The organism is Kutzneria sp. NPDC052558 (genome assembly GCF_044547355.1).
In the GTDB taxonomy this organism is placed as follows: Bacteria; Actinomycetota; Actinomycetes; order Mycobacteriales; family Pseudonocardiaceae; genus Kutzneria.
The window spans coordinates 1-42,146 of record NZ_JBIUAG010000026.1 but is presented as its reverse complement, the minus strand read 5'-3'; the positions used below and the strand labels follow the sequence as shown (position 1 = coordinate 42,146).

Below are 42,146 nucleotides of genomic sequence, written 5' to 3'. Positions count from 1 at the left end.
TGGGGGTAACCCCCCCAAGTGGGGGTGGTTGGGCGGCCCGGGGCGCGCTTTTCCGTGGCAAGCGTGGCTGGCCGGCGCGGCATGCCGGGCTCGGACCAGACTCGACAGGTCGGACGCGGCGGATTCGCGAGATGACCGGCGGCCGCGAACGCGTGGGGAGGAATGTCGCCATGGACCGCCGGCGAGCGGTTTCATCCCGCCAGCTCGACCAGCTTCGGCACAAGGTCGGCCGGCGCCGGCTGGGCGGCCATCTCGGCCTTGACCTCGGCCGCCGCGGTGGCCAGCGAAGCGTCGGTGAGCAGCCGGGTCAGATCGGCCGCGCCGACCGGGGCCACCGCGGTGTCGACCTCGAAGCCGACGCCGCGTTTGGCCACCTCACGGGCGTTGTTGAACTGGTCGGAGGCCTGCGGCACCACCAGCTGCGGCACGCCCAGGGCCAGCGAGGTCATGGTGGAACCGGAGCCGCCGTGGTGGATCACGGCACTGCTGTTGGCCAGCAAGGCATTCAGCGGCAGGTATGACACCGGGCGCACGTTGGGCGGCAGCGGGCCCAGCTCCGAGGTGTCGTCGAGCGTGACGACGAAATCGGCGTCGAAGTCGCCGGCCACCTCGGCCAGCCACCGCAACGGCCCGACACCGACAAAGTCGGAGATCACCGTGCCCAACGTGACGATCACCCGAGGTCGATTCGGCATACGTAGCAACCAGTCCGGCAGCTGTCCGCCGCCGTTGAACGGCACGTACCGCATCGGCCAGCCCAAAGTGGGGGTGCCCATGCTCGGCGGTGCGACGTTGAGCAGCGCGTGCCGTGCGGGCGGGCCGTCCACGCCGTGCCGGCGGTAGGTGTCGGCCAGGGCCGAAGCCACCTGCGTGAACAGGTCCTCGCCGCTGACTAGTCCGTACGCCTGTTCGACTGCCGGCACGCCGAGCTTGGCTGCGGCCAGCGGGCCGGCGCCGTCGATCGGGGAGTGCACCACCAGGTCGGGCCGCCACTCGTCGGCGACCGCCACCACGGTGTCGGCGAGGAGGTCGGACTGTGCGGCGAACACCTCCGCCCCGACGCTCAACAGCCGTTCCACATCACGGGTTGTCTCGCGGATCAGCTTCCGCACCGCTTGGATGTCCATGCCCTCGTGGGCGGCGTCGATCACCCGCGCGACCGCCTCGTGCGGCTGCGTCTGCACCACAGGCAGGCCGGAGGCGGCCAGCAGCGGGATGTGCCCGGCCCGGGTGCCGGCCATGGCCAGCAGCACGTCGTGGCCGGCGGCGCGCAGGGCCCAGGAGATCGACACCATCGGCAGCATGTGCCCGAGGCCGGGGGAGGACGTCACCAGAACCCGCATCAGAACCCCTTGCCCCGGGCGAAGTCGGCGATCCGTTCGGCCGCGACGATCGTGGCGAAGTGCGGGTTCGCGCGGGGGATCTCCGGGAAGATCGACGCGTCGGCGACCCACAACCCGTCCACGCCCAGCACCCGGCCGGTGGGATCGACGACGGACCGTGGGTCGTCGGGCGAACCCAAACGACAGGTGCCGCAGATGTGCGCGGCGTCGCCCACGGTCTCGCGCAGCCACCGGTCGATCTCGCTGTCGTCGGTCAACGAGTCCAGCCCTCGGCCCATCGGATCCAGCGCGACATGACTGATCACGTCGGCAAACGGTGTTGTGGCAACGAGTTCGCGCACGCGGTGAACGCCCTCACGCAGCCGCACGAGGTCGGAGTCCGCGCTGAGCATGGCGTGCTCGATCCGCGGCGGGGCATCGGGATCGTCGGAGGCGATCGTGAGCCGTCCCCGCGAGACGACCTGGTTTTCCACCAGCGCCAACAAACTGAGATCTGGTGCCTCGCCGAGACCGACGCCCCAGGTCCCCGTCGAGGTCGGGGCCGGGGCGCCGCTCTCGTCGCCCATCGCCGGCGGACGGTTCATGTGGACCATCATCAAGTCGTTCTCGCCGGCCAGGCCGGAGGAAAAGCGCACGCAGCAGTTGTACTGACGGCTGTCGACGCCGCAAGGTCGCACCCCCGGCCGCAACTGAAGCCAGAACAGCGCCAGCGGGTGGTCCTGGAAGCCTTCTCCCACCGGGAGATCCACTTGCTTCCCAGGACCGATTCCGGACCGCAACAGGATCGCCGGCGAGTGAATCGCCCCCGCGCACAGGACAACCGCGTCGCCGCGCACGTCGATCCACTGCGCGCCGACGCGCACCCGGACGCCCCGCACGACGTGGCCGTCCAGCAGCACGCGATCAACGGTGGCGTTGCCGATGATCTGGAGATTCTCCCGATCCCGCGCGGGTTCCAGGTAAGCGTCGTTGGTCGTGACCCGCGCTCCGTCGCGCACGTTCATCGCGACCGGCGACACACCGGTGCCCGTCGGCGCGTTGTAGTCCTCGCACCAAGGGTATCCAAGTTCGAGCGCGGCGGCAGCGAAGCGATCGTCGACGAGGCCCCACTGCTCGCGGGGCAGGCGCTCCACCGGCATGGGACCGCCGCTGCCGTGATGGGCCTGGTCGCCGAAGTCGGCGTCGGCCTCCACCCGCCGCAGGTAGGGGAGCATGTCTTCGTACGCCCACCCGTCACCGCCCACTTTGGCCCACCGGTCGTAGTCGTCGGGCCGGGCGTGGATGGCCATCATGCCGTTGATCAGCGAGGAGCCGCCGAGGCCGCGGCCGCGCAGGTAGGGCCGAGTGGCCTGCTGCGGGGTCCGCACCGCTTCGAGGCCGTCCCAGTAGAAACGGTGGCACGAGGCCGCGTCGAGCGGTCGCCAGCCGTTGAGGTTGCGCAGCTCGCTCGGGGCCTGCGCCGATCGCCAGTCCGGCCCCGCTTCGAGCAGGACCACTCGCGTGCCGGCGTCCTCGCTGAGCCGGCCGGCCAGCACGCAGCCGGCGGAGCCGCCGCCGACCACGATCCAGTCGGCTTCCATGGACTTCACCGTCGAAACCCCATTCGTGTCGGCCGTTGTGGTGTGAGGGAGTATCGCGAGCGGCCGGAGGGCGGCACATCGCCCGCGGCGCCGGGTGATCGCCCGATCACCCCACGCGAGTGCGCAGGTTCTGCCGGTGGTCCCTTTTGGGCCCGTACGGACGGCGTCGAAGGTGGGAGCCGACCACCACGACCGACCGCCCACGAAGCCGGGGACACCGTGATGAGCGCTACCGAACCGTATTTCGACGACCTCGCCGAGCTCTACGAGCGGTTCACCCAGGTCCGCGACGCCGCGACGAGCCCGGTGCGGTCGTGGCTCACCGCCCAGCTGCCGGCCGGGACACGGGCCATCGACGTCGGCTGCGGCGGCGGCAACAACTGCGGCCTGCTGGCCGAGCGCTACGACGAGGTCGTGGGCGTGGACATCTCCCAGAAGATGCTGGACATCGCCGCGACCAAGCCGTCCCGGTCGCCGGTGCGCTACGAATGCCGCAGCGCCACCGACCTTTCGCCGGCGCGGGACGGCCGGTTCGACCTGGTGATGTCGGTCAACGCGGTGTTCCACATGGGACCGGCCGACGTGGTGCTGCCGATCCTGCGCGACCTGGTGGCCCCGGGCGGCCGGCTGGTGATCATCGACGTGACCCGGCCGGACGACGTGGCCGAGCCGCCCGAGCGCAGCGCCCAGGCCTTCGAGACCGGGAAGATCATCTACCAGGTCTGCGGCGACGTGGAGGCGGCGGTGGACTCGATCCGGATGATGCTGCACCCGCGATGGCTGGAGATGAGCGAGCAGGCGGCGCCGCTGACCGAGGCCGAATTCGAGCTCCAGTACGGGAAAGCGCTGCCGGGGGTGCGAATCACCACCAACATCATCCCGACCATGAGCGCCGCCGTCTGGGACGCCCCGTGAGCGTCTTCGACCTGCCACGCGTGCACTTCGCCGGCGTCGCCGTCACCCGACTGCCGACCGGCCCACGCGCGGGGCTGCTCGACCTGGAGACCAACCGCGCGGTCACCGATGACGGCTACTTCGACACCGGCCGGCCGGCCCAGGAGTACTACGACTTCCTGGAGGCCAAGGGGGTCAAGGGAACCAACTTCGAAGGGAACGGCCACTTCTGGATCGACGCGAAGGTCGTCGGCTGTGAGCTGGCGCCGGGCGAGATCGACGTCCAGGACCTGTTGGTCGGGCGGCAGCTCGATTTCTGGGGCCACTACTGCGATTACACCGCCGCCACCGCGAACCGGTCGCGCGTGTTCGACGTGGACCCGGCCTCGAACTGGACGACCACGGTGATGGTGGGCCAACTCGCGCTCGGCCGGCTCGGCCGTTCGCACGAGGTCGGCTACCTGGTCACCGGCGACGTGTCGGGCCTGTGCCCACCGCGCTGGCAGAACACCGCCTACGTCCAGGACGACAGCCTTGACGAGAGGTTCCGGCGTTCGGTGGTGCACCAGTTCGTCGTCGACAAGACAGAGGGCCTGCACTGGCTGGACGGTGCTCAGGACTCGCGGGCCCTGGCGGACCTCCGTGAGCTCGTCGAATCCGAGGCGGCCGACGGGTTGGTGGTGCAGTTCGCCCTCACCACCATGGCCACGCCGACCGCGCACAACGAGCCGGACTTCTGGGACCTGCGCGGCACCATCGCCCCTTGGCGCGTGTCGGAACTGCGCACCTACCCGGCCGGCCGGCTGCTGACCCCACGCCTGGTCGAGGGCTCGCCGTTGCACAACCTGTCGGTGCACGTGGGCGGGGACACCGTCACCGCCAACATGGTGACCGCGATCCCGGTGACCAGCCGCGCCGACACCCGCGGCCCCGGCCCCACCCACCGGGTCGGGCCGTTCGCCGATCTGGGTGATCTCGAAGTGCGGACCAGCTCCGGCACGGTGCTGGCGGTCGTTCCTCGCGAGGCCTATCTCGGCCAGGCCTACCGGCTCAGCTCCGGCGTGCTGGCCGTTCCCCGATCGGGCAAGGGAAATCTCGACGAGGCGTTGGTGATCACCACCTCCGACCAGGTGGTGCTGGCCCGCGAGGAGGAGACGGTCGTCGAGTCCGACGAGGCGGCGCTGTTCCTCGAACACGAGAACCCGACGACGGGGGAGGAGCACGCGGTTGTGGTTCCCCTCCGCTCGTACGTGCGAGGGGTGCCGGCTCGCGTCGACCGCATCCACGTCCACCAGTACGTCAACCCGCGCGGACGGCCGCTCGCCACCGACCATGAGGACGTGCGGATCGCCGCTTTCCTGGTGGCCGGCCAGAAGGACTATCGGCCCGAGTGCGTGGCGTCGACCGACGACCACGGGCGGGGCTCGATCGTGATCAAGGGAATCCGGGGCGGTGCGGCCAAGATCCTGCTCCGGACGGAGGGACAGGACCGGCCGCGCGGGGAGAACGCCGCCCAGCGCTACGACAACGACAACGAGCAGGGCTACTGGTCCTCGGTCGGCAGCGTGGCGGTGCGGGTGCTGCCGAATCACTGGCGCCTCGACGACCTGCCGGACAGCGAGATCACCTTCGCCACCCTCTACCGGGAAGCCCTGGCGTACTACGAGCTCCAGTACGGGTTCATGCGCGCCGAGGTCTTCAGCCTGGCCGACGAGTTCAAGGTCGAACCGTACGCCCGGCTGACCTGGCACGTTGCCGATCCCCGGCACAAGCACAAGACCTTCGTCATGCCACCCACCCGCGACATGACCGCCCCACAGACCCGGCTGCTGCTGCGTTACCTGCTGGGGTCTCGGCGGCAGACCCCGCCGACCCTGGTGCCGCAGCACCGAAAGCTCGGCGTGATCACCACCCGGGACCAGCTGCTGGCGGCCCTGCGCCAGGCGGCGGCGATCGAGCTGGCGACCATGGTCCAGTACCTCTACGCCGCGTACTCGATGCCGGTGCACGGTGCGGCGCAACAGTATGTGGCCCGCGGCGAGTGGACGCCGGAGCAGCTGCTGATCGCCTGCGGCGAGGGCCCGCAGTCAGCCAACGGCGGCATCCGCGGCAGCCTGATCGGCGTGGCCCGCGAGGAGATGATGCACTTCCTGGCCATCAACAACATCCTGATGGCCATGGGCCGGCCGTTCCACCTGCCCCGGCTGGACTTCGGCGATTTCAGCAGCCAGGTCAGCATGCCGCTGGACTTCTGTCTGGAGGCGCTGAACCTGGCCAGCGTGCAGCGCTTCGTCGCGCTGGAGCAGCCGCACGATCTCGTCCCGGAGATCGAGGGCAACGACTCGGCGGCGCGACCGTACCGGTACGGGTCGCTGAGCGAGCTCTACGCGGCCATCCGCGAGGGAATCCAGGCGGTGCCCGGGGTTTTCCTGGTCAAGAGGGGCCGGGGTGGCGGCGCACACCATTTGTTCATGCGGGAGTCGGTCAACGCCGTGCACCCGGACTACCAGCTGGAGGTGGACGACGTCGCCAGCGCCGTGTTCGCCATCGACTTCGTCACCGAACACGGCGAGGGCGGCCACATCCCGTCCACGCTGCCGGCCGAGGAGTCGCACTTCGACACCTTCCTGCGCATCTCCGACCTGCTGGCGCGGGAGCGGGCCGACGGGCCGAACGACCGGCGGATCCCGTGGCAGCCGGCCTATCCGGTGCTGCGCAATCCGACACTGCGGCCGGGAAACGCGGCGATGGACCTGGTCACGCACGAGCCGGCGCGGCTGGCCATGACCGTGTTCAACCGCTCGTACTTCATGGCGATGCAGCTGATCGTCCAGCACTTCGGACACAGCTCGGACGCCAGCCTGCGCCGCTCGCGGCTGATGAACTGGGCGTTGGACATCATGGCCGGCGCGCTGCGGCCGCTGGCCGAGCTGATCGTCACGCTGCCCTCCGGACGCCCAGGCCGCACCGCCGGCCCGTCGTTCGAACTGGACGAAGAGCCCCGCTACATCCCGCGCCCCGACGTCGCGGCCGAGTGGATGGCCCGTGAGTTCGACGAGATCGCTGCGCTGGCCCGAAAATGCGACGGCCTGACCCCGACCGTCGGCGACCTGCTGGCGTTCCTCGGCGAGCAGCTGCGGACGGGGGAGCGGCCATGACGGAACACACCACGGTCTGTGTCGTCGGCGGCGGCCCGGCCGGCGCGATGCTGGGGTTGCTGCTGGCCCGGGCCGGTGTCGGTGTCGTGGTGCTGGAGAAGCACGCCGACTTCCACCGTGACTTCCGGGGCGACACAGTGCATCCGGCGACGTTGCAGATCCTGGACGAGATCGGCCTGATCGACCGGTTCCTCGAGCTGCCGCACCAGAAGGTCACCACCATCGGCGTGGTGCAGGACGGCAGGCGTGTCGACATCGCCGACTTCAGCCGGCTGCGCGTGCGCTATCCGTACATGGCTTTCGTGCCGCAGTGGGACTTCCTTGACCTGGTGGCCACGGAAGCCGCCCGCTATCCGGGTTTCCGGCTGATGACGCGCACCGAGGCCCTGGATGTGCTGCGGGACGACGGCCGGGTGGCCGGTGTGCGGGCCCGGGGACCGGAGGGGGAGTTCGACCTGCGGTCCACGCTGGTGGTCGCCGCCGACGGCCGGCATTCGACGATTCGCCGCGCGGTCGGCGTGACCCCGCGACTGATCGGCCGCTCGCTGGACGTGGCGTTCTTCCGGATCTCCCGCCGGGACACCGATCCGGACGAGGGCATCTGCGTGCGCATCGGCAACGGCAAGATCTTCGGCGCGACCGACCGCCGGACCTACTGGCAGATGTCGTACGAGACCACCAAGGGCGGCCTGGACAGGGTGCGCCTCGCCGGGCTCGACGCGTTCCGGGCCGATCTCGCCGCATTGGTGCCGTTCCTGGCCGACCGGGTGCAAGAGGTGTCCTCTTTGGACGATCTGAGCCTGCTGGAGGCCCGTATCGACCGGCTGGACCAGTGGCACCAGCCTGGCCTGCTGTTCATCGGCGACGCCGCCCACGCCATGTCACCGGTCGCCGGCTTCGGCGTGAACCTCGCCGTGCAGGACGCGGTCGCCACCGCCAACCTGCTCGCCGTGCCCTTGCTGCGTGACGACATTGCCCTCGTCGACTCGCGGCTGGCGGCGGTGCGGAAACGCCGCCGGGTGGCGGTGGCACTGTCGCAGGGATTGCAGCGGGCGACCCAGCGCTTCGGCATCGACGACGCGCTCAACGGCTCGGGCCAGCCGCCCGCGCCCAGGATCTTCGAGAAGCTCGGCCCGGCCCAGTGGCTGATGAGCCGGGTCATCGGGCTCGGCTTCCGGCCCGAGCACGTGCGCACTCCGGTGGCCGGCGCGGCCCCGATCGAAGGGACTACCCGAGCATGAACCACCAGGCCCGGCTGATGTCGATGATCACCGGCTACTGGGTGACCCAGATCATCCACGCCCTGGCCGAGTTGGGGATCGCCGACCATCTCGCGGACGGCCCCCGTAGCTCGGCCGAACTCGCGGCGTCCACCGGCAGCGACGAGGACGGCATGGCCCGTGTCCTGCGGGCGAGCGCCGCCCAGGAACTGGTTGGCGTCACCGAGGACGGCCGGTTCGAGAGCACGCCGTTGCTGGCGATGCTGCGTGAGGGCGTGCCGCATTCGTTGCGGGACATCGCCATCGTGCACGGCTCGCCCGGACACTGGCTGTCCTGGGGCCTGCTCCCGGACGCCGTCCTGGCCGGCGCGCCGCAGACCCAGGCCGCGCTGGGCAAGGACATCTGGCGGCATTTCGCCGACAACCCCGTGGAAGGCGGCCGGTTCGCCAACTCGATGACCGAGCTCACCGCCGGCCTGTCGAACGAGATCGCCGAACTCCTGGACACCAGCGGCCTCGGTGTCGCGGTCGACGTCGGCGGGGCCAACGGAGCGTTGCTGCACACCTTGCTGCGGGCCAACCCCGAGCTGCGGGGCGTGGTTCTCGACCTGCCCGTGGTCGAGGCGTCGGCCGTCGCCGAGGCGGAGAAGGCCGGTCTGAGCGACCGGGTCGTCGTCATCGGCGGCTCGTTCTTCGACCCCATCCCGGCCGGCGACCTGATGCTGGTCAAGGCCGTCCTGCACAACTGGGACGACGAGTCCTGCGTGCGGATCCTGTCCAACTGCCGGGAGGCCCTCAATCCCGGCGGCCGGGTCGTGGTGGTGGAGATGCCGCTGGGGCCGGTCGGCTCGCCCGGCTTCGCCCCGCTGCTGGACCTGAACATGCTCGCGGTGGTGTCCGGTCGGGAACGTGAACTCGACCAGTACGACGCCCTGTTCGCCGCCGCCGGCCTGCGGCGGACCGGCGTCACCCCGACCCGCTCGCCGCTGTGCCTGATCGAAGCCGTCACCACGGCGTGACCGGCTTCCCTGCCAACGGAGGAACTTGATGGTGAACAGTGTTGTGGTCGTCGGCGGCGGGACGGCGGGCTGGATGACCGCGTCCTATCTCACGGCGGCCTTCGGCGACCGGATCTCGGTGACGCTGGTGGAGTCCGACCGGGTCGGCACGATCGGCGTCGGCGAGGCCACCTTCAGCACCGTCCGGCACTTCTTCGAGTACCTGGGACTGGCCGAGCAGGACTGGATGCCGGCCTGCAACGCCACGTACAAACTGGCGATCCGGTTCGAGAACTGGCGCGAGCCCGGGCACCACTTCTACCACCCGTTCGAACGCCAGCGGGTGGTGGACGGGTTCACGCTGCCGGACTGGTGGCTGAGCTCCCCGTCCTCGGACCGGTTCGACAAGGACTGCTTCCTCGTCGGCACGCTGTGCGACAACCTGAAGTCCCCGCGCCACATGGACGGCAGCCTGTTCGAGGGTGATCTCAACGGCACGCGCTCCACGTATCGGACGACGTTGTCGGAGCAGACGACGCAGTTCCCCTACGCCTACCACTTCGACGCGTCGCTGCTGGCCGACTACCTGCGCGACTACGGGGTGGCGCGGGGCGTGCGGCACGTCGTCGACGATGTCGTCGAGGTCAAGCAGGACGAGCGCGGCTGGATCAGCCACGTCGTGACCAAGCGGCACGGCGACCTCACCGGCGACCTGTTCATCGACTGCACCGGGTTCCGCAGCCTGTTGCTGGGCAAGACGATGGCCGAGCCGTTCGAGTCCTATCAGGACAGTCTGCCCAACGACAGCGCCGTCGCCCTGCGGGTGCCGCTGGACATGGCGAACCGGGGACTGCGGCCCTGCACCACCGCCACCGCGCAGGAAGCGGGCTGGATCTGGACGATCCCGCTGTTCGACCGCATCGGCACCGGCTACGTCTACGCCAGCGACTACAGCAGCCCGGAGCAGGCCGAGCGGCGCCTGCGGGAGTTCGTCGGCCCGGCCGCCGAGAGCCTGGAGGCCAACCACATCAGGATGCGGATCGGCCGCAGCCGCCGGCACTGGGTCGGCAACTGCGTGGCCATCGGCCTGGCCAGCGGCTTCGTCGAGCCGCTGGAGTCCACCGGCATCTTCTTCATCCAGAACGCCATCGAGCAGCTGGTGAAGCACTTCCCGGACGCCCGCTGGGAGGAGGGGCTGCGTGACTCCTACAACCAGCTGATCAGCCGGTGCATGGACGGGGTGCGGGAGTTCCTGGTCGTGCACTACTACGCGGCCCGGCGCCAGGACAACCAGTACTGGCGGGACACCAAGACCCGGCCGCTGCCCGACGGCCTGGCCGAGCGGCTGGAGCGCTGGCGCACCCGGCTGCCGGACGCGGAGACGGTCTACCCGCACTACCACGGCTTCGAGTCGTACTCCTACGTCTGCATGCTGCTGGGCCTGGGCGGACTGGACCTGAAGGCCTCGCCCGCGCTGGCGTTGCTGGACTCCTCATCGGCCCAGCACGAGTTCAAGCTGGTCGCCGAGCAGGCGGCCGAGCTCGAACGCACGCTGCCCACGCAGTACGAGTACTTCGCCCAGTTCCACTGAGGGGGACCGGACCCATGGTGTTGCAACTGCTCGCACTCCTGGCCGTGTTCTGGGCGGCCGCCGCGGCGGGCCGAGTGCTGGCCCGGCTGGCCCGCCTGCCGTCGGTGATCGGCGAGATCACGGTGAGCCTGCTGCTCGGACCGGCCGTGCTGGCCCTGGCCGGGCCGGCGATGTTCGCGGCGGCGCTGCCACCGGACCTGTTCGCCGTGCTCAAGCAGATCGGCGAGGCGGGTCTGGTGTTGTTCCTGGTCGGCGTCGTGCACCGGCTCGACCACGGGCCCGCCGGTCTGCGCGGCGGGGGAGTCCGGCGGATCACCGCCGGCTCGCTCGGGATCCCGCTGCTGACCGGATTGGCCTTCGCCGCCTGGGTGTTGTGGCTGGCCCCGCCGCAACTGCGGGGTCACGCCGACGGGCCGGCGCTGGTGCTGATGCTCGCGGTGGCGATGAGCGTGACGGCGGTTCCGGTGCTGGCCAGGATCATCGAGGAGCGCCGGGCCGACCTCGGCCGCTCCGGCGAGCTGTCGATGATGGCGTCGATGCTGATCGACTCGCTGTCCTGGGTGCTGCTGGCGATCGCTCTGGGCCTCCAGACCGGCGGGCCCATGGGGGTGGTGGTGACGTTCGTGGTCATCGCCGTCGGCGGCGCCATCGCCTTCGCGGCCAACAAGGGACTGTCCACGCCGTGGGCGATTCGGCTCAGCGCAGGCAATCCCCGCCTGATTGCGGTGGCGCTGGGCGTGATCGCGGTGGCGGCCGGCGCCGGCGCGCGGACGGCCGGCATGACGGCGGTGTTCGGGGCCTTCCTGGTCGGCGTGATGGTGCCCAGGACCGAGAGCTGGTCGACGGTGGTCGGGCTGATCGGCCGGGTCGGGCGGGCACTGGTGCCGGTGTACTTCGTGGTCGCCGGCACGACCGTGTTCACCGGCGGGCTGACCGCGCTGCCGTGGCTCGGGGTCGTGCTGGCAGTCGGGTTGGGGTTCACGGGCAAGGTCGTCGGCGGCTACCTCGGCGCCCGCTGGGCCAGCGAGGACCGGCTGACCTCGACCCGGGTCGGCGTGCTGGTCAACACCCGGGGGCTGACCGAGATCGTGGTGCTCCAGGTCGGCTACGCGGCCGGCCTGCTCACCCCCGGCCTGTTGGTGGCGTTGCTGGCCATGGCGCTGGTGACCACGGCGTCGACCGGCCCGCTGCTGGACCTGGTCGACCGGGTGGCGGCCAGGAAAGGCGTTCTGCGATGACCGTCGCCTCGGCCGGATTTCGTTCGCTGATGGCGGTTTTCCCGACCGGCGTCGCGGTGGTCACGACTCTGGACGTGGACGACACGCCGTGGGGCATGACCTGCTCGTCGGTGTGCAGTGTGTCGGTGGAGCCGCCGACGCTGCTGGTCTGTGTCCGGGACGGCAGCCCGACGCTGGGCGCGATGCTGCGTCGGGGGACGTTCGCGGTGAATCTGTTGCACCATGGCGCGCGTCCGGTGGCGGAGCTGTTCGCCTCCGGCGACCCGGGGCGGTTCGACCGCATCCACTGGGAGGCCGCGCCCGGCGGGCCGCACCTGGTGCGGGACGCGCACGCGGTGGCCGACTGCCGGATCAGCCGTCGGCAGCAAGTCGGCACGCACGTGGTGGTGTTCGGCGAAGTCCTCGACGTGACGCACCGGCCGGGGGAACACCCTTTGCTGTACGGGATGCGGCAGTACGCGGCCTGGCCGGAGGCCTGAGGCGCCGGTCGGCGGGGACGCGCCGCGTCCCCGCCGAACTGTTCAGTCGCCGGCGGTGATCCAGTCGGTGGCCTCGCGGATCACCGGGGCCTGCCAGTACTCGCGTTGCGGGCCGCTGATCTCCACCAGCCGGTTCGGGCAGGTGAGCGCGGCGGCCGCCGCACGGGAGGATTCCAGCGGCACGTCGGTCGGCCCGGCGCCGTGCACGATCAGGGTCGGCGCGGTGAGTCCGCCGAGCACACCACGCGGTTGCAGCCAGAACACCTCGTTGAGCATCGCCCGGCCCACGGCGAACGTCGGCGACAGCTGGAGCCGCCCGTCGGCCAACAGCGCGCGACCCGTTGGCTCGTCGAGGAAATCGCCGGTCCAGGTCGGCTGGGCGTCGACGAAGTGCTCCTTGTAGTCGATCAACGGGTTGACCAGCACCAGCCGGCTCACCTCGTCGCCCTTGCGCGCGGCGTAGCCGGCGGCGACCCCGCCGGTCAGGCCGGTGGCGGCCAAGGCCGTTGGTGTGCCGGGGAAGTGCTCGCGCAGGCTGGCCAGCCCCGCGCTGATCACGTTCAGCAGGGCCGAGAGGCTCAGTTCCTCCTGGCGGCCCTCGCTTTCTCCGTGCCCGGGCAGGTCGAACCGCAGGCTGGCCACGCCGTGGCCGGCGAGTTCCTTGGCCAGCCTGGGAAAAAAGCCGTCGTGGTCGCGGGACGCCCCTTCGCCGTGCAGCATCAGCACGGCCCGGCTCGGGGCCTGAGCGGGTGTGGCGAGGGTCGCGGCCAGCCGCAGGCCGTCATGAGCGCGTACGGTGGTGCGGCTCGGTGTGTCGACTGTGCGCATGGCCCCAGCGTCCTCCGTGGACGGTCCGGAAACCACGTGCGTGACGGATTCCATTGCCTCGTGCGGTGTCGGCCGGTTGTACGGGCATGAACGAGTGGGGTGCGGGCGGCGCGAACGCCGCGCGCCGGGGGATGTGGTCCGGGCCGGGGGTCGGCCACGATGGTCACAGCCGTCCTGCCGAAGGAGTCCGGTGCACACCAACGCTCTCGTCGCGCAACACCGACACCCCAAGCGCGTCACCGTCATCGGCGCGGGGGTGGCCGGTCTGGTCGCCGCCGCCGAGCTGGAGCGGCTCGGGCACAGCGTGCAGGTGCTGGAGGCGCGGCTACGGGTCGGCGGCCGGATCAGCACGCACCGCTTCGCCGGCGGCCCGGCGGTCGAACTCGGCGCGATGCGGATTCCCGCTTCGCACAGTCGAACCATGCAGTGGGTGAGCAAGCTGGGCCTGAGCGACCGGCTGCGGCCGTTCCGCACGCTGTTCTCGGACGAGGCCAACTTCCTGGAGACCCCGGCCGGGCACCGGCGGGTGCGCGACGCGTCGCCGGCGCTGGTCGAGCAGTTCCGTCGTGGGCTGCCGGCCGGTCTGTCCTATCGGGACGAATCCGTCCTGTGCGCGGCCTGGCTCACGACCAGCGTCAACGCGGTCGCGCCGAGCGCTTTCCGGCGCGGCTTCGAGGCGGGCCTCGATGTGGAGCTGCTGAGTCTGCTCGACGGCATCGACCTGCGGCCGTTCGTGATCGGCGGCGAGGTCGAACGCGTGGACCTCAACCGTTTCTTCGCCGAGAACCGGGGATTCGCGGCGAGCAGCCGTCTTCAGCACTTCTTCGACGACATCACCACCGAGACCTCATCGGCGCTGTTCCGGCTGGAAGGCGGCATGGACCAGATCGCCCGCCGGCTGGCTTCTCGATTGCGGGGGCCGGTGCGGCTCGGCCGCAAGATCGTCGGCCTGCACGTGCGGAACGGCGGCGTGACGGTCGAGATCCGGCGCGGCCTGGGCGCCACGGCCAGCCACTGCGACTACGTGCTGTGCACCGTGCCGTTCGCGGTGCTAAGGGGAATCCGGCTCAGCGGCTTCGACGAGGACAAGCTGGCGACCGTGCACGACATGCAGTACTGGCCGGCGACGAAGATCGGTGTGCACTGCCGGGAGGCGTTCTGGGAGCGGGACGGCATCACCGGCGGCGGCTCGTTCACCGGCGGCCTGGTGCGCCAGACCTACTACCCGCCGGTGGAAACCGATCCAGGGCTGGGGGCGGCGTTACTGGCCAGCTACGCCATCGGACCGGATGCCGACGCGCTCGCCCAGGTTCCGGGGGAGAAGCGGCAGCAGATCGTGCTGGAGGAGCTGAGCGCGATCCACCCGGAGCTGACCGAGCCCGGCATGGTGCTGGACGTCGTGACGCAGGCGTGGGGCGAGGATCCCGCCAGCCTCGGCGGCGCCTCGGTGCGCTGGAGCAAGGACATCGCCACCGCCGAGGAGGAACGGGCGCTCGCGGCCCGGCCGCAGGGCACGCTGTTCTTCGCCGGCGAGCACTGCTCCTCGCACCCGGCCTGGGTCGAGGGCGCGATCGAGTCCGGCCTGGCCGCGGCCCAGGAGATCCACTCGCGCCCGCCGGTCGCCGGCCCGGCCGGTTCCCACGGCTACCGCCGGATTCCCGGCGGCGCGGCCTGATCCCCACGATGAAGGAGAGCCGATGAGTTCCCTGCTCACCCCCGACGTGCTCGTCGTCGGCGGCGGCCCGACCGGGCTGGCCATGGCCCTGGAGCTGCGCTCCCGCGGCGTGGACTTCGTGCTGGTGGAGGCGGGCGACGGCACGGTCAGCCATCCCCGGGTGAGCAGCATCGGCCCGCGCTCGATGGAGTTCTTCCGCCGCTGGGGGATCGCCGACCGGATCCGGCATTCCGGCTGGCCCGGCGACCACAGCCTGGACTGCGTCTGGACGACCCGGATCGGCGGCCACGAGCTGTTCCGCCTCGACCGGCACACCATGGACACCCGCCCCGACTTCCGGCACACCCCGGAGCCGGACGCGATCTGCCCCCAGCACTGGCTCGGTCCGCTGCTGCGGTCCGAACTCGGCGTGCACCCTGATGGCCCGGTGCGCCTGCGCACGCGGCTGGACCACTTCCGGCAGAACGACGACGGGGTGACCGCGACGATCACCGACGTGGCGACCGGCACGGAGTCGCTGGTCCGCGCCCGGTGGCTGATCGCCTGCGACGGCACCGGATCGGAGATCCGCAAGCAGTGCGGGATCGAGGCGCCGCGCCGGCACGACACCCAGGTCTTCCGCAACATTCTCTTCCGTGCGCCGCAATTGCGGGCCAGCCTCGGCGAACGCGGCGCGAACTTCTTCTACCTGATGATCTCCTCCTCCTTGCGGTTCCCCGTGCGCGCGCTCGACGGGGCCGGCCTGTACCGGCTCACCGTCGGGCTCCAGGGCGATCCGGAGTCGCGGCAGGACGCGGAGGCCCTGGTGCGCAAGGCCATTGCCTTCGACACGCCGGTGGAGGTGTTGTCCGACAACGAATGGCACCTAGTGCACCGCGTCGCCGACACCTTCCGGGACCGTCGGGTGTTCCTGGTCGGCGACGCCGCCCACACACTGTCCCCGTCCGGCGGCTTCGGCATGAACACCGGGATCTGCGGCGCGGCCGACCTCGGCTGGAAGCTCGCGGCCGAGTTGGCCGGCTGGGCCGGCCCGGGCCTGCTCGACAGCTACACCACCGAGCGTGCGCCGGTCGCCCTGGAAGGACTCGAGGAGGCCAACCGCAACCTGGAACGCGCGATGCGCCGGCAGGTTCCGGAGGAGCTCAACGATGACACGCCGCAAGGCGAGTTCCTCCGCGGCAAGGTCGCCGAGGGGCTGCGGCGGGGCGGCGTGGCCCGCGAGTTCGACGCGCCGGAGATCCATCTGGGCTTCACCTACGCGGGCTCGCCGCTGATCGTGCCCGATCCCTCCGCGGCCGACACCGAGGACCGGCGGCCCAACACCAGGCCCGGCTCCCGCGCCCCGCACGCCTGGGTCAAGCCGGGAATGTCCACACTGGACCTGTTCGGCGACGGATTCGTGTTGCTGTGCTTCACGTACTCCCCACAGCTGGACGGGTTCCAGGCGGCGTTCGAGTCGCGGGGAATCCCGTTCACCGCCGTGACATCGGACGACGAGGGGATCGCCGTGGCCTACGAGCGGCCGTTCGTCCTGGTCCGGCCGGACGGCCATGTCGCATGGCGGGGCCACGAGCTGCCGGATTCGGCGCGGGCCGGGGAGATCGCCGACCAGGTGCGTGGGGGAGCGCGATGAGCTTCAGCCTGCACGGCTGGTCCGATGCCGACCTCCGCGACCCGTATCCCGTGTATGAACGGTATCTGGCCGAGTCGCCAGTGCATGTGGCCGACGGCGTCTACTACATCTTCGGCCACGACGCCGCGTCCAGTGTGCTGTCCGGGGCGGCGTTCGGCCGACGGTCGCGGACCGGCGGCCCGGTCCCGACCGGGCCCTCGGTGTTGCGCACGATGGTGGAGAACTGGCTGGTCTTTCTGGACCCGCCCCGGCACACCGAACTGCGGTCGGTGGTCAACCGGGAGTTCTCGCCGTCCGTGGTGACCACGCTGCGGGGCCGGATCACCGAGATCGCCGCCGGACTGCTGGCCGAGCTGCCGACCGGCTTCGACCTGGTGGAGCGGTTCTCGGCGCCGTTCCCGATCCTGGTGATCTCCGAGCTGCTGGGCGTGCCGCGCTCGGAGTGGGCGTGGCTGCGCCGGCAGGCCGTCGACCTCCAGGAGGCCAGCAGCAGCCGGGCCGCCCGCAATCCCCGGGCCCACGAGACCGCCGATCGGGCCGCTCGCGAACTGCGAGACTTTTTCCTGGTGATGGCCGGGAAACGGGGTGATCTGCCGGGCACCGACCTGGTGTCGTTGCTGGTGTCGGCCGGGCTGTCGGCCGACGAGATCGCGGCCACCTGCGTGCACCTGATGACCGCCGGCCACGAGACGACGACCAATGTGCTGAGCAAAGCCGTGCTCACGCTGTCGGGTCGGCCGGCGGCGCTGGCCGCGCTGCGGGATGGCGGCGTGAGCCCGGAAGCCGTGGAGGAGCTGGTGCGGTTCGACCCGCCGGTGCAGGCCGTGAGCCGCTGGGCCTACGAGGACGCCGCGGTGGCCGGTGTGACGATTCCCGCCGGCAGCAAGGTGATGGTGATGCTCGGTGCGGCGAACCGCGACCCTGCGCGGTTCGCCGCACCGACCGAACTCCGGCTGGACCGGTCGGGCGGCCGCGGCCTGAGCTTCGGGCTGGGCATCCACTACTGCCTCGGGGCGACACTGGCCCGGGCGGAGATCGAGATCGGGCTGGGGCTGCTGCTGGCGGTCCTGGGCGAGTTCACCGTGGACAGTGTGAAGTATCCGTACGACATGGTGTTCCACGGCCCGTCGAGCCTGGTGGTGAGCCGTCAGGGGGCGATGCGGGCGAGGTCCACTCTGGACTGAATGGACAGCTTGCGGTAGATCTGGCGCAGGTGGAAGCCCACGGTGTGCGGGGAGATGAACAGCTCGCTGGCCACCTGGCGGTTGGTCATGCCCCGGGCCACCAGCCGGGCGACCTTCTCCTCGGTGCCGGTGAGGCTGCCCCACCCGGTCTCGGACCGGGTCTCGTGGTTCCAGTGCCGCCGCCGGACGCCGAGCTGCCGGAGCTTGTGCCGGACCCGGGCCGCGTCCCACTCGGCCCCCAGCTCGTCGTAGCGGGCCAGGGCCCGGTTGAGCTCCTCGACCGCCTGCTCGCGATCGGTGTCCAGGCGCAGGGTGCCGATGTCCTCGATGACCGACGCGACGGCCCACGGATCCCCGTACAGGTCCTCGATGCCGTCGAACGCCCGGACGTCGCGGTCCAGCAGGGCGCGGCCGTGCCGGGCGGCCGCGACCACTGCGCCGTGATCGCGGTTGTTCCCGGCGATCTCCTCGGCGGTGGCGACCATGAGCTCGGCGGTGTCGCGTCGGTCCGCGGCCAGCGCGATGCGCACGGTCCACGCCGTCACCGACGGGTCCTCCAACGCGAACTCCCGGCGCAGCACGGGATCGGCCAGCACCTCGTCGATCTCGTCCATCGCCGCCCGCGATCCCTGCCGGGCCGAGGCCACCAGCGCCGCGAGCAGGCGGTGCACCGTCGACCACGGCCGGGCGCGTCCGGTCGACGAGGACTCGGTCAGCTTCTGAAGTCCGTCCGCGGCGGCGGTGAGATCACCCCGGCGCAGCGCGGAAACCACCAGCACCGCCCGCAACTGCGGTTCGTACAGCGGCATCTCGGCCGCGTCCGACGCGGCCAGGCCGGCCGTCGCGTCCGCCTCGGCCCCGGCGACATCGCCCCGGGCCAACAGAATCGTCGCCCGCAGCGCCAGTGGAACCGGGATGAGCACGTCCATCCGCTCGGCCTCGATCGTCCGGTGGGCGGTCTCGGCCACGGCCAGGGCCTCGTCAAGTCGGCGGATCCGGGTCAGCAGCCATGCCTTCGTCCACAGTGGATCGCAGTGCCAGACCTTGGTCAGCTGTCCCCGCAGCCGCACCGCTTCCTCCACGGTGGCCAGCGCGTCGTCCACCCGGCCGTCACGCCAGTCGGTCATCGCGCGCACGTTCAGCGCGGCGGCCCGGACGTCGTCGCAGTGCACGCCGGCGGGCAGCGCCAGCACCCGGTCGGCGATGGCGGCCACGGCGGCGCGGTTGTTGTGGGACAACGCGTTGAGCAGCAACAACTCCGGCGGCAGGTCGGTGCCGCCGTCCGAACCGGCGGCGAAGATCTCGTGCGACACGTCCCACGTGGAGGAGTCGCCGCGCAGCATCAGCGCGGTGGCCAGCCAGGTGCGTAGTGGGCGGGCGCCTTCCCGTTGGCCGTCCTCGGGCAACAGCCCCCGCGCGAGGTCGATGGCCCGCCTCAGCTCGCCCAGCCGGACCAGCGCCGCGGTCGCGGTGATCGCCAGCGCGATGTGGTCGGCCCCGTTGGGCTCGGTGATGTCCATGCCCCGGGTGGCCAACGCGGCGGCGGCGTTCGGGGAGGCCGGGAGCAGCCGGTGCGCCGCCTCGCGGATGGTGGCGATGGCCCGCGCGTCCCCGAATTCGGCGCAGTGCACCAGATGCACGGCTGCGGCCTCGGTCCGGTCCTCGGGCCGTCCGAGCAGCATCGTCGCGGCCTGCCGGTGCAACATCGACCGGACCGGCTCGGGCACGGTGTCCAGCACCGCCTGCCACACCGGCTCGCGGTGGAAGACGAACTCCCCGTCGCCGCAGCTGACCAGGCCGGCGGCCAGGGCCTCCCGCAGCGGCGCGAGCAGCTGGGCCGGGCATTCGCCGAGCATCTCGGCCAGGTCGGACGGGGTGAAGCTGTTGCCAAGCACCGCCGCGACCTGCACGACATCCTGGGCCCGGGGCGAGAGTTCGCCCAGCCGCCCGCGCACGAACTGGCGCAATGCCGCTGGAAGTCGCGCGCCGGGGTCGGCCATGACGGCGCAGGTGATCCCGGCGGTCAGTGGCCCCTCGGCCAGTCGCGCGCCGCCGTCGGTGACCGTGACACTGCCCTGTTCCCGCAGTCCGAGCACGAGGTCGACGATGGCTTGCGGCGTGCCGCCGACGCTCTCGCAGATCGTCACGAGGTCGTCGTCCGGAGCCGCGCCGAGCAGATCGCCGACGATGTCCGCCACGGCGTCCCCCGACAACGGCTCCAACGGGCCGAGCCGATCGCTGCGGCCCGCCCGCGCCAGGTTCTTGAGCACCACGCCGTTGGCCGAGTCGGCGTGCTCGGCCCGTAGCGCGAACAGCCACAGCACCGGCACGTCGTCCGGTCTGGCCGCCACCGCCGCGATCGCCCGCAGCACCGCCGGATCCAGCCACTGGACGTCGTCCAGCACCACCAACACCGGTCCCCGACGCAGGTACGCGTCGAGCCAGGTGGTCTGCTCGGTGCTGGTGCGCGGGCTGGCCATCGTCAGCGACTTCGGCACGCCTTCGAGCACCGTGAAGCCCTGCTGCGCTGCCAGCGCCACCGCCTCGTGCAGCAGCCTGGTCTTGCCGGTGCCGGCCGGGGAGACCAGCAGCGCCAGGTGTGCCTCGCGCTGCTCGGCGGTGGCCCGCATCAGCCGCTTGACGCGCCGCACCGCCTCCTCGCGACCGCGCAGTGGCCACGCCGACGCCGGCTCCGTGAGTTTCTCAAGAGCCTGTTGCACGAACTGCCCCCAGTCGTGATGGTGCATGTTGTTGTCACGTGCTGTTGTTCAGGTTTATCGGGTTGATTTGTCGCGGAGTCGGCGCGAATCCACGTCAAGGAAAACGTGGGCATCGATGTCTGCCCCATCGCACCTGAGGGACGTATTCCGACCGCAACGAGGGTCGAGCGGCTCCTTCGATCATCTCGACCTGCGGATCTGGCATCGTCTGGCGTGAAGCGTACCTCGGATCCCTGGCTCGGAAAAGGTTTTCAGGTCGCCCGTGGGGAAGTGTCTCGGCCGATTTCGATGATCGCCGGAAACGAATTCGCGATTAAGTCGTCGCCAGTCAGTTCTGGACGAGGCAGAACGGGTGTCCGGCCGGATCGGCGAACACACGCCAACTCTGCTTGCCGTCCCCCGCGTCCAGCAGCGTCGCGCCGAGGCCGAGGACCTCCGAGTGGGCGCGGTCCATGTCCTTGACGCCCACGTCGAGGTGGAACTGCTGCGGCCGGGCTGGATCCGGCCACTGCGGCGGCCGATAGTCGGCCGCTCGCTGGAATGCCAGGACGAGCCCTCCGTCCGTGTGGAGCGTCGCCCAGTCGTCGTCGACCGACCACCGGGGATCCGGCTGGTTCACCACGCCGCCCAGAACCCGCTGGTAGAAGCGGGCCAACTCGAGGATGTCTGGGCAGTCCAACACCACGCACTCCAGCTTGCCGATCATGAGGGCCAGCGTGCCACGTCCGGCGCGTCAGGGCAGGCCGACGGCGGGATCGATGAAGTCGGAGGTCGCGAGGTCGGTGGGGGCGAGACCGGGCTTGAGCTGCTTGCCCTGGGCGGCGGCGATGGGCGTGAGGATGTCGACGACGCGGTGCAGCCGCGTCTGGTCGAAGCCGCCGAGGGTCCTGGTGCCGGGCTGGTTGCCGGCGACGTGCAGCTTGAGCTGCTGCTGGGTGCTGAACTGGGCCTCGGCCTCGGTGTAGGGGCGGCCGAGGCTGTACCGGGAGGCGAGCGTGGAGATCAGCTTGTTGGTGGCGGCCGGCGAGGTCAGGTAGTCGACCTCGGCGCGTTGCAGGATCGGCACCAGCTTGCGCAGGCACGGGGAGAGCGCGGACAGCTGGGCGGAACGCACCGAGAGGGCCTCGGGGTAGACGGGATAGCCGGTGTCGTTGACGAGCTGGAAGGCGACCGGCTTGTTCCACTGGGGCAGGGTGTGCTCGTAGGTGTACGGCTCCTCGGTGGCGAAGCCCTGCTGGGCGATCTTGCCGCCCTCGGCGACGAAGGCGGCCGGCGAGCCGTCGTAGCTGCCGTCGACCTGGCTCTTGCGCAGGATGCCGGCGCCGGTCAGGTACTGCATGTAGGTGTTGGCCTGGTAGTACAGGACCTTGGTGTCGGTGCGGCCGATGTCGGCGATGGTGTGCCAGTCGGGGTGGGCGGCGGGATCCCACATGATCATCTGCGGGGAGACGGCCAGCGGGGAGACGACGGCGGTGGTGGGCTGGGTCGCCGAGAGCAGCACCGCCTCGTCGGTGATCACCTGGCCGAGAGTGATCGACTGGTCCAGGTACATCTGGGAGCTGACGGTCTGGAAGCCGATGGCGGGGCCGCCGGCGCGGATCTCCAGCGCGACGCCGGTGTCCACATTCCCGGTCACCAGCTTGCCGGTGACCCGTTTGCGGGCGGTGTCGACGGAGTAGCCGGAACCCAGCAGCTGGTAGCTGCCACCGTGTTCGGCCTCCGGCGACCAGTCGGTCTGGATCACCACGGTGTCCGGGCACACGCCCTTGAGCCGCAGCGGCCCGTCCGGCGCGGCGGTCAGGGACACGCCCGCCGACGGTGTGGACGCGTTGCCGCCGCAGGCACTCAGGCCGAGTGCGGCGACGATCACGAGTAGCGCCAACGGTTTCATCGCTTCACTCCTTGTCGATCACCGGCCGCCGAGTCGTGCCATCCGGTCACGCGGGCGGCCAGCAGGCCGAAGGCCCAGAACACGATCACCCCGAACGCCGAGGCCAGCAGCACCGCGGCGAACATCTGCTCGGACTGAAGGCCGGCCCGGTAGACGTCGATCAGCATGCCGATGCCCGGCTCGCCCTGCTTGAAGAAGAAATCGCCGACGACCGCGCCGACCACGGCCAGCCCGGCCGACACGCGCAGCCCGGTGAACACCGACGGCAGCGCGCCGGGCAGTTGCAGCTTCCACAGCCGGGCCCGCCGGTTCGCGCCGTAGAGGGTGAACAGGTCGTGGTGCACCCGCTCGGCGGACCGCAGCCCGTGCAACGTGTTGGCGATCAGCGGGAACAGCGCGATCAGCGCGCACACCAGCACCCGGCTCGGCAGACCGAAGCCGAACCAGAAACCGAACAACGGAACCAGCGCCAGGATCGGAATCGTCTGCAACACCACGGCGTACGGATACAGCGACCGCTCGATCCACCGCGCCTGGCTCATCAGCACGGCCGACGCCACGCCGAGCACGAAGGCGATGGCCAGCCCGATCATCGCCACCTCGGCCGACAATGCGAGCGCGGCCAGCAGCGGCCCAAGGTTGTCCGGGTCGAGGAAAGCCACCCGCACCACCGCGTCGGGCGGCGGCAGCAGGAACCGACGGTCGGCGCTGAGCCCGAGGTAGCTCACGGCGTACCACGCGGCCAGCACCAGCAGGAAAACCAGCACCGGCGGGACGAATCGGCGCACTGTCCTCATTGGACACCGCCCCGCAGGCACTCCGACACCTTGCCGGCCAGGTGCGCGAACCGCTCGTCGAACCGCAGCCGCGGCGGCCGGGGATAGTCGAAGGGCACCGGGAAATCGCCGAGCACCCGGCCCGGCCGCTCGGACAGCACGATGACCCGGGTGGACAGGAACACCGCCTCCGTAACGGAATGCGTCACGAACACCGCGCCGAATCCCCGCTCGCCGAACAGTCGGGCGACCTCGTCGCCCAGCCGTTCCCGGCTGATCTCGTCCAGCGCGCCGAACGGCTCGTCGAACAGGAACAGGTCGGGGCGCAGGGTCAGCGATCGGGCCAGCGAGGCCCGCATGCGCATGCCGCCCGACAACGCGCCGGGCCGATGCCCGGCGAACTCCGTCAGGCCAACCAGTTCGAGCGCCTGCGTGGCCCGGTCTCGGCGTTCGGCCTTGCTCAGGCCGCGAAGCTCGGCCGCAAGCTCCACATTGGACCGTACGGTGCGCCACGGCAGCAATGCCGGATCCTGGAACACGTAGGCCAGCTCGTCGGCGCCGCGGTGAACCTCGCCGGACGACGGTGCGGCGAGCCCGGCGGCCAGGCGTAGCAAGGTGCTCTTGCCACAACCGGACGGCCCGACCACAGCGACGAACTGACCCGCCGCGACCGAGAGATCCATCCCTTGCAGCGCCTCGGTTCCGTCCGGGAACCGCAGGCCCACGTCGACCATCCGCAACAGGGTCATCAGGCGCCGTCCAGCGGCGGGAATTCGCGCCGGACGGTGGTACGGCTGACCATCCGTCCCCGGTGGAACACGATCCGATCCGCGCTGGCCCCGGCGACGGCCTCGCCGACCGAGCGAGCCCTGATCGCCAACAGCTCCGCCGGAAACCCGGGAGCTACTTGAACGGAGGGCAGGCCCATGACGGCCCGAGCCGAGCGGCTCACCGCGGCGTAGGCGTCGGCAGGCAGCAGATGGCCGGCGGCCACGAGCAGGGCGGCGGTCTCCAGCGGATCGCCGCGACCGGCCTGGTTGAACGGATCCTGCACGTTGTCGCCGCCACCGGCCACGGTCACCCCGGCGGCCGTCAGCGCAGCGAGGGCGGTGAGACCGCGCGGCGGCGACGACCGGCGATCCCGGGCCTGGAGGTACAAGTTGGTCTGCGGCAGGCACACCACGCCCAGCCCGGCCTCGGCGACCTCGGCCGCCACCTTCGCCGTGACCTCGGGCGGCTGGACGCCGAGGCTCACGCAGTGGCTGGCCACCGCGCCGTGGACGAAACCGGTGTCGGTGACCAGCCGGGCGAAGGTCGGCAGCGTGAGCACCGACTCGTCGATCGTCTCGTCGGTGTGCAGATCGACCGGCACCGCGAACTCCGTGGCCGCCGCGAGGCAGATCCGATGGCACTCCACCGGGTCCGGATCCAGGTACGGGCACGCGCCGACCACGTCCGCGCCCAGCTCCAGCGCCTCCCGCAGCAGCCGCCGGTTCGCCGAGCCGGCCTCGCCGGTCATCGGGAACCCAGCCAGCGCGACCAGTTGCAGGTCCAGCCGACCGCGCAGGGCCTCCCGAACCTCGATCAGCGCCCGCAGGCATCGCAGGCCCACGTCGGGGTTGACGTCGACGTGGCTGCGCAGCGCCGTCGCGCCGTGGGCCAACGCCAGCAGCGCGGCCTCGGTCGCCCGGGCCACGATCTGCTCGTGCCGCATCGTCGGGCTGTGCCGCCGCCACGCCTCGATGGCCCCGGCCAGATCGCCCCGAGGATTGGGCGCGGCCAGCAGCGTCAACGCCTTATCCAGATGCGCGTGCGGCTCCGCCGGGGCCGGCAGCAGCAGGTAGCCGTCCAGGTCCACCCGTTCGCCCCGGCCGATCGACCCCGGCTCGCCGACCGCGTCGATCAGCCCGTCGACCAGCAGAACGTCCGCCCGCGCGCCCGTGTCGAGCACCGCCCCGCCGAGCAGCGTCACATGTGCCATCCAGACCTGCCCCCAGGAAAGTGGTGCCGTGCCGGCCTCATCTTTGCCGAACACCGGCCGCCTGGAAGACCCCGCTGCCCGAAAGGGCAGGCCCACCCGCCACACGGGCGGCTGCTGGCGGTCGGCGCGCGCATGCGACCTACTTGGGGTGTGGGACTGACATGGCCGTTGGTGGGGCGGTCCGAGGAGCTGCGGCTCGCGGACGCGGCGATGCGCCGCCGGCCCAACGCGGGTGGTCTGGTGCTGGCCGGGATGCCCGGGGTGGGCAAGACCCGGCTCGCACGGGAGGTCGTGGCGAGGGCGGGGCGACGTGGGGTGACCGTGCGCTGGGCGATCGCCACCGCCTCGTCCCGGGGCCTGCCGCTCGGGGCGTTCGCCGGCCTGTTGGCGGATCTCGGCCAGGACAAGGCCCAGGTCCTCCAGCGCGCCGCCGAGGCGCTGGTGGCCGGTCGGGATCGGGTGATCGTGGCCGTCGACGACGCGCACCTGCTTGACGATCTGTCGGCGGCCCTCGTGCACATGTTGGTCGTGCGACACAGCGCCGCCGTGCTGACGACCGTGCGGTCCGGTGAGCCGGCGCCGGATGCCATCGCGACGTTGTGGAAGGACCGGCAGCTGGATCGGCTGGATGTGCGGCCGCTGTCCGAGGCGGAGACGGTGGCCCTGCTGGAGGCGGTGCTGGACGGGCAGGTCGACAGCGGCGCCGCCGGTCAGCTGTGGACGATGAGCCAGGGCAATGTCCTGTTCCTGCGGCAATTGGTCGACGGCGCGGTGGACGGCGGCACGCTCCTGCTCGACCGCGGCGTCTGGCGGCTGACCGAGCCGCCGCCCGTGACCCCCGGGCTGGCCGAGCTCCTCGCTGTCCGCATGGGCGGGTTGTCCGAGCCGGTACGGGAGGTCATGGACACGCTGGCCCTGGCGGAACCCCTCGGCGTGCGCCTGCTGAGCGGCCTGACCGATCCCGCCGCCGTGGAACGAGCCGAGGACGCCGGCTTGATCCAGGTGGAAGCGGACGGACAGCGGCTGCAAGCCCGGCTGGCGCATCCGCTGTACGGCGAGGCCCGGCGCGGCGAGATGGGGCGGCTGCGTGCCCGGCGGTTGCGGAGTCGGATCGCCGAGGCGTTGGTGAACACGGGCGCGCGGCGGGCCGACGACCCCCTGCGCCTCGCGGTCCTCATGCTCGACTCGGATCTCCCACCTGACCCGGTGCTGCTGACCGCGGCCGCCGAAAGGTGTTCCTACCTGGGCGATCTGCCCCTGGCTCGGCGGCTCGCCCTGGTTGCGGTCCGGGCCGGCGGCGGGTTCCGGGCCCAGGCCATGGTCGCCAACACGACGTTGTTCGTGGGCCGGCCCGAGGAGGCCGAGGCCGAGCTGGCTGCCCTGGCCCGGCTGGCCGAGACCGACGCCGAGCTGGTCCGGGCCACGGTGAACCGGGCGACGTTCGTGGCCTGGATCGTGGCTCGGCCGGCGGAGGCGGATGCCATGATCGCCGGGGCGGCGGCCCGCGTCGCCGACGCCGAGCAGCGGCTGCCGCTGGTCGCGCTGAAGTCGATGCTGGACGGCGAGCTGGGCCAGCCGGCCCTGGCCGAGCGGAGCGCGGCGACGGTGTTCGACGCCGCCGCACCGACGGCCGAGGCCGTGCTCATGGCGTGCTGCGGAATGCTCGCCGCCCTGGGCCTGACCGGTCGGGCCGATCGGATCGGCCCGTACCTGGCCCGTGGCATCGAGGCGTCCGACCACTCCACGGAACGGTCCAGCTTCAGGGTTCCCCTCATCGCGCTCCAGCTGCACGGCCTGCGCCTGGCCGGCTACCTTGACGAGCTCGTCACCGTCGCCACCGAGACGTGGGAGCAACTCCGCGACATCCCGCTCGGGGCCCAGATCGGCTGTTACCTGGTGGGAGAGGCCGAGTTGGCCCGCGGCCGGGTGGCCGGCGCGATCCGCCGGCTGCGGGAGGGGCGGGCCGGGATCGAGCCGTTCGGCGACGCCGGGGCCTGGCGCTACGCCATCCTCGTCGCGCTGACCCGGGCCCTGGCCGTCACCGGCGACCTCGACGCGGCCAGGCTGGCCCTGGCCGACCTGGAGCGTCACCCGCATCCCGGCCTGGCCATGATGGCGGCGGAGGCGGACTTGGCCCGGGCGTGGGTGGCCGCCGCCGAAGGCGCGACCAGCCGGGCCGTCGCCCTCGCCCGCGACGCCGCCACTCACGCCGCCGACCGAGGGCAGTCGGCGACGGAGGTGCTTGCCCTGCACGCCGCGGTGTGCTTCGGCGATCACACCGTGGCCGATCGCCTGGCCCACCTGGCGTCCATTGTGGACGGTCCGCGTGCGCCGGCGGCCAGCGCCCATGCCGCGGCGCTGGCCAACGGCGACAGCGATGCCCTGCTCGTCGCCTCCGAGATGCTGGAGCGGATGGGGGACCTGCTGACCGCGGCCGACGCGGCGGCCCAGGCGGCCGAGATCCGCAGCCGAGACGGACGTCGAGGGGCCGCGCACACCGCGGCCGAACGGGCCCGCCGGCTGAGCGAGGCGTGCGATGGCGCTCGGACGCCGGCCCTCGTCGCGACCGCCCGGCCGCTGCCCCTCACCGATCGGGAACGGGAGATTGTCACCCTGGCGGCCCGGGGCCTGTCGAACCGCCGGATCGCCGAGCGGCTGATGGTCTCCGTGCGCACGGTCGAGGGCCATCTCTACCGGGCGTCGGCCAAGCTCGGCGCCACCAACCGATCCGAGTACGCGCAGCTGCTCGGGATCGACCCCGTCGAAGACGAGTAGTCGACTACTCGCCCCCTTCCGCCGCCCACCCGCGACGCTGGCCCGACAGGCGCGAAGGGGAAGGGCGCGAACACATGAAAATCCTGATCACACGACTGGTGCGGGCCATGGCCGTGAGTGCGGTGGCAGTGCTGGTCTTCGCCGGCGGGGCCGGCGCGGCGACGACACCCGCGAACCTGATGTGGTTCAACCGGGATACCGGAGAAGTGTCCACCTGGCTGCTCAACGGCTACGGCAACGTCCTGGGCAAGCAGTCGCTGAGCTGGACCTGTTCCTACTCGTCCGGGTGCTCCAGCGCCTGGAAGCCGATCGGGACCGGGGACCTCGACAACGACGGCAACCAGGACGTCACCTGGTTCAACCGCGTGACCGGCGAGGTCTCCACGTGGTTGACCAACGGCCACGGCACAGTGCTGGGCACGCAGTCCGCGGACTGGCGCTGCGACCAGGCCTCCGGCTGCTCGAACCAGTGGCAGCCGATCACCCTCGGCGACGTCAACGGCGACCACAACCAGGACCTGATCTGGTGGAACTCGACCAGCGGCGTCGTCTCGGCGTGGCTGATGAACGGTTACGGGAACGTGCTGGCCAAGCAGGATCTGGACTGGCACTGCGACTACAGCTCGACCTGCGCCAGCTACTGGCGTCCGGTCGGTGTCGGGGACATGAACGGCGACGGGCACGTGGATCTGGTGTGGTTCAACTACTTCACCGGCGTCGTGTCCAGCTGGCTGCTCAACGGGTACGGCAACGTGCTGGCCAAGCAGGACCTCGACTGGCACTGCGACTACACGTCGGGCTGCTCGACGCAGTGGCGGCCGATCGGGGTCGGCGATCTCAACGGTGACGGCCGGCAGGACGTGACCTGGTACGACTACACGACCGGCGTGGTGTCGAGCTGGCTGCTCAACGGCTCCGGCACCGTGGTGACGAAGCAGGACATGGACTGGCACTGCGACTACGTGTCCGGCTGCTCATCGCAGTGGGGAATCGTCGACCTGGTTCGGTGACAGCACAACAGAAGGCCCGCCGGTCGCGTTCGACCGGCGGGCCTTCGTCGAGCTGCTCAGGGGCAGAGCTGGGGCCGGATCTTGCAGCCGATCGAGCTGGCCGGCTGAACGACGGCGTGAGGTGCGCCGGCGGTCGCCGGGGCGGCGGAGGCGGTGGCGGCGCCGAGCGCGACGACGCCCGTGGCGATGGCGCCGAGCAGCACCGTGGCGGCGCCGACCTTGCGGAAGGTGTTGAGCATGGCTCGCTCCTGTGAGTTTCGGGTCTCCCGGCCGGGCTGATCGCCGGCCGGGACCAGAAAACCATCGCCGGAGCCGGCGGCCGGGGGCGTTCCAAGACGCGGAACACTCGGTTTCACGAGGCCGGCTCCAGTCGCGCGCCGATGGCCTGGGCGACGTGGCGGAGATAGCGCAGCAGCTTGCCCTCGTCGAACGGGCCGGGGCGGCGTTTCACGGTCAGCGCCAGTGGCGGAACACCCGCGGCGGGCGGCAGCGGCACGGCCATGCACCAGACAGCGTCGGTGGCGTGGACGGCATAGCCCTGGCCGGCGATCCGCATCAGCGTGCGGTTCAGTTCGGCGGCCTCGTCCGGAAGGCAGAAACTGGCCACGAGTTCGCATGCGGACCGCATGTCCTGGGCGAGCAGGCACAGGCCGGCGGCGGAGTGGATGGCCGGCACGGTTTCACCGTCGTCGCTGGGCGTGTGGACGGAGTTGTGCGCGAAGACGCGGTGGGTGAAGGCCACGGCAGCGCCCTCGAGATGGGCCAGGCTCGCGGTGAAACCGGTGGTGGCGGCGACATCGCACACGAACGGGGCGTGGTCGCGGGCCGCCTCGGCGACGGCGGAGCGGTCGGCGACGACCGACGTGGTGTACCCGACGCCGAATCGCGTGACCAGGCCGGCGCGGACCAGCGTGGAGAGCAGGCGGTGCGTGGTGGACTTCGGCAGGTCCGCCCAGTCGCTGAGCGTCTGAAGTCGCACGGGGGCGCCGGCGCCCTGTAGCAGCCGGTGCAACACCAGCGCCTTGTGGATCGAGTCGGCGAGCATGGAGTGCACCGTCCTCGGCCGGCATCTACGCGACATCTACGGCCCTGGTGGGCAGGCCGGAACCGGCCTGCCCACCTCACCGCGGGAACGGCTCAGATGCACAGGCGGCCCTTGCACAGGTTCGGCGTGATCAGGTGGGACGGGGCGGTGGTGACGCTGCTGGCGGAGGTGGGCGCCGGGGCGGCGGAGGCGGCGCCGCTGCTCAGCGTCAGCACGGCGGTGGCGACGCCGGCGAACAGGGTGGCGGCGGCGGTGAGGCGAACTCGCTTGCTCATTGCTGTCTCCTTGGATTTGTTATCGACCCGCTGTCGATGCAACGGAGTCAACTCCGGTTCGACCGGTGTTCCGGACCCGGTTCCACGCGACGGAACACAATTCGGCGACGCCACGTTCGGCGGGGGTGGATGTCCGGAAGTTCCGATGTTGTGCCCTCCGGGACACTGTCGGCCGGGCCCGGGGAAACGCGCTGGTACGGTGCGGCGTCCGTGGATCGTCAATTCTGGTCGGGGGTTCGGGTGGTCCGTCTTTTTCGTTGCGTGAGCTGACCGCATGGAGACTCTGCACCTGCGGTATTTCGTCGCGGTCGCCGAGGAGCTGAACTTCTCGGCAGCGGCCCGCCGGCTGCACATGGCGGCCTCGCCGCTGAGCCAGCGTATTCGGGACTTCGAACGCGAGCTCGGCCTCCGGCTGTTCGAGCGGGACACGCGCCGGGTCGCGCTCACCCCGGCCGGCGCCGCGCTGCTGCCGATCGCCCGCGACATCCTCGAACAGTTCAACTCGATTCCGTGGCGATTGCGGGAGGCGACCCGCGATGACCGCACGCGGCTGCTGATCGGCATGCCCGCCGGCCTGCACCCGACCCTGCGGTCAGCGGTCGGGACGCTGCGCGGGCGAGTCGACGAGCAGATCGAGCTGCACCGCTGGCCGGGCAAGACCCAGGCCCTCATCACCGGCGTCAGCGAGGGCAAGCTGGCGCTGGCGCTGGCCCGGATGCCGTTCAGCGACCCGCGGCTGGGGCAGCTGCCGGTGCTGTCCGAGCCGATGGGCGCGGCGGTGCCGGCCGACCGGTTCGCCGGCCGTGACCGCATCGCGCTGGCCGAGCTGGCCGATCTCGCCTACGTGCCCCCGCCCCGCTACATCCGCTCCGCCTACTTCGACGTGCTCGAATCGGAACTGGCCGAGCGGGGAATCCGGAATCGTCTCACGATAGCCGACACCGGCTACGAGGGGGTGGCCGAGGTGATTTCCAGCGGGCTGGCGTTCTGCGTCTCCATCCTCGATCCGGCCAGCCCCATTCACGGGCACCAGCTGGACAACGTGGCGGTCCTGCCTTTCACCGACTTCGGTCCGCGCCTGGACACCGCGCTGATCTGGCGTCGTGACCGCGCCGAAGGCGGCGATCTGACCGAGCTGGTCCGGGTCGCGTGTGAGGTTTTCGTCGGGTCCCGATCCCCGGAAACGGACAATACGCCGGTGTGACCGCTGTGGTCATACCGGTGTTCGGCATTTGATGATTCCGGTGATCGACACGCCGTTGTTAGCTTTGCGTCCCTGCTGACACGCGGAGAGTGACAAGAAGGGACGTGTCGATGTCGGAGAATCCGATCGCCCCGGGACCGCTGGACGGGGTGCGGGTGATCGACCTGTCGACCGTGGTGATGGGCCCCTACGCGGCCCAGATCCTCGGCGACCTGGGGGCCGACGTGATCAAGATCGAGTCCCCGTCGGACACCGTGCGGGTGGGCCGGTACCGCACCACGCCGGGCATGACGGCGCTGAGCCTCAACGTCAACCGGAACAAGCGCAGCGTCGCCCTCAACCTCAAGGACCCGGCCGAACGCGAGCAGGCGTTGCGGCTGATCGACACGGCCGACGTGCTGATCACCAACATGCGGCCCGGCGCGCTCTACCGGCTGGGCCTGACCTACGCCGACGTCGCCGCCCGCAACGCCGGCCTGATCTACGTGCACGCGCAGGGTTTTCGCAGCGACTCCGACCGGGCCGGCCACGCCGCCTACGACGAGACCGTGCAGGCGGCGTCCGGGCTGGTCGACATCACCCACCGCGCGCTGGGCACGCCGGTGTTCGTGCCGACGATCATCGCCGACAAGGTCTCGTCGCTGACGATCGCCTACAGCGCGCTGGCCGCGCTGGTGCACCGCGACCGTTCCGGGCAGGGGCAGCACATCGAGGTCCCGATGGCCGACACCTTGTTGGCCTTCAACCTGATCGAGCACCTGGCCGGTCACGAGTTCGATCCCGAGATGGGGCCGACCGGCTTCGCCCCGTCGATGTCCAAGGGGCACCGCGCCCGGCACACCAAGGACGGCCTGGCCTGCATCATCCCGTACAACCCGCAGAACTACCGGGACTTCTTCACCGCCGCCGGGCGCCCGGAGCTCGCGGCCGACCCCAGGGTCAACGGGCCGGCGCTGGACCCGGCCGACTACGAGGCCCTGGCCGAACTGGCCGACGAGTGCGCGCCCACGCTGACCACCGCCGAGTGGGAGGAAGTCTGCGCCCGGCACAGCATTCCGATGGCGCCGGTGCTGGAACTCGACCACGCCCACGAGGACCCGTACATCCAGGAGGGCGCGCTGCTGGACACGGTCGAGCATCCGACCGAGGGGCCGGTCCGCGTGATCGGCATTCCGGTGCGCTTCTCGGTCACGCCCGGCTCGATCCGCCGGCTGGCCCCGGTTCCCGGCCAGGACACCGCCGAGGTGCTCGACGAGCTGGGCCGCCGATGAGCGCCCCGGTTGTGCGCACCGAACGGCAGGGCTCGACCCTGCTGATCACGATCGACCGGCCGGAGGCGCGCAACGCCGTCGACGCCGCGGTCGCCGCCGGGCTGGCCGCCGCCCTGGACGAGCTGGCGTCCGATCGCGGCCTGCGGGTCGGCGTGCTGGCCGGCGCCGGCAACACCTTCAGCGCCGGCATGGACCTGAAGGCCGCCCTGCGCGGCGAATCCCCGGAGATCCCCGGGCGCGGCTTCGGCGGCGTCACCGAGACGTTCCGGACCAAGCCGCTGATCGCGGCGGTCGAGGGCTGGGCCATGGGCGGCGGCTTCGAGCTGGCCCTGGCCAGCGACCTGATCGTCGCCGCCGAGGACGCGCACTTCGGGCTGCCGGAGGTCAAGCGCGGCCTGATCGCGGCCGGCGGCGGGGTGATCCGCCTGCCCCGCCGCATTCCCCATCACCTGGCCATGGAACTGCTGCTGACCGGCGAGCCGATCACCGGCCGCCGGGCCGGCGAGCTGGGGCTGGCCAACCGGGTCACGCCCAGCGGCCTGGCGGTGGTCCAGGCGTTGGAACTGGCCAAGTCGCTCACTCTGAACGCGCCGCTGGCCCTGGCGGCGGTGCAGGAGGTGGTGCGGGCGTCCGAAGGTGTGCCCGAGGCCGCGGCCTTCACCGCGCAGCGGGCGGTGTTGAGCCATCTGATGACCACCGCCGACGTGCACGAGGGCATGACCGCCTTCGCCGAACACCGTGCTCCACAGTGGACAGGAAAGTGACATGCTGAGCGAAGCCGTGCGGCAGCACATCACCACGCCGCTGACCAACCCGGCCTTCCCGCCGACGATCCCGCGGTTCACCGACCGCGAGTACCTCAACATCGTCTACCGCACCGATCCCGAGGCGCTGCGCGCCGTGGTCCCCGAGCCGCTGCGGGTCGAGGAACCGTTGGTGCGCTTCGAGGTCATGCGCATGGGCGACGTCACCGGATTCGGCCCGTACACCGAGGCCGGGCAGGCGATCGAGGTCAGCCACGAGGGCGAGCGCGGCGAGTACCTGCACGCGATGTACCTCGACAACTTCCCGGCGACGGCGTCGGGTCGCGAGCTCAGCGCGTACCCGAAGGTCATGGCGTCGCCGGCGCTGCGCCTGGACAGCGGCGCGCTGGTCGGCACGCTCGACTACGGCTCGATCCGCGTCGCCACCGCGACCATGGGGTACAAGCAGCACGAGCTCGACGCGCAGACGGCCCGCGAGCAGATCGCCCTGCCGACGTTCATGGTCAAGGTCGTTCCGGGCTACCACGGCGCCCCGCGCGTGCAGGAGCTGGTGCGCACGCGGATCACCGACATCACCGTGAAATGGGCCTACTCCGGGCCGGCCCGGCTCCAGCTGTTCGAGCACGTCCTGGCCCCGCTCGCCGACCTGCCCGTGCTGGAAGTCGTGTCGGCCAGCCACATCCTGACCGACCTGACCCTCGCCGCGGTCGAGCCGGTCTTCGACTACCTGAAGAAGGACGCGTGATGACGCAGACCTTCGGCACCGCCGCCGTGATCGGCGCGGGGACCATCGGACTGTCCTGGACCGCCCTGTTCGCCGCCCACGGCCTGACCGTCCGGGTCAGCGACCCCCGGCCCGACCTCGGCGACGCGCTCGTGCAGGCCCTCGACGCGTTCGCCCCGCACCTGGCCGCGCAGGGCCTGGACACCACCGACCTCGTCGACCGCGTGCACGTCGTCTCCGACGTCACCGAGGCGGTGGCGGACGCGGATGTGGTGCAGGAGAACGGACCCGAGCGGATCGAGTTCAAGAAGGATCTGTTCGCCCAGCTCGTCCGCGGCGCCCCCGCGCATGCCCTGCTGCTGAGCTCCTCGTCGGCGATCCCGGCCACGGCGTTCACCGGCGACCTCGACGACGCCAGCCGTGTCCTCATTGGACACCCGTTCAACCCGCCGCACCTGATGCCGCTGGTCGAGGTCGTGCCCGGTGAGCGCACGTCCGAGGACGCCGTCCAGTCGGCGGTCGCGTTCTACGCCACGATGGGCCGCGCCCCGGTGGTGCTGCGCAAGGAGATTCCCGGATTTGTCGGCAACCGGCTCCAGAACGCGCTCAGCCGTGAGGCGGTGTACCTCGTCCAGCAAGGCGTGGTGACGCCCGAGGACCTGGACGCCGTGATGAAGAACTCGCTGGGCATCCGCTGGGCCGCGGTCGGCCCGTTCCTGGGCTCGCACCTGGGCGGCGGGCCGGGCGGATACCGGCACCTCACCGAACACATCGGCGTCTCGATGCAGCAGATGCAGCTGGGACAGCCTTCCTCCGACCCCGCGGTCCGGGAGCTGGTGGTCGAGGCGGTGGAGAAGGCCTACGCCGCCCTCCCGTACGAGCTGCTGGCCGAGATCGCCGACCGCCGCGAGCTGGCCGTGCTCGCCGCCCTGAAGACGGCCCACCGCAACGAGAAGGAGAACTGAGTGAGCACCGAGACCACGCTGCCGGGCGCGGACTTCTACCTGTTCGAGACGCTGCTGCCGGCCGAGGAGCGGGAGATCCTGGACCGGGCCCGGGTCTTCCTGCGCGAGGAGGTCAAGCCGCTGGTCAACGAGTACTGGGCCAAGGGCGAGTTCCCGCCCGTGCTGATCGAGAAGTTCCGCCGCAGCGGGCTGCTCGCGCTGTCCTACGAGGGCTACGGCGAGCCCAAGACGGCGACCAGCAAGCTGCTGTCGGGCATGCTGGCCATGGAGATGAGCCGGGTCGACGCCTCGGTCGCCACCTTCTTCGGCGTCCACAACGGACTGGCGTTCTACTCCATCTACGCCGGCGGCGACCAGGAGCAGCGGGACCGCTGGCTGCCGGCCATGGCGGCGATGGACAAGATCGGGGCCTTCGCCCTGACCGAGCCGCTGGGCGGCTCCGACGTCTCCGGCGGCATGCGCACCACCGCCAAGCGGGACGGTGACACCTGGGTGCTCAACGGCGCCAAGCGCTGGATCGGCAACGCCACGTTCGCCGACTACGTCGTGGTCTGGGCCCGGGACGAGGACGACAACCACGTCAAGGGTTTTGTGGTGGAGAAGGGCACTCCCGGCTTCGTGCCGGTGAAGATCGAGGGCAAGGTGGCCCTGCGCATCGTGGAGAACGCCGAGATCACCCTGACCGACGTGCGGGTGTCCGAGGACAACCGGTTGCAGAACGTCAACTCGTTCCGGGACGTCGCCGAGATCCTCCGGCTGACCCGCGGCGGCGTGTCGTGGGAGGCCCTGGGCACCATGATCGGCGCCTACGAGCACGCACTGGCCTACGCCAAGCAGCGCCAGCAGTTCGGCCGCCCCATCGCCAAGTTCCAGCTGGTGCAGGACCTCCTGGTCAAGTGCCTGGGCAACATCACCGCCTCCTGGGGCATGGTCGCGCAGCTGTCGCGGTTGCAGGACCAGGGCGTCTTCCGTGAGGACCAGGCCTCGCTGGCCAAGGCCTACGTCACCTCGCGCATGCGGGAGGTGGTCGGCTGGTGCCGGGAGATCCTGGGCGGCAACGGGATCGTGCTGGAGTACGAGGTGGCCCGCTACTTCACCGACTCCGAGGCCCTGTACTCCTACGAGGGCACCCGGGAGATGAACACGCTCATCGTCGGCAAGTCCATCACCGGGCAGAGCGCCTTCGTGTGATAGTCCTAACCGGACTGTCACGGTTCGGGTCTGGGACATGAGGGGATCGCGTGGAGCACGACGAGTTGACCGCCGAGCTGGCGCTGCTGGCGGAGCTGGGGCCGCGACTGTCCGGCTCGCCGGAGCAGGAGAAGCTGGTCGAGCACACGGCGGCGCGGTGGGCCGAGTTCGGCCTGGAGGTGCGGGAGGACGTCCTGCGGTTCACCCGCTGGGACCTGCACGGCCGGCGGCTGACCGTCGGCGGCCGGCCGGTGGCCATCTCGTCGGTGTTCCCGTACTCGGGCACCACCGGCGAGGCCGGCGTCGGGGCCCGGCTGCACCGGTTGCGGGGTCCGCTGCCGGCCTGGTCGAAGGCCCGGGGCGGCATCGCCGTCGTCGAGATCACCAACCGCCGCCTGCCCTTCGGCGCGCTGGTGGGCACGTGGGATCCCCAGCAGGCCTGGGGCGACACCACGAACCCGATGGCCCCGGCGACGGTGGCCGGGCTCGGCCTGAACCGGGCCCGGCGGGCCGGGGTGCTCGGGGTGGTGTTCGTGTGGCGGGGCATCGGCGTCGCCAACGCGACCGGCCAGAACCTCCCGTTCACGCTGCCCTACCAGGACATTCCGGCGGTCTTCGTGGTCGGCGACGCGGCCGAGGAGGTGCTCGCCGCCGCCGGCCGGGGCTTGCTGGCGGAGCTGGTCGTCGACGCGACGGTGACGCCGGACAGCACGATGCGGACGGTCTGGGCGGTGGTGGAGGGCAGCACCCGGCCGGAGGAGACCGTGCTGGTGGTCAGCCACAGCGACGGCACCAACGTGGTCGAGGAGAACGGGCACATCGGGCTGATCGACATCGCCCGCGACGTGACCGCCCGGCGGCCGGAACGCACGGTGGTGCTGGTGCTGACCGCCGGTCACCTGCGCATTCCGGACGTCACCAAGCACGGGCAGGCCACCAGCCGCTGGCTGAGCGACCACCCCGAGTGGTGGGCCGGGGGCGCGGGGCAGCGCAAGGCGGTGGCCGGGCTGGCCATCGAGCACCTCGGCGCGCTGGAGTACCGGGACGATCCCGCCACCGGCTCCTACGGTCCCACCGGGCGGCCGGAGCCGGAGCTGCTCTACACCTCCACCCGTGAACTGCGGATGCTGGCCGACCTGGAGTGGCGCGGCGTCGAGCCGGGTCCGACCCGGCTGTCCGAGCCGAACCCGGTGATGCAGTTCGGCGAGGGGCAGTGCCTGTACCTGGTGGGAATTCCCAACATCTCCCTGGTGACGCTGCCGCAGTACCTGCTGAGCCTGGAGCAGGGCGACTACGTGGACGTGGCGCTGGCCGGCCGGCAGATCGACAGCTTCCGCCGGCTGCTGCGCCGGATGGACACGTTGCCGGCCACCAGCTTCGGCGTCATTCCCAGGTCCACGCCGCTGAGCAAGATCCCCACCATCGGCAAGGTCCTGGCCGGGCTCGTCACCCGGTAGCGGCATCGGTGGCCGGCGGCCCGGGTCATCCCGGGCCGCCGGCCTTTTTCGCGCCTGGACGGCGGTCACTCGGTCATCCGGCCCCGGCCGGCGTGGGCCGTCCGGGCGCTGGTCGGACCACAGCCGTTTATCTATAGTGCTAGGCACCTAGATAAATGGAGCTGCTGATGATCGAGTTCCACCTGGACGGGCGGTCGGGTCTGTCGCCGTACCAGCAGCTGGTGCAACAGGTTCGGCACGCGCTGCGGCTGGGTCTGCTGCAAGAGGGAGACCAGCTGCCGAAGGTGAAGGACGTGGTCGCCGACCTCGCGATCAACCCGAACACGGTGCTGAAGGCGTATCGGGAGCTGGAGCACGACGGGCTCGTCGCCGCACGCCCGGGCATCGGCACCTTCGTGACCGGGACCCTGGGCGGCGCTTCGCTGGCGGTGCTCGGGCCGCTGCGGCGGGACCTGCACCGCTGGTTGTCCAAGGCCCGCAAGGCCGGTCTCGACGAGGAGAGCATCGAGGCTCTGCTGTTGTCCACGTTTCACAGCTCGGGGAGAGAAGAGATAGCGTGACCGTCCTGCGTGCCCGTGGCTTGGGCAAGAGATACAAGCGCAAGTGGGCGTTGACCGACTGCACTCTCGAGATCGAGGCCGGTCACGTCACGGGGTTGGTCGGCCCCAACGGGGCCGGCAAGTCGACGTTGCTGAACATCGCGTCCGGCATGCTTGTGCCGACCGCCGGCACGATCGAGGTGTGCGGCGGCGTGCCGGGCAGCGGGCCCGCGCAGCTGGCCAAAGTCGGTTACGTGGCCCAGAACACGCCGGTCTACACCGGACTGACGATCGCCGATCACCTCCGCCTCGGCGCGCATCTCAACCCGCGTTGGGACGCCGCGCTGGCCGCCCGGCGGATCGAACGTCTCGGGCTGGATCCGGGGCAGCGGGCCGGAAAGCTGTCCGGCGGCCAGCGGGCCCAGCTGGCGCTGACCATCGGCATCGCCAAACGTCCGGAGCTGTTGCTGCTCGACGAGCCGGTCGCCGCGCTGGATCCGTTGGCCCGCAGGGAGTTCCTCCAGGATCTGATGTCCGCGGTCGCCGAGCACGAGCTGTCCGTGGTGATGTCCTCGCACCTGGTCAACGACCTGGAACGGGTCTGCGACCACCTGATCGTGCTGGTGGACTCCCAGGTCCGGGTGATGGGGGAGGTCGAGGACCTGCTGGCCACGCATCACCGGCTGTCCGGCCCGCGCCGTGACGTCGACACGTTGCCGGCCGACCAGCACGTCGTGTCGGCCAAGCACACCGACCGCCAGACCACCGTGCTGGTCCGCACCGAGGCCCCGATCCTCGACCCGGCGTGGACGGTCGGCCAGCTCAGCCTGGAGGACCTGGTCCTGGAGTACATGACCAACCAGACCCCGGCCCGTCCCGCGCTGGAGGTGCTCCGATGATGTGGTTGACCTGGCGGCAATCCCGCGTCCCCGGCCTGTCGGTGCTGGCCGGACTCCTTGTGGTCGCGGCGGTCCTGGCCGTCACCGGCCCGCAGTTGGTGGGCCGCACGGACTATTCCGACCTGGACGTCCTGTACATGGGGACGATCATCGCGATGTACCTGCTGCCCGCGGTCCTCGGCGTGTTCTGGGGTGTGCCGATGATCACCCGCGAGCTGGAGACCGGCACGCACAGCCTGGTGTGGAACCAGACGGTCACCCGCCGGCGATGGCTCGCGACCAAGGGCGGCATCGGCGTGCTGGCCGCGACGATCACCGCCGGAGCGCTGAGCGCGGCGATCACGTGGTGGGCCGAGCCCATCGACTCGCTGGTGAGCACGCTGACCAACAGCTCGATGCCGTCCCACATGTCGCCGATCGTGTTCGCCGCCCGCGGCATCGCCCCGATCGGCTATGCGGCCTTCGCGTACGTTCTCGGCGTCGCGGTGGGGTTGGTGGTGCGCCGTACCGTCGCCGCGATGGCCGTCACCCTCGTGCTGTTCGCCGCGGTGATGGTCGCGGTCCCGTTGTTCGTCCGGCCTTACGTGCTGCCGGCCGTGCGGGAGACGGTGTCGATCACGGAGGCCAACGTCACGGGCATCGTCGGCAACGACCAGACCGGCATCATCCAGTCGATCAAGGTGCGGGAGCCGGCCGGGGTGTGGGTGCTGACCAACGAAACCGTTGACCCGTCCGGGAAAGCCGTCTCGCCGCTGCCCGACTTCGTGCAGACCTGCATGCCCAAGCCCGACCGGCAGTCCGGGCCGCCCGACCAGCGGATCATCGCCACCTGCCTGGCCGAGCTCCAGGGCAGGGGATACCGGCAGGTGCTGTCCTACCAGCCGGACTCCCGGTTCTGGCCGCTCCAGTGGCTGGAGACCGCGTTTTTCCTTGCCCTGTCGACACTTCTCGGCTGGTTCTGCTTCCGACGACTTCGTCACGTGTCCTGAGGAGGAGACATGCGCGCACTTGCCGTGGCGGCCGCGCTCGCCGTCACCACGCTGTCGGCGGCGCCGGCGATGGCCGACACAGTGCCCTACTTACCCGTGCCGACCGGGAACCAACCGGTTGGCGTCACCTCGCTGTACCTGAAGGACAGCTCTCGCCCCGATCCGTGGGTTCCCACGGTGAACTACCGGGAGCTGATGGTCTCCGTCTTCTATCCGGCGACGTCCGGCAACGGTCCGACCAAGCAGTACATGACGCCGCTGGAGTCGGAGCGCAACCTCGAAGGCACCGGGTTGCCGCCGGACCTCCTCAGCACCGTCCGCACCAACGCCGTCGTCGACGCCCGGCCGGCCGGTCGTCCCCACAGCCTGCCCTTGGTTGTGCTCTCGCCGGGCTGGACCCAACCCCGGACCACCCTCACCGCGCTGGCCGAGGACCTGGCCAGCCACGGCTACGTCGTGGTCGCCATCGACCACACCTACGAGAACCGGGCCACCACTTTCCCCGACGGGCACGTCACCGACTGCGTCGCCTGCGCCTTCGACGACCAGCCCGGCTTCTGGGAGAAGTTCGCCGCCGTCCGCGCCGCCGACACCTCGTTCGTGCTCGACCAGGTGACCGGTTCCCGATGGCGCGGCTCGGGTCTCATCGACCCTCGGCGCATCGGCATGACCGGCCACTCCGCCGGCGGCGCCATCACCATCCAGGCCATGCTCGCCGATCCCCGCATCCGCGCCGGGGCCGACATCGACGGCTCCATCCACGTCCTCATCCCCGACACCCCGCTGTCCCGGCCGTTCATGTTCATGGGCAGCATGGACTCCTACGTCCCCGGCGCCCCCGGCCCGTACGACGACTGGGCCACCGACTGGACGCAGCTCACCGGCTGGAAGCGCTGGATCATGGTGTCCGGCACCGCTCACAGCTCCTTCACCGACATCGGCCTGCTCGCCGGCGAACTCGGCGTCCCCACCGGGGCCACCATCGACCCGCTCCGCGCCCTGGCCGTCACCCGCGCCTACATCCGCGCCTTCTTCGACCAGAACCTCACCTGCCAGCCCCAACCCCTGATGGCCGCTCCCTCCCCGTCCTACCCGGAAGTGACCTTCATCGGCTGAGGCCGAACCCGCCGGCCGCCCGCCACGAGGGGTGCGGGCGGCCGGCGATTTCGTTACGGGCTAACGACTGCGGGCGTGAGGGCGATGCTCGCGGCATGACCGCCTCGGCCGACCTCCCCGCACTTCGCCAACGCTTCGCCGCCGACATGACACGGGGCGTCCGCCAGCTCGCGGCGCTCGGCTACGACGCCAAGTTGTTCGCCCAGATGCTGGCCGAGCACGGCGCGGAGGAAGCCGCTCGGCGGCTGGTGATGACCAGGGTTCCCTCGTACGGGCTGTGGCGGCTGAAGGAGCTGGGCAAGCTCGCGATGAGCGTGGAAATGTGGGTCCTGCTGCCCTGGTACGAGCCGCTGTTCGAACCGGAAGTCCGGCAGCGGGCGGAGGACAAGCTGGAGCTGCTCGGGGTTGAGGTGCCGGATGAGCTCGCGCGATTGGTGCGCAGGCTCGACCCGGAGTGGTAGCAGAGCGGTGGGCGGAGCAGGGGTGTGATCGGCGGGGCTTGGTGGTGGATGCGGGTGGGTGTGGGGGGTGGATGCGGGTGTGGTTCTGGTGCCCGCGCCGCGCGGTTGCCGGGGGGTGGGTGGATCGTTTGTGGTTGGTGGTTTTGGGGTGGGGTCTGCTTTGTGGGGTGGGGGTTGTTGTGTGGTTGGGGGTGGGGTGGGGCGGTGGGTTGGTGGCTCCGGGTGGATTTTGTGTGGAGTCCTCTGGGCGATGGCGTATCGAGGCGCTATCG

Annotated in this window: 36 protein-coding genes; 24 read left to right on the top strand and 12 right to left on the bottom strand. The window is 70.9% G+C overall.

Translation table 11 applies throughout. From position 1 onward, the window contains the following. Positions 1-191: 191 nt before the first annotated feature. Entirely contained in the window at positions 192-1,343 is a 1,152-nt protein-coding gene (locus ACIG5F_RS35730; protein ID WP_396524392.1) for a nucleotide disphospho-sugar-binding domain-containing protein, read from the bottom strand. After that, the gene (locus tag ACIG5F_RS35725) at positions 1,343-2,923 is read right to left on the bottom strand and encodes a GMC family oxidoreductase (RefSeq protein WP_396524391.1); all 1,581 of its coding nucleotides are present in this window, start codon (positions 2,921-2,923) and stop codon (positions 1,343-1,345) included. Before ACIG5F_RS35725 ends, ACIG5F_RS35730 begins: the two co-directional genes overlap by 1 nt. Before the next feature lie 222 nt (positions 2,924-3,145). Here ACIG5F_RS35725 and ACIG5F_RS35720 point away from each other — a divergent pair, with 222 nt between their 5' ends. Genes ACIG5F_RS35720 through ACIG5F_RS35690 form a run of 7 tightly spaced genes read left to right on the top strand, consistent with a single transcriptional unit; the run spans position 3,146 to position 12,501 of the window. Next, complete coding sequence (locus ACIG5F_RS35720) at positions 3,146-3,838, top strand: class I SAM-dependent methyltransferase (RefSeq protein ID WP_396524390.1); 693 nt, start codon at positions 3,146-3,148, stop codon at positions 3,836-3,838. Beyond that, the gene (locus tag ACIG5F_RS35715; RefSeq protein ID WP_396524389.1) at positions 3,835-6,975 is read left to right on the top strand and encodes a ferritin-like domain-containing protein; all 3,141 of its coding nucleotides are present in this window, start codon (positions 3,835-3,837) and stop codon (positions 6,973-6,975) included. The genes ACIG5F_RS35720 and ACIG5F_RS35715 overlap by 4 nt, the downstream gene beginning before the upstream one ends. After that, positions 6,972-8,216, top strand: a complete 1,245-nt coding sequence (locus tag ACIG5F_RS35710; protein ID WP_396524388.1) for an FAD-dependent oxidoreductase — start codon at positions 6,972-6,974, stop codon at positions 8,214-8,216. Before ACIG5F_RS35715 ends, ACIG5F_RS35710 begins: the two co-directional genes overlap by 4 nt. Beyond that, a complete protein-coding gene (locus ACIG5F_RS35705; protein ID WP_396524387.1) occupies positions 8,213-9,214 on the top strand; it encodes a methyltransferase in 1,002 nt (333 codons plus the stop codon). Before ACIG5F_RS35710 ends, ACIG5F_RS35705 begins: the two co-directional genes overlap by 4 nt. Before the next feature lie 28 nt (positions 9,215-9,242). Beyond that, on the top strand, positions 9,243-10,784 hold the full coding sequence (locus ACIG5F_RS35700) for a tryptophan halogenase family protein (RefSeq protein WP_396524386.1): 1,542 nt from the start codon (positions 9,243-9,245) through the stop codon (positions 10,782-10,784). Positions 10,785-10,798: 14 nt separating this feature from the next. Continuing rightward, positions 10,799-12,022, top strand: a complete 1,224-nt coding sequence (locus ACIG5F_RS35695) for a cation:proton antiporter (protein WP_396524385.1) — start codon at positions 10,799-10,801, stop codon at positions 12,020-12,022. Further along, positions 12,019-12,501, top strand: a complete 483-nt coding sequence (locus tag ACIG5F_RS35690; protein WP_396524384.1) for a flavin reductase family protein — start codon at positions 12,019-12,021, stop codon at positions 12,499-12,501. The genes ACIG5F_RS35695 and ACIG5F_RS35690 overlap by 4 nt, the downstream gene beginning before the upstream one ends. Positions 12,502-12,543: 42 nt before the next feature. Here ACIG5F_RS35690 and ACIG5F_RS35685 read toward each other — a convergent pair whose 3' ends face one another. After that, a complete protein-coding gene (locus tag ACIG5F_RS35685; protein WP_396524383.1) occupies positions 12,544-13,329 on the bottom strand; it encodes an alpha/beta hydrolase in 786 nt (261 codons plus the stop codon). Positions 13,330-13,519: 190 nt separating this feature from the next. On the opposite strand from ACIG5F_RS35685, the gene ACIG5F_RS35680 reads away from it, so the two are divergent. From ACIG5F_RS35680 to ACIG5F_RS35670, 3 genes are read left to right on the top strand one after another with little or no spacing between them, the layout of a single operon-like run. Next, complete coding sequence (locus tag ACIG5F_RS35680; protein WP_396524382.1) at positions 13,520-15,004, top strand: flavin monoamine oxidase family protein; 1,485 nt, start codon at positions 13,520-13,522, stop codon at positions 15,002-15,004. 22 nt (positions 15,005-15,026) lie between these two features. Then, positions 15,027-16,637 (top strand): FAD-dependent monooxygenase, encoded by a 1,611-nt coding sequence (locus tag ACIG5F_RS35675; RefSeq protein WP_396524381.1) that lies wholly within the window; start codon positions 15,027-15,029, stop codon positions 16,635-16,637. Beyond that, positions 16,634-17,821: a cytochrome P450 gene (locus ACIG5F_RS35670; RefSeq protein ID WP_396524380.1), complete on the top strand. Its 1,188-nt coding sequence runs from the start codon at positions 16,634-16,636 to the stop codon at positions 17,819-17,821. The genes ACIG5F_RS35675 and ACIG5F_RS35670 overlap by 4 nt, the downstream gene beginning before the upstream one ends. Here ACIG5F_RS35670 and ACIG5F_RS35665 read toward each other — a convergent pair. From ACIG5F_RS35665 to ACIG5F_RS35640, 6 genes are all read right to left on the bottom strand, one after another. Continuing rightward, positions 17,785-20,541, bottom strand: a complete 2,757-nt coding sequence (locus ACIG5F_RS35665; RefSeq protein ID WP_396524379.1) for a LuxR C-terminal-related transcriptional regulator — start codon at positions 20,539-20,541, stop codon at positions 17,785-17,787. The two genes, ACIG5F_RS35670 and ACIG5F_RS35665, sit on opposite strands and share 37 nt — an antisense overlap. A 328-nt stretch (positions 20,542-20,869) precedes the next feature. Beyond that, positions 20,870-21,247, bottom strand: a complete 378-nt coding sequence (locus tag ACIG5F_RS35660; protein ID WP_396524378.1) for a VOC family protein — start codon at positions 21,245-21,247, stop codon at positions 20,870-20,872. A gap of 27 nt (positions 21,248-21,274) precedes the next feature. Next, positions 21,275-22,432: an ABC transporter substrate-binding protein gene (locus ACIG5F_RS35655; protein ID WP_396524377.1), complete on the bottom strand. Its 1,158-nt coding sequence runs from the start codon at positions 22,430-22,432 to the stop codon at positions 21,275-21,277. Beyond that, a complete protein-coding gene (locus ACIG5F_RS35650; RefSeq protein WP_396524376.1) occupies positions 22,429-23,220 on the bottom strand; it encodes an ABC transporter permease in 792 nt (263 codons plus the stop codon). Before ACIG5F_RS35650 ends, ACIG5F_RS35655 begins: the two co-directional genes overlap by 4 nt. A 5-nt stretch (positions 23,221-23,225) precedes the next feature. Beyond that, positions 23,226-23,957, bottom strand: coding sequence for an ABC transporter ATP-binding protein (locus ACIG5F_RS35645; RefSeq protein WP_396524375.1), 732 nt, complete (start codon positions 23,955-23,957; stop codon positions 23,226-23,228). Beyond that, positions 23,957-25,189, bottom strand: coding sequence for an amidohydrolase family protein (locus ACIG5F_RS35640; protein WP_396524374.1), 1,233 nt, complete (start codon positions 25,187-25,189; stop codon positions 23,957-23,959). The genes ACIG5F_RS35645 and ACIG5F_RS35640 overlap by 1 nt, the downstream gene beginning before the upstream one ends. 150 nt (positions 25,190-25,339) lie before the next feature. Between ACIG5F_RS35640 and ACIG5F_RS35635 the strand changes: the two genes are divergently transcribed. Beyond that, the gene (locus tag ACIG5F_RS35635) at positions 25,340-27,964 is read left to right on the top strand and encodes a LuxR C-terminal-related transcriptional regulator (RefSeq protein WP_396524372.1); all 2,625 of its coding nucleotides are present in this window, start codon (positions 25,340-25,342) and stop codon (positions 27,962-27,964) included. Between the two features lie 74 nt (positions 27,965-28,038). Then, positions 28,039-28,974 (top strand): FG-GAP repeat domain-containing protein, encoded by a 936-nt coding sequence (locus tag ACIG5F_RS35630; RefSeq protein WP_396524371.1) that lies wholly within the window; start codon positions 28,039-28,041, stop codon positions 28,972-28,974. A 56-nt stretch (positions 28,975-29,030) separates the two neighbouring features. Here ACIG5F_RS35630 and ACIG5F_RS35625 read toward each other — a convergent pair whose 3' ends face one another. The 3 genes from ACIG5F_RS35625 to ACIG5F_RS35615 all read right to left on the bottom strand — a co-directional run bounded on the left by ACIG5F_RS35625 (position 29,031) and on the right by ACIG5F_RS35615 (position 30,294). Next, complete coding sequence (locus ACIG5F_RS35625; RefSeq protein ID WP_396524370.1) at positions 29,031-29,213, bottom strand: hypothetical protein; 183 nt, start codon at positions 29,211-29,213, stop codon at positions 29,031-29,033. 113 nt (positions 29,214-29,326) lie between these two features. Beyond that, positions 29,327-30,019 (bottom strand): helix-turn-helix domain-containing protein, encoded by a 693-nt coding sequence (locus tag ACIG5F_RS35620; RefSeq protein ID WP_396524369.1) that lies wholly within the window; start codon positions 30,017-30,019, stop codon positions 29,327-29,329. A gap of 92 nt (positions 30,020-30,111) precedes the next feature. Then, positions 30,112-30,294, bottom strand: coding sequence for a hypothetical protein (locus tag ACIG5F_RS35615; protein ID WP_396524368.1), 183 nt, complete (start codon positions 30,292-30,294; stop codon positions 30,112-30,114). Between the two features lie 274 nt (positions 30,295-30,568). Between ACIG5F_RS35615 and ACIG5F_RS35610 the strand changes: the two genes are divergently transcribed. From ACIG5F_RS35610 to ACIG5F_RS35555, 12 genes are all read left to right on the top strand, one after another. Next, positions 30,569-31,498, top strand: a complete 930-nt coding sequence (locus ACIG5F_RS35610; RefSeq protein ID WP_396524367.1) for a LysR family transcriptional regulator — start codon at positions 30,569-30,571, stop codon at positions 31,496-31,498. Positions 31,499-31,608: 110 nt separating this feature from the next. After that, positions 31,609-32,769 carry a CaiB/BaiF CoA transferase family protein gene (locus ACIG5F_RS35605; RefSeq protein ID WP_396524366.1) on the top strand — a complete coding sequence of 387 codons (1,161 nt, stop codon included), beginning with the start codon at positions 31,609-31,611 and terminating at the stop codon, positions 32,767-32,769. Beyond that, positions 32,766-33,533 (top strand): crotonase/enoyl-CoA hydratase family protein, encoded by a 768-nt coding sequence (locus tag ACIG5F_RS35600; RefSeq protein WP_396524365.1) that lies wholly within the window; start codon positions 32,766-32,768, stop codon positions 33,531-33,533. The genes ACIG5F_RS35605 and ACIG5F_RS35600 overlap by 4 nt, the downstream gene beginning before the upstream one ends. A gap of 1 nt (position 33,534) precedes the next feature. Continuing rightward, complete coding sequence (locus ACIG5F_RS35595) at positions 33,535-34,278, top strand: acetoacetate decarboxylase (protein WP_396524363.1); 744 nt, start codon at positions 33,535-33,537, stop codon at positions 34,276-34,278. After that, positions 34,278-35,222 (top strand): 3-hydroxyacyl-CoA dehydrogenase NAD-binding domain-containing protein, encoded by a 945-nt coding sequence (locus ACIG5F_RS35590; RefSeq protein WP_396524362.1) that lies wholly within the window; start codon positions 34,278-34,280, stop codon positions 35,220-35,222. The genes ACIG5F_RS35595 and ACIG5F_RS35590 overlap by 1 nt, the downstream gene beginning before the upstream one ends. Continuing rightward, on the top strand, positions 35,223-36,413 hold the full coding sequence (locus ACIG5F_RS35585; RefSeq protein WP_396524361.1) for an acyl-CoA dehydrogenase family protein: 1,191 nt from the start codon (positions 35,223-35,225) through the stop codon (positions 36,411-36,413). It begins immediately after the preceding gene. Between the two features lie 50 nt (positions 36,414-36,463). Further along, complete coding sequence (locus ACIG5F_RS35580) at positions 36,464-37,870, top strand: hypothetical protein (RefSeq protein ID WP_396524360.1); 1,407 nt, start codon at positions 36,464-36,466, stop codon at positions 37,868-37,870. Positions 37,871-38,037: 167 nt separating this feature from the next. Next, on the top strand, positions 38,038-38,430 hold the full coding sequence (locus tag ACIG5F_RS35575; RefSeq protein ID WP_396524359.1) for a GntR family transcriptional regulator: 393 nt from the start codon (positions 38,038-38,040) through the stop codon (positions 38,428-38,430). Continuing rightward, positions 38,427-39,308 (top strand): ABC transporter ATP-binding protein, encoded by an 882-nt coding sequence (locus tag ACIG5F_RS35570; protein ID WP_396524358.1) that lies wholly within the window; start codon positions 38,427-38,429, stop codon positions 39,306-39,308. The genes ACIG5F_RS35575 and ACIG5F_RS35570 overlap by 4 nt, the downstream gene beginning before the upstream one ends. Next, positions 39,305-40,297 carry an ABC transporter permease subunit gene (locus ACIG5F_RS35565; RefSeq protein ID WP_396524357.1) on the top strand — a complete coding sequence of 331 codons (993 nt, stop codon included), beginning with the start codon at positions 39,305-39,307 and terminating at the stop codon, positions 40,295-40,297. The genes ACIG5F_RS35570 and ACIG5F_RS35565 overlap by 4 nt, the downstream gene beginning before the upstream one ends. 9 nt (positions 40,298-40,306) lie before the next feature. Beyond that, a complete protein-coding gene (locus tag ACIG5F_RS35560) occupies positions 40,307-41,413 on the top strand; it encodes an alpha/beta hydrolase family protein (protein WP_396524356.1) in 1,107 nt (368 codons plus the stop codon). A gap of 95 nt (positions 41,414-41,508) precedes the next feature. Next, the gene (locus tag ACIG5F_RS35555) at positions 41,509-41,874 is read left to right on the top strand and encodes a hypothetical protein (RefSeq protein ID WP_396524355.1); all 366 of its coding nucleotides are present in this window, start codon (positions 41,509-41,511) and stop codon (positions 41,872-41,874) included. Positions 41,875-42,146: the final 272 nt, after the last annotated feature.

What these genes read in the sequence shown, in the direction of transcription:
- ACIG5F_RS35730 (WP_396524392.1), bottom strand. Translation starts at nt 1,343, where the DNA reads ATGCGGGTTCTGGTGACGTCCTCCCCCGGCCTCGGGCACATGCTGCCG.
- ACIG5F_RS35725 (WP_396524391.1), bottom strand. Translation starts at nt 2,923, where the DNA reads ATGGAAGCCGACTGGATCGTGGTCGGCGGCGGCTCCGCCGGCTGCGTG.
- ACIG5F_RS35720 (WP_396524390.1), top strand. Translation starts at nt 3,146, where the DNA reads ATGAGCGCTACCGAACCGTATTTCGACGACCTCGCCGAGCTCTACGAG.
- ACIG5F_RS35710 (WP_396524388.1), top strand. Translation starts at nt 6,972, where the DNA reads ATGACGGAACACACCACGGTCTGTGTCGTCGGCGGCGGCCCGGCCGGC.
- ACIG5F_RS35705 (WP_396524387.1), top strand. Translation starts at nt 8,213, where the DNA reads ATGAACCACCAGGCCCGGCTGATGTCGATGATCACCGGCTACTGGGTG.
- ACIG5F_RS35700 (WP_396524386.1), top strand. Translation starts at nt 9,243, where the DNA reads ATGGTGAACAGTGTTGTGGTCGTCGGCGGCGGGACGGCGGGCTGGATG.
- ACIG5F_RS35695 (WP_396524385.1), top strand. Translation starts at nt 10,799, where the DNA reads ATGGTGTTGCAACTGCTCGCACTCCTGGCCGTGTTCTGGGCGGCCGCC.
- ACIG5F_RS35690 (WP_396524384.1), top strand. Translation starts at nt 12,019, where the DNA reads ATGACCGTCGCCTCGGCCGGATTTCGTTCGCTGATGGCGGTTTTCCCG.
- ACIG5F_RS35685 (WP_396524383.1), bottom strand. Translation starts at nt 13,329, where the DNA reads ATGCGCACAGTCGACACACCGAGCCGCACCACCGTACGCGCTCATGAC.
- ACIG5F_RS35675 (WP_396524381.1), top strand. Translation starts at nt 15,027, where the DNA reads ATGAGTTCCCTGCTCACCCCCGACGTGCTCGTCGTCGGCGGCGGCCCG.
- ACIG5F_RS35670 (WP_396524380.1), top strand. Translation starts at nt 16,634, where the DNA reads ATGAGCTTCAGCCTGCACGGCTGGTCCGATGCCGACCTCCGCGACCCG.
- ACIG5F_RS35660 (WP_396524378.1), bottom strand. Translation starts at nt 21,247, where the DNA reads ATGATCGGCAAGCTGGAGTGCGTGGTGTTGGACTGCCCAGACATCCTC.
- ACIG5F_RS35655 (WP_396524377.1), bottom strand. Translation starts at nt 22,432, where the DNA reads ATGAAACCGTTGGCGCTACTCGTGATCGTCGCCGCACTCGGCCTGAGT.
- ACIG5F_RS35645 (WP_396524375.1), bottom strand. Translation starts at nt 23,957, where the DNA reads ATGACCCTGTTGCGGATGGTCGACGTGGGCCTGCGGTTCCCGGACGGA.
- ACIG5F_RS35640 (WP_396524374.1), bottom strand. Translation starts at nt 25,189, where the DNA reads ATGGCACATGTGACGCTGCTCGGCGGGGCGGTGCTCGACACGGGCGCG.
- ACIG5F_RS35630 (WP_396524371.1), top strand. Translation starts at nt 28,039, where the DNA reads ATGAAAATCCTGATCACACGACTGGTGCGGGCCATGGCCGTGAGTGCG.
- ACIG5F_RS35625 (WP_396524370.1), bottom strand. Translation starts at nt 29,213, where the DNA reads ATGCTCAACACCTTCCGCAAGGTCGGCGCCGCCACGGTGCTGCTCGGC.
- ACIG5F_RS35620 (WP_396524369.1), bottom strand. Translation starts at nt 30,019, where the DNA reads ATGCTCGCCGACTCGATCCACAAGGCGCTGGTGTTGCACCGGCTGCTA.
- ACIG5F_RS35615 (WP_396524368.1), bottom strand. Translation starts at nt 30,294, where the DNA reads ATGAGCAAGCGAGTTCGCCTCACCGCCGCCGCCACCCTGTTCGCCGGC.
- ACIG5F_RS35610 (WP_396524367.1), top strand. Translation starts at nt 30,569, where the DNA reads ATGGAGACTCTGCACCTGCGGTATTTCGTCGCGGTCGCCGAGGAGCTG.
- ACIG5F_RS35605 (WP_396524366.1), top strand. Translation starts at nt 31,609, where the DNA reads ATGTCGGAGAATCCGATCGCCCCGGGACCGCTGGACGGGGTGCGGGTG.
- ACIG5F_RS35600 (WP_396524365.1), top strand. Translation starts at nt 32,766, where the DNA reads ATGAGCGCCCCGGTTGTGCGCACCGAACGGCAGGGCTCGACCCTGCTG.
- ACIG5F_RS35595 (WP_396524363.1), top strand. Translation starts at nt 33,535, where the DNA reads ATGCTGAGCGAAGCCGTGCGGCAGCACATCACCACGCCGCTGACCAAC.
- ACIG5F_RS35590 (WP_396524362.1), top strand. Translation starts at nt 34,278, where the DNA reads ATGACGCAGACCTTCGGCACCGCCGCCGTGATCGGCGCGGGGACCATC.
- ACIG5F_RS35575 (WP_396524359.1), top strand. Translation starts at nt 38,038, where the DNA reads ATGATCGAGTTCCACCTGGACGGGCGGTCGGGTCTGTCGCCGTACCAG.
- ACIG5F_RS35565 (WP_396524357.1), top strand. Translation starts at nt 39,305, where the DNA reads ATGATGTGGTTGACCTGGCGGCAATCCCGCGTCCCCGGCCTGTCGGTG.
- ACIG5F_RS35560 (WP_396524356.1), top strand. Translation starts at nt 40,307, where the DNA reads ATGCGCGCACTTGCCGTGGCGGCCGCGCTCGCCGTCACCACGCTGTCG.
- ACIG5F_RS35555 (WP_396524355.1), top strand. Translation starts at nt 41,509, where the DNA reads ATGACCGCCTCGGCCGACCTCCCCGCACTTCGCCAACGCTTCGCCGCC.